The organism is Streptomyces sp. NPDC090445, from assembly GCF_044769385.1.
Classification (GTDB): Bacteria; Actinomycetota; Actinomycetes; order Streptomycetales; family Streptomycetaceae; genus Streptomyces.
Genome location: NZ_JBIVXV010000016.1, coordinates 1 through 57,671, shown reverse-complemented (window position 1 = coordinate 57,671; position 57,671 = coordinate 1). Strand labels below are relative to the sequence as shown.

Annotated in this window: 43 protein-coding genes and 1 pseudogene (1 of these 44 running past the window's edge); 24 read left to right on the top strand and 20 right to left on the bottom strand. The window is 72.5% G+C overall.

The window, feature by feature from the left end; genetic code table 11:
* Nucleotides 1-264 carry the 5' portion of a hypothetical protein gene (locus ACIQUT_RS26135; protein ID WP_403566140.1) on the bottom strand. The gene continues 498 nt to the left of window position 1, outside the view, so 264 of the gene's 762 nt are visible here — the first part of the coding sequence; its start codon is at nt 262-264; its stop codon lies off the left edge, out of view.
* A 237-nt stretch (nt 265-501) separates the two neighbouring features.
* On the opposite strand from ACIQUT_RS26135, the gene ACIQUT_RS26130 reads away from it, so the two are divergent.
* Nucleotides 502-1,698 (top strand): sensor histidine kinase, encoded by a 1,197-nt coding sequence (locus ACIQUT_RS26130; RefSeq protein WP_403566138.1) that lies wholly within the window; start codon nt 502-504, stop codon nt 1,696-1,698.
* The gene (locus ACIQUT_RS26125; RefSeq protein ID WP_403566137.1) at nt 1,695-2,333 is read left to right on the top strand and encodes a response regulator; all 639 of its coding nucleotides are present in this window, start codon (nt 1,695-1,697) and stop codon (nt 2,331-2,333) included. The genes ACIQUT_RS26130 and ACIQUT_RS26125 overlap by 4 nt, the downstream gene beginning before the upstream one ends.
* Nucleotides 2,334-2,403: 70 nt before the next feature.
* On the opposite strand, the gene ACIQUT_RS26120 is transcribed toward ACIQUT_RS26125, so the two are convergent.
* The 4 genes from ACIQUT_RS26120 to ACIQUT_RS26105 form a co-directional block, all read right to left on the bottom strand.
* Nucleotides 2,404-2,703 (bottom strand): hypothetical protein, encoded by a 300-nt coding sequence (locus tag ACIQUT_RS26120; RefSeq protein ID WP_403566135.1) that lies wholly within the window; start codon nt 2,701-2,703, stop codon nt 2,404-2,406.
* A 108-nt stretch (nt 2,704-2,811) separates the two neighbouring features.
* Nucleotides 2,812-3,048, bottom strand: coding sequence for a hypothetical protein (locus ACIQUT_RS26115; protein ID WP_403566133.1), 237 nt, complete (start codon nt 3,046-3,048; stop codon nt 2,812-2,814).
* The gene (locus ACIQUT_RS26110) at nt 3,045-3,812 is read right to left on the bottom strand and encodes an MFS transporter (RefSeq protein ID WP_403566132.1); all 768 of its coding nucleotides are present in this window, start codon (nt 3,810-3,812) and stop codon (nt 3,045-3,047) included. The genes ACIQUT_RS26115 and ACIQUT_RS26110 overlap by 4 nt, the downstream gene beginning before the upstream one ends.
* Before the next feature lie 245 nt (nt 3,813-4,057).
* The gene (locus ACIQUT_RS26105) at nt 4,058-4,531 is read right to left on the bottom strand and encodes a C40 family peptidase (protein WP_403566130.1); all 474 of its coding nucleotides are present in this window, start codon (nt 4,529-4,531) and stop codon (nt 4,058-4,060) included.
* Nucleotides 4,532-5,029: 498 nt separating this feature from the next.
* On the opposite strand from ACIQUT_RS26105, the gene ACIQUT_RS26100 reads away from it, so the two are divergent.
* The 4 genes from ACIQUT_RS26100 (at nt 5,030) to ACIQUT_RS26085 (ending at nt 10,517) form a co-directional block, all read left to right on the top strand.
* Nucleotides 5,030-5,539 (top strand): hypothetical protein, encoded by a 510-nt coding sequence (locus tag ACIQUT_RS26100; RefSeq protein ID WP_403566128.1) that lies wholly within the window; start codon nt 5,030-5,032, stop codon nt 5,537-5,539.
* A gap of 162 nt (nt 5,540-5,701) precedes the next feature.
* On the top strand, nt 5,702-6,625 hold the full coding sequence (locus tag ACIQUT_RS26095) for a hypothetical protein (RefSeq protein WP_403566127.1): 924 nt from the start codon (nt 5,702-5,704) through the stop codon (nt 6,623-6,625).
* A 161-nt stretch (nt 6,626-6,786) separates the two neighbouring features.
* Nucleotides 6,787-8,946 (top strand): DUF4139 domain-containing protein, encoded by a 2,160-nt coding sequence (locus ACIQUT_RS26090; RefSeq protein WP_403566125.1) that lies wholly within the window; start codon nt 6,787-6,789, stop codon nt 8,944-8,946.
* An 8-nt stretch (nt 8,947-8,954) separates the two neighbouring features.
* Nucleotides 8,955-10,517 (top strand): mucoidy inhibitor MuiA family protein, encoded by a 1,563-nt coding sequence (locus tag ACIQUT_RS26085; RefSeq protein WP_403566123.1) that lies wholly within the window; start codon nt 8,955-8,957, stop codon nt 10,515-10,517.
* A 115-nt stretch (nt 10,518-10,632) separates the two neighbouring features.
* Here ACIQUT_RS26085 and ACIQUT_RS26080 read toward each other — a convergent pair whose 3' ends face one another.
* Nucleotides 10,633-11,358 carry an SDR family NAD(P)-dependent oxidoreductase gene (locus ACIQUT_RS26080; RefSeq protein ID WP_403566121.1) on the bottom strand — a complete coding sequence of 242 codons (726 nt, stop codon included), beginning with the start codon at nt 11,356-11,358 and terminating at the stop codon, nt 10,633-10,635.
* Nucleotides 11,359-11,657: 299 nt separating this feature from the next.
* On the opposite strand from ACIQUT_RS26080, the gene ACIQUT_RS26075 reads away from it, so the two are divergent.
* Both ACIQUT_RS26075 and ACIQUT_RS26070 read left to right on the top strand, forming a co-directional pair.
* On the top strand, nt 11,658-11,942 hold the full coding sequence (locus ACIQUT_RS26075) for a hypothetical protein (RefSeq protein ID WP_403566119.1): 285 nt from the start codon (nt 11,658-11,660) through the stop codon (nt 11,940-11,942).
* A gap of 111 nt (nt 11,943-12,053) precedes the next feature.
* On the top strand, nt 12,054-12,659 hold the full coding sequence (locus ACIQUT_RS26070) for a TIGR03086 family metal-binding protein (protein ID WP_403566117.1): 606 nt from the start codon (nt 12,054-12,056) through the stop codon (nt 12,657-12,659).
* Nucleotides 12,660-12,755: 96 nt separating this feature from the next.
* Here ACIQUT_RS26070 and ACIQUT_RS26065 read toward each other — a convergent pair whose 3' ends face one another.
* Nucleotides 12,756-14,276 carry an SDR family NAD(P)-dependent oxidoreductase gene (locus ACIQUT_RS26065; RefSeq protein ID WP_403566308.1) on the bottom strand — a complete coding sequence of 507 codons (1,521 nt, stop codon included), beginning with the start codon at nt 14,274-14,276 and terminating at the stop codon, nt 12,756-12,758.
* Nucleotides 14,277-14,384: 108 nt separating this feature from the next.
* On the opposite strand from ACIQUT_RS26065, the gene ACIQUT_RS26060 reads away from it, so the two are divergent.
* Nucleotides 14,385-14,711: a hypothetical protein gene (locus ACIQUT_RS26060; protein ID WP_403566116.1), complete on the top strand. Its 327-nt coding sequence runs from the start codon at nt 14,385-14,387 to the stop codon at nt 14,709-14,711.
* 30 nt (nt 14,712-14,741) lie between these two features.
* Here ACIQUT_RS26060 and ACIQUT_RS26055 read toward each other — a convergent pair whose 3' ends face one another.
* Nucleotides 14,742-15,734 (bottom strand): GlxA family transcriptional regulator, encoded by a 993-nt coding sequence (locus tag ACIQUT_RS26055; RefSeq protein WP_403566114.1) that lies wholly within the window; start codon nt 15,732-15,734, stop codon nt 14,742-14,744.
* 52 nt (nt 15,735-15,786) lie between these two features.
* Here ACIQUT_RS26055 and ACIQUT_RS26050 point away from each other — a divergent pair, with 52 nt between their 5' ends.
* The 5 genes from ACIQUT_RS26050 (at nt 15,787) to ACIQUT_RS26030 (ending at nt 23,596) form a co-directional block, all read left to right on the top strand.
* A complete protein-coding gene (locus tag ACIQUT_RS26050; protein WP_403566112.1) occupies nt 15,787-16,182 on the top strand; it encodes a cupin domain-containing protein in 396 nt (131 codons plus the stop codon).
* Nucleotides 16,183-16,329: 147 nt separating this feature from the next.
* Nucleotides 16,330-17,307: a hypothetical protein gene (locus ACIQUT_RS26045; RefSeq protein WP_403566111.1), complete on the top strand. Its 978-nt coding sequence runs from the start codon at nt 16,330-16,332 to the stop codon at nt 17,305-17,307.
* A gap of 180 nt (nt 17,308-17,487) precedes the next feature.
* Nucleotides 17,488-19,356: an HSP90 family protein gene (locus tag ACIQUT_RS26040; RefSeq protein ID WP_403566109.1), complete on the top strand. Its 1,869-nt coding sequence runs from the start codon at nt 17,488-17,490 to the stop codon at nt 19,354-19,356.
* Nucleotides 19,357-22,512: a hypothetical protein gene (locus ACIQUT_RS26035; RefSeq protein ID WP_403566107.1), complete on the top strand. Its 3,156-nt coding sequence runs from the start codon at nt 19,357-19,359 to the stop codon at nt 22,510-22,512.
* Nucleotides 22,513-22,897: 385 nt separating this feature from the next.
* Nucleotides 22,898-23,596, top strand: a complete 699-nt coding sequence (locus ACIQUT_RS26030) for an N-acetylmuramoyl-L-alanine amidase (RefSeq protein WP_403566105.1) — start codon at nt 22,898-22,900, stop codon at nt 23,594-23,596.
* A gap of 17 nt (nt 23,597-23,613) precedes the next feature.
* Here ACIQUT_RS26030 and ACIQUT_RS26025 read toward each other — a convergent pair whose 3' ends face one another.
* On the bottom strand, nt 23,614-24,930 hold the full coding sequence (locus ACIQUT_RS26025) for a M1 family metallopeptidase (protein ID WP_403566306.1): 1,317 nt from the start codon (nt 24,928-24,930) through the stop codon (nt 23,614-23,616).
* 469 nt (nt 24,931-25,399) lie between these two features.
* Between ACIQUT_RS26025 and ACIQUT_RS26020 the strand changes: the two genes are divergently transcribed.
* On the top strand, nt 25,400-26,641 hold the full coding sequence (locus ACIQUT_RS26020; RefSeq protein ID WP_403566103.1) for a S8 family serine peptidase: 1,242 nt from the start codon (nt 25,400-25,402) through the stop codon (nt 26,639-26,641).
* 97 nt (nt 26,642-26,738) lie between these two features.
* Here the strand turns inward: ACIQUT_RS26020 and ACIQUT_RS26015 are convergent, their stop codons facing one another.
* Together ACIQUT_RS26015 and ACIQUT_RS26010 are read right to left on the bottom strand one after the other, a co-directional pair.
* Nucleotides 26,739-26,939: a hypothetical protein gene (locus tag ACIQUT_RS26015; protein WP_403566101.1), complete on the bottom strand. Its 201-nt coding sequence runs from the start codon at nt 26,937-26,939 to the stop codon at nt 26,739-26,741.
* Nucleotides 26,940-27,091: 152 nt separating this feature from the next.
* Nucleotides 27,092-27,544, bottom strand: a complete 453-nt coding sequence (locus tag ACIQUT_RS26010) for a hypothetical protein (protein WP_403566099.1) — start codon at nt 27,542-27,544, stop codon at nt 27,092-27,094.
* A gap of 373 nt (nt 27,545-27,917) precedes the next feature.
* Here ACIQUT_RS26010 and ACIQUT_RS26005 point away from each other — a divergent pair, with 373 nt between their 5' ends.
* Nucleotides 27,918-30,350, top strand: coding sequence for a SpoIIE family protein phosphatase (locus tag ACIQUT_RS26005; protein WP_403566097.1), 2,433 nt, complete (start codon nt 27,918-27,920; stop codon nt 30,348-30,350).
* Nucleotides 30,351-30,445: 95 nt separating this feature from the next.
* On the top strand, nt 30,446-32,074 hold the full coding sequence (locus ACIQUT_RS26000) for a serine/threonine-protein kinase (protein WP_403566096.1): 1,629 nt from the start codon (nt 30,446-30,448) through the stop codon (nt 32,072-32,074).
* Between the two features lie 80 nt (nt 32,075-32,154).
* Here ACIQUT_RS26000 and ACIQUT_RS25995 read toward each other — a convergent pair whose 3' ends face one another.
* On the bottom strand, nt 32,155-33,672 hold the full coding sequence (locus ACIQUT_RS25995) for an SAV_2336 N-terminal domain-related protein (protein WP_403566094.1): 1,518 nt from the start codon (nt 33,670-33,672) through the stop codon (nt 32,155-32,157).
* Entirely contained in the window at nt 33,669-35,153 is a 1,485-nt protein-coding gene (locus ACIQUT_RS25990; RefSeq protein ID WP_403566092.1) for a hypothetical protein, read from the bottom strand. Before ACIQUT_RS25990 ends, ACIQUT_RS25995 begins: the two co-directional genes overlap by 4 nt.
* An 89-nt stretch (nt 35,154-35,242) precedes the next feature.
* Here ACIQUT_RS25990 and ACIQUT_RS25985 point away from each other — a divergent pair, with 89 nt between their 5' ends.
* Nucleotides 35,243-35,668 carry a hypothetical protein gene (locus ACIQUT_RS25985; RefSeq protein ID WP_403566090.1) on the top strand — a complete coding sequence of 142 codons (426 nt, stop codon included), beginning with the start codon at nt 35,243-35,245 and terminating at the stop codon, nt 35,666-35,668.
* A 22-nt stretch (nt 35,669-35,690) separates the two neighbouring features.
* Here the strand turns inward: ACIQUT_RS25985 and ACIQUT_RS25980 are convergent, their stop codons facing one another.
* Entirely contained in the window at nt 35,691-40,691 is a 5,001-nt protein-coding gene (locus tag ACIQUT_RS25980; protein WP_403566089.1) for a hypothetical protein, read from the bottom strand.
* 249 nt (nt 40,692-40,940) lie between these two features.
* Between ACIQUT_RS25980 and ACIQUT_RS25975 the strand changes: the two genes are divergently transcribed.
* Together ACIQUT_RS25975 and ACIQUT_RS25970 are read left to right on the top strand one after the other, a co-directional pair.
* Nucleotides 40,941-41,480, top strand: coding sequence for an EF-hand domain-containing protein (locus tag ACIQUT_RS25975; RefSeq protein ID WP_403566087.1), 540 nt, complete (start codon nt 40,941-40,943; stop codon nt 41,478-41,480).
* 178 nt (nt 41,481-41,658) lie between these two features.
* On the top strand, nt 41,659-43,260 hold the full coding sequence (locus ACIQUT_RS25970) for an FAD-dependent oxidoreductase (protein WP_403566085.1): 1,602 nt from the start codon (nt 41,659-41,661) through the stop codon (nt 43,258-43,260).
* A 64-nt stretch (nt 43,261-43,324) separates the two neighbouring features.
* Here ACIQUT_RS25970 and ACIQUT_RS25965 read toward each other — a convergent pair whose 3' ends face one another.
* On the bottom strand, nt 43,325-45,016 hold the full coding sequence (locus ACIQUT_RS25965; RefSeq protein WP_403566083.1) for a sigma-70 family RNA polymerase sigma factor: 1,692 nt from the start codon (nt 45,014-45,016) through the stop codon (nt 43,325-43,327).
* Nucleotides 45,017-45,576: 560 nt separating this feature from the next.
* Here ACIQUT_RS25965 and ACIQUT_RS25960 point away from each other — a divergent pair.
* The gene (locus tag ACIQUT_RS25960) at nt 45,577-46,563 is read left to right on the top strand and encodes a sigma-70 family RNA polymerase sigma factor (protein ID WP_403566082.1); all 987 of its coding nucleotides are present in this window, start codon (nt 45,577-45,579) and stop codon (nt 46,561-46,563) included.
* A gap of 96 nt (nt 46,564-46,659) precedes the next feature.
* Here the strand turns inward: ACIQUT_RS25960 and ACIQUT_RS25955 are convergent.
* Nucleotides 46,660-47,250: pseudogene (locus tag ACIQUT_RS25955) on the bottom strand (nucleotidyltransferase domain-containing protein); the annotation flags it as partial.
* Nucleotides 47,251-47,501: 251 nt separating this feature from the next.
* On the opposite strand from ACIQUT_RS25955, the gene ACIQUT_RS25950 reads away from it, so the two are divergent.
* Nucleotides 47,502-48,626 (top strand): hypothetical protein, encoded by a 1,125-nt coding sequence (locus ACIQUT_RS25950; protein ID WP_403566080.1) that lies wholly within the window; start codon nt 47,502-47,504, stop codon nt 48,624-48,626.
* Nucleotides 48,627-48,725: 99 nt separating this feature from the next.
* Here ACIQUT_RS25950 and ACIQUT_RS25945 read toward each other — a convergent pair whose 3' ends face one another.
* Entirely contained in the window at nt 48,726-49,061 is a 336-nt protein-coding gene (locus ACIQUT_RS25945) for a lysine transporter LysE (protein ID WP_403566078.1), read from the bottom strand.
* A gap of 654 nt (nt 49,062-49,715) precedes the next feature.
* Here ACIQUT_RS25945 and ACIQUT_RS25940 point away from each other — a divergent pair.
* The gene (locus tag ACIQUT_RS25940; protein ID WP_403566076.1) at nt 49,716-51,497 is read left to right on the top strand and encodes an N-acetylglutaminylglutamine amidotransferase; all 1,782 of its coding nucleotides are present in this window, start codon (nt 49,716-49,718) and stop codon (nt 51,495-51,497) included.
* Nucleotides 51,498-51,624: 127 nt separating this feature from the next.
* Nucleotides 51,625-53,952 (top strand): S9 family peptidase, encoded by a 2,328-nt coding sequence (locus ACIQUT_RS25935; RefSeq protein WP_403566075.1) that lies wholly within the window; start codon nt 51,625-51,627, stop codon nt 53,950-53,952.
* A gap of 139 nt (nt 53,953-54,091) precedes the next feature.
* Here ACIQUT_RS25935 and ACIQUT_RS25930 read toward each other — a convergent pair whose 3' ends face one another.
* From ACIQUT_RS25930 to ACIQUT_RS25920, 3 genes are all read right to left on the bottom strand, one after another.
* Entirely contained in the window at nt 54,092-54,829 is a 738-nt protein-coding gene (locus tag ACIQUT_RS25930) for a carbonic anhydrase (protein WP_403566074.1), read from the bottom strand.
* A 234-nt stretch (nt 54,830-55,063) separates the two neighbouring features.
* The gene (locus ACIQUT_RS25925; RefSeq protein WP_403566072.1) at nt 55,064-56,422 is read right to left on the bottom strand and encodes a chloride channel protein; all 1,359 of its coding nucleotides are present in this window, start codon (nt 56,420-56,422) and stop codon (nt 55,064-55,066) included.
* A gap of 530 nt (nt 56,423-56,952) precedes the next feature.
* Complete coding sequence (locus ACIQUT_RS25920; RefSeq protein WP_403566071.1) at nt 56,953-57,357, bottom strand: hypothetical protein; 405 nt, start codon at nt 57,355-57,357, stop codon at nt 56,953-56,955.
* Nucleotides 57,358-57,671 lie beyond the last annotated feature (314 nt).

Below are 57,671 nucleotides of genomic sequence, written 5' to 3'. Positions count from 1 at the left end.
CGTGAACGCGGCCCCGCCGAACAGGCCGGCACCGACGAGGTTCACCACGAAGGCGACCTCGCCGAAGCGGCCCGCCACATGGCGCTGCCGCAGGTGCAGGGCCGTGATCAGCGGCAGCGAGAGCGCAGGGGCGAGCCCGAGCAGCCAGCTGGTGACCGCGGTCTCCCCGGTGAACGCCTCGACGAGCGCGGGCAGGGCGATGAGCGCCCCGGACAGCAGTCCGGACAGGGCGAAGAGTCGGGTGGCGGGTCGGTGGGCGGACACCACGGGCACCTCCAAGGCGGTGGGTGTGGACGGTGCCTCCGACGCTAGGAGGCGCCTCCCGGCTCCCACAGATGCGGACCGGGGACTCCTGGCGTCCACCCGGCACGGTCCACCGGGTGCCGTTCGGCACGTGCCGAACGGCCACTTCGTCCGCCGGCGGTCACCGGTCCGCCCGCCGCCCTCGATACCCGGCCTGGCCAGGCCCTAGCCTGGGCCCGGAACGCAGGGGGTGACGCGGTGTCCGCGTGGAATGTGAAGGGATCGACCCGCCCGGTGCCGTGGGTCGCACCCTTGCTGTACGGAGCCGTGCTCGCCGGCGGACTGTATTTCCGGGCCGCCGGACTGGCCCCGGGCACAGGCGGGTCACCGGGCGGCATCCGCACGGCCGGATTCGCCGCCGGGCTCGCGCTGATGTGCGTACTGGACGGCGTCGAGCGGCACCGCTTCCCGGTCCGTACCCCGCGCCGGCCCGCCGCGGTCCTGCTCCTCACACGCCTGGGGCTGACCGCCGGGGTGAACGCCGTGGACGACTCGGGCCTGGCCCGCGCGCTGTTCGTCCTCCTGCCGTTCTGGGCCTGCTTCGCCTTCGGCCACCGGACCGCCCTGGCCCTCGCCGCCCTGTGCACGGGCGGCCTCCTCACCGGCTACGGGGTGTCGGCCCCCGGCTGGTACCGGGACCTGGAGCGTGTCTCCGACGTGCTGATGCTCGGCGTCGGCCTGGTCCTGGCCGTTTCCATGGCGGCCGTGGCGGCCGCCGAACAGGAGGGCCGGGCGCGGCTGGCCTCCTACGCCGCCCGGGTCGGCGACCTGTCCGCCGCAGCGGAGCGCAACCGGCTGGCCCGGGACATCCACGACAGTCTCGGCCACCACCTCACCGCCGCCTCCGTACAGTTGGAGCTGGCCACGGAATTCCGCGGTCTTGACCCGGACGCCGCGCAGCGAGCGGTCGAGGAGGCCAGGCGATCGGTGAAGCTCGCCCTGGGCGACGTACGGCAGTCCGTCCGCGCCCTGCGCGAGGAGCCCGCCTCGCCCTCGCTGTCCGCCGCGCTGGCCGGCCTCGCCCGGGGCCACGGCGGGCGGCCGCTGGTCACCGCCGAGGTCGAAGGCGACGAGAGCGGCTACGGCCCCGCCGCCCTGACCACCCTCTACCGCGCCGCGCAGGAGGGCCTCACCAACGCCCGCCGGCACGCCCGAGCCACCCGGGTGTCGATAACCGTCACACTCGGCACGGAGACCGCCCGGCTGGTGGTCGTCGACGACGGCCGTGGATTCCTCCCCGGCAGCGGTGACGACATCGGATTCGGCCTGCTCGGCATCCGGGAGCGGGCACGGCTGGTGGACGGCAGGGTGGAGCTCGACAGCACCCCCGGAGCCGGCACCCGGCTCACCGTGACCGTCCCGCGCACGCCGGTCACCGGGGCGGCGGCGCCATGACGGTACGCGTCCTGGTCGTCGACGACCAGCAGCTCATCCGCGAAGGCATCGCCGCACTGCTCGGCATCCGGCAGGGCATCACCGTCGTGGGCACGGCGGCGGACGGCAAGGAAGCCGTGGACAAGACACTCGAACTGCGCCCCGACATCGTCCTGATGGACGTCCGCATGCCGGGCATGGACGGCGTCGAGGCCGCCGCCGTCCTGCGCGTCAAAGCCCCGGAATGCCGGACGGTCATGCTGACGACCTTCGACGACGAGCAGTACGTCATCCAAGCCCTGCGCGCCGGGGCGAGCGGCTACCTGCTGAAGGACCTGGCCGCGGAGGAACTGGCCCACGCCCTGCGGCTCGCCCATGCCGGCGTCACCCAGCTCGACTCCTCGGTGGCCGGCCGCCTGGCCGCCGCCCTGCCCCGCCCCGGCCCGGCACCGGACCAGGAAGCGCCCGCACTCAGCCCACGCGAGACCGAGATCCTCCGCCTGGTGGCCGAAGGCCTGACCAACCGGGAGATCTCCACGGCGCTCTTCGTCAGCGAAGGCACCGTCAAGAACCACATCTCCCGCATCCTCGGCCGCCTGAACCTGCGCGACCGCACCCAGGCCGCGATCCGCGCCCGCGACATGGGCCTGCTGTGAGACGGCGACGGCGACACCGCCCGAACCGGCCGCCCGGCGATGGTGCGCACCGACTGCGACGTCGAGGACGTCACGGCATCCGCTCGTTCGCTGTGACCGGTCCGGTCTTGGGAGCCACGCACTTCTCGACGGTGGTCTCCTCGCCGGCCGCTGCGCCCTTCAGACAGAGTCGGCCACCGTCGACGCGCAGGTCGAGGAGGAAGCGCGTGGTCGGGCCGGACTGCTTGAGGTCGTGTATGCGTTCGTCGATGTAGCCGAGGTCGTTCAGGCTCCTCCTGACCCGGTCGGGGGTGGGGTCTGTGAGATCCCAGAGCGCCCGGGCGATGCGCTCTTCGTGACGGGCGCTCGCGCACCAGTCGCGAGCGCCCAACTCCACTTCCGGGCCCGCGGTGGGGGCGAGGGGTGCCTCCAGAGCCTCGGTCGCGGGATCGTCGGTCGGCAGCGTTTCCGCCGCCGGGGCGGTGTCCGAGGGGCAGTGCTACGCAGTCCCGTTCAACATCGCGATGAAAGCCGCCTGTTGACCGGATGCGGCCGGCGCGTCCGTGCGCCGGGCGCTGACGACGTCAGCGGGCCTGCTGTGCGATCCGTCGGCAGCTGTCTGCCGGGTGCCGCAGGCGGCGAGTGCCAGGGCGGCGAGGACGGTTGTCGCGAGGGCGAGCTGCGGGCGCCGTCTGGAGCGGGCAACCGTGCCGGCCGGGGCGGGAATTCGCGTCATGCGCACAGCCTCCGGTCAAGCCTCCCGCTGCACATGAGTATGCGTACTCGAGCAGATCGCGTTCGGCGACGCAGAGCGCACGCCGTACCCCGTTCGACGGCGAGGGTGAGTGCAGCCAGGCCGACGACGACGGCCAGCGCCCCGGGCAGGTCGACCTGCCCGGTAGCGCTCTCATCGCGGGAGTCGGGTACGTAACGCAGGGCGATCAGCAGAGCCGAGGCGCTCAGCGGTGCCAGGAACCAGAAGATCCAACGCCATCCGGGGCCGTCGGTGAGACCGCCGCCGACGAACGGTCCGAGGGCGGTACCCAGGTTGGCGATGCCGAACGTGATGCCCAGGGCCCGGGCCCGGGTGGCGTCGGAGAAGGCGTTGGTGACGACGGCGACCGGGACGGGGAAGATCAGCGCTGCCCCCACCCCCTGTACGACGCGGGCTGCGACGTGGAAGCCCAGGGTGGGTGCCAGGGCACAGCCGACGGAGGCGGCGGCGAACAGGGCCAGCCCGGTCAGCAACACGGCGCGGCGGCCGAGGAGGTCGCCCAGGCGGCCTCCCACGATGAAGAAGCAGCCGATGGCGAGCATGTAGGCGGACAAAGTCCACTGGCTCGCGGAAACCGTCACCCGCATCCCGGCGGTGATGCCGGGAATGGCCAGGTTCAGGGCGAAGAAGTCGACCTGGATGCAGAACAGGGCGATCGAGACCGAGGCCAGAACCCCGGCCCTCCCGGATGCCCCCGCAGGGAGTCGTACGGAGATCGGCCGCATGACACCAGCACACCCCGAGCCGCGCCGCTCGGCCAGCCGGGGCCGCCCGGGCGGTGCCCGCGACAGGGGGAGACGGTCGGATCGGAGCGCGTCGCGTTGCTCGGTCACCCATGCGCAGGGCAGCGCGTCCGCGCCCCTTTCGACGCACGCCCAGCCGCGGTCCGGCCCCGACGGCTGCGGGGACATTCACAGGCGAACCGGAGGCGCCGACATGGCCGTCCGACCCTGCGCCCTGACGGCGCCGGTCAGTTGGCGCGCGTGTAGCGGGCATTCTCCGTCCAGATCTGCTCCAGCCTTACGCGGGTGCCGGGCCGGGGTGCGTGCCAGATCCTGTCATTGCCCGCGTAAATGCCCACGTGGGCAATGGTCGAGCCGGCAGGAAAGAAGACGAGGTCGCCCGCGGTGCGCTGTCTGCGTGAAATGCGCCTGGTGCTCCGGTACTGCTGCTCGGCAGTGCGGGGGAGTGTCCGCCCTGCCTTTCGGAAGGCGTAGAGCGTGAGACCGGAGCAGTCGAATTGCCTGGGCCCCATGGCCCCGTAGACGTATGGGGCGCCCTCCTTGGAGGCGGCGATGACGACGGCTTTGGCGCCGTACGGGGAGGCCGCCTCGGCGGGCGTGGCAGGGGCGGACAGCGTGGCCACGGAAATTATGAGCAGGAAGGCGAAAGAGCGCGGAGCGCCTCGTCGATTTCTGTGCGGGGTGTGATTCTTGTCGGACATATGGTGATCAGCCGTGGAGCAGGGCAATCGTGATCCTCCGCATCCAGGTATGGGAGCGGCCGACAGGGCTGCTCTCCGGTGATATGCGTACTGGCTCTCGACAACGGCCCATTGTTCTCGGCCGATGCGCTGCGGAGGTTTTCGGACACGCCCGGAAATATCTCGGTTGGGTAAAAGCGCCCCGGGAAAAGACGGATGATCTGAAACGGTTGCGCCGGTCGATTCGGAGCGCCGTACGCGCCCGGGAGATCGGTGCTCCGGTCGCAAATCCCCTGCACCCGCCCGACGTTGTTCCTGGTGAGGGGAAGGGTCGTGCGCCGACGTGCGCGCCCCTGTGCGGCTGCTGTCCTGATCGCCCGGGTGTTCTCGCCCATGACCTGCGACCCCGTGCCCCGCCCGTGATCGCCGATAAGCCAAATCCCGTTGCCGGCGGGCGATTTCCGGTCATCGAGTCCTCGCTACTCAGCAAAGGCCCAATCACGCTCATATGATCGGATCATGGGTCCTCTGAAGCCAAATCTCATCGAACTCGTACTCGGCCTGGTCTGCTTCCTGTCGGTCTTCGCAATCATGGCCAAGGTCCTGGTGCCGCGGATCGGGAAGACCCTTGGGGAGCGAGAAGCCGCCACTGAGGGCGCGCTGGAACGTGCCGAGGAAGTCCGGCTGGAGGCGCAGCGCGTCCGTGACCGTTACCTGGCCGAGTTGAGTGCCGCCCGCCACGAGGCCCTGAAGATACGACAGGCTGCACACGAGGAGGGTGTGGCGCTGCTGGCTGTCGTTCGTGCAGAGGGACAGAAGGTGCGCGATGAACTGGTCGCTGCGTCCTCCGTCCAGCTCGAGGCGGACCGGGTCATTGCCGAGGCCGAGCTTCGCGAGGGGGTCCTCGCGTTGGCCACTGAGCTTGCCGGCCGCATCCTCGGCGAGCCGCTCACGGACGTCGAGCGCAACCGCACCATTGCTGACGAATTCTTCGCCGACGTCGATGCACGGGCCGCCACCACGAACTGAGTTCAACGGCGAGTCGCGTGTGCCCGGCCCGTCGGCTCGCCGTGGGCCCGGAGCGGGTTGAGGGCGCGGTGCAACGCCACGGCGGCTTCCGCGCCTCGGCCGGTTCTGGGCTGAGTACGCGTACTCATGTGAGCCTGGAAGCCGGCTGCCAAGATCCGCAACATGACGCATAGCAGACGGGCGTTAACGGCCCTGCATCTCTTCCTGGTCTGGGCGGCGATGGTGCTGGTGATGCCGGCGCTCGGTTCCGGGTTGCTCGTGACGGCCTGGGTCGGCGGGACGGGTGCGGCCGTGCCGGTCTTCGCGCTGGGCGCACTGCTGTCGGTGGGTCTGCTGGTCGTCGCGGGTGTGCCGGCGCGGACCGTGGTGCCGTTGTGCGGCTCCATGCCGCGGCGGCTCGGCTGGGCGGCACTGGTCTTCCTCCTCGGCACGCTCGGCAACCTGGCAGGTCTGGCCGCCTACGGTGCGGATGTCGACCTGGGGAGCGCCGGTACCCGGATCGCGTTGACGGGCGTGCCGTACGCCGTTGCCGCGGCGCTCTTCGTGCCGGGCCGGTGGGTGCGGCTGGGGGCGGTGGCCGTACTGGCGGCCGCAGTGGCCTACGGGGGCTTCGTCGGCCCGGATCAGGCGCAGCAGCGCCGGCACGCAGCAGAGGTCGCGCGGTACCGGGAGCGTCCGGAGCTGTTGTACGTGGGCCCTGCGCCGTCCGGCATGGAACTGTCCCGTGCGGAGGTCAGCCCCTCCTACTTCATCGCCGAATACCGCTCCGCCCGCCAGGACGTGTTCGCGTACGTGGGCCTCACGGTGCGCTCGCCGCTCACACCGGCGCCCCGATGCCCCGAGCTCGCGGAGGACGGCGTGACGTGCACGGTGGACGGGCACGGCGAGAAGCGCACGGTCCGCGACCTTTCCGGCGGCGAACGCGAAGTCACGCTCATCCGCCGCCACGGGGACGCGGAGGTCGAGGTCGCCAGCCAGACTCTGGACGAACGCGGGCTGCGCCACCTCCTGGACTCGCTGCAGCCGCTGTCGGACGAGGAGCTGGAGAAGCTGATGCGGGAAGGGAAGATCAACCACATACGCTGAGCCGCCGACGGCGTCGGCGGGCTGCCCCCGGCCTCGGCCCGCGAGGGGTCGAATCGTCGTGAAGCGGACGGAGGTTATCCACAGGGCGCGGTAAGCGAGGTGATCCGGTGCCTCGTTCTGCGTACGCTTTCACCAGAACGGACGTGGTGGGGGCGGTGCACATGAAGACGCAAGCAGCAGCAGGACAGTGGGGGTCGACCCTCGATTCGGTGGTGGTGTACGCACAGGGGGCGCTCTGCCGCCGCCTGGCCCGCGGCAGCGTGCCGCCCGACGGCAAGGTGCGGGTGGCAGGGCTGCCCCGGTCGATGGACCCGGGCTCGCTGCGGGCCCGAGTGTTGGGCGCCCCGGGCGTGCGGGTCACCGAGGCCCGGGTGGAAGTCGAGGCCGGCCCGCCCGGCGTGGGAACGCCCGACGGGTTGCGCCGCGAGGTCGAGCGGCTGACCGACGAGTACGCGGCGGCGCTGGCCCGCCGGGACCGACAGCTCGGCCTGATCGAGGAAGTCCGGGGGCTCAAGCCGGTTCCGCCCGCCCGCAGGAGGGACGACCCGCACCGCCGTACCCCGGTGGACGCGTGGCTGGACCTCGCCGACTTCGTCGACGAGCGGCTGACTCGACTGCACTCCCGCCTCGCCGAGCTGGAGCGGACCGTGAGCACCTTGGAGCACGAGCTCGACGTCGCCGCCGACCGCCTCGCCCGGGCCTCGACCGACGCACCGTCGGCGCACGTGGAGACCACGGTCTGCGCGGTCCTCACCCTTGATCTCACCCTCGATCGCACCGGTGGCACCGGAGCGGCCCCGGGGCCCGACGGCGTCCGGGCGGCCGAGACGGAACCCGAGACGGACGGGGAGCCGGAACTGGAGGTGCAGCTGGAGGTGGAGCTGGAGTACGGAGTGCCGGGCGCGGTGTGGGTGCCGACCTACCGGCTCACCTGCCGTCAAGGCGACAGCGACGGCCGTCTCCTGATGCGCGCCTCGGTCGCCCAGCGCACCGGTGAGGACTGGACCGGCGTACGCATGGCCCTGGCCACCGCCGACCTCCGGCGCGGCAACGACCTGCCCAGGCTCCGCTCGATCCGCCTCGGCCGCCGTCAGGCCGCCCCTGCGCCGTCCGGCTGGCGCGAACCCCCGGCCGGGCTGGCCGGGCTGTTCTCCGGATACGACGCGGCCGGTTCCCGTCCCGCCGTCGGAGCGGCGTCGGTGGCCGCCGGCCGGTCCGCCGTGGTGGCAGGCGGTCCCGTGCCGCGCCCCACCCCGGTCGCCGCCCCGCGGCCCGTACCCCCGCCGTCGGTCCTGCCCCCGGCACCGCAGGGCTACGGCGGCGCAAGTCCCGGCCTTGCGCCGCAGGCCCCCTCGGGACGGCCCGCCGCCCGGGCACGCAGCGGCGGTTCCTCCTTCGCGGGGGCACCCGGCCGCCCGGCCATGCCGCCCGCAGCTCCCGGCAGCGCCCCGCTGCCTCCTCCGCCCCCGCCCCCGGCGGTCGGACCGCCGCGCCCGAACGGCACCGAGCTCGACTACGCCGCCCTCGTCCTGAGCGGACCCGACGAGCCGGGCGCGCACAGGGGCAGACTGTTCCCCGGCGCCCCCTCGGACCTGGTGGCGCAGGAGTACCGCCGCCGCGCCGAAGCGGTGGCCTCGCTGCCGCTCCCCGGCCACGCGGTGAGGCCCCGCGAGTCGGCGGGCTCCTTCGACCACCGGTTCGACGCCGCCGCACGCACCGACATCCCGTCGGACGGAGCCTGGCACACGGTCACGGTCACGGAGATCCCCGTCGGGCTGCGCACCGAATACCTCACCGTCCCGTCCGTGGAACAGACCGTGTACGCCACGCTGGTGCTGTCGAACGCCACCGACCAGGCACTGCTGGCCGGCCCGGTGGAGGTCACCGTCGACGGCGAGTTCCTGCTGACGGCTGCCCTGCCCACGCTCGCTCCCGGCGCCGTCCGCAGGGTCGGGCTCGGCCCCGCCGAGGGCATCCGGGTCATCCGCCGCACCCACCTGAACGAGTCGACGGCGGGCCTGCGCAACAACACCACCGTGCTCGACCACCGCGTCCACGTCGAGCTGGCCAACGGGCTCGCCCGACCCGTCACCGTCGAGGTCCGCGAGCGGATACCCGTCAGCTCCGAGCCGGACGTCCGGATCGAGGAACGGGCCGACTGGACGGCACCCGAGGCAGGCACCGGGCCCGAGAACCACGCCCCCGGCACCCGCCTCTGGCGGCTCGACCTGCCCGCAGGCGCCACCGCCGCCCTCGAAGGCGGCTACGAGATCCGCATCCCGACCGGCAAAGCCCTGGTCGGCGGCAACCGCAGGAGCTGACAACCGCCATGTCCACGGCCCCGAAGCCGATCGCCCTCCCCGTCACCGCCGTCACCTGCCTGGAGGACCGGGCCCACGTCGAACGGTCCGCCGTCCTCGACCTGGAGGCCGGCGTCCAGCGGCTGCGCCTCGGGCCGGTCAGCGCGCTCGCCGTCGACCGGACCCTCCATGCCGGTCTGACCGCCGACTTCCCCGCGACCGTGCTCGACGCACGGATCGTGCGGACCTGGACGCCCCGCGGGCCGCTGCCGTCCACCGAGGACGACTCGGCCCTCCGCCTGCGCGTGCACGAACTGGAGGAGGAACAGAAGACCCTCGAGCGGCGACGGGACCGGCTGCACGCCCGCCTCGACGTCCTCGGCCATCTCGCCACCGACCTGCTGCGGGAGATTTCCGAAGGCGCCGGCACGGGCGAGGCCGACCGGATCCGCTGGGCCGCCGAACTGGACCGGGTGGACGACGAACGCGACACCCACGGAGAACAACTCCGCACCGTCCAGGCCCGCCTCACCGCACTCGACTCCGAACTCGCCGCCACCTGGCGGGCCGTGCACCTGGCCGAGGAGGAGCCGGCCGAGCTGGTCGGCCACATCGACCTGACCGTGCAGACCCAGACCGCCGGCCCGGCGGAACTGCGCCTGACACACCTCACCCCGTGCGCACTGTGGCGGCCCGCCTACCGGGCCGTCCTCGACGGGGACTCCCTGACGCTGGAGACCGACGCGATGGTCTGGCAGCGCACCGGCGAGGACTGGACCGACGTACGACTGACCCTGTCCACGGCCCGCTCGGCGCTGACCACCACCCCGCCGCAGCTGGGCGAGGACAGGCTCACCCTCACCGACCGCTCCGCGGCCGAGCGCCGCACGGTCGACATCGAGCTGCGCGAGGAGGAGATCGGGGACCTCGGCCCCACCCCGGTGCTGGGCCTGCCCGGCGTGGACGACGGCGGCGAGACACGCGTACTGAGCGCCCCCGCACCGGTGACCGTGCCCGGGGACGGCCGCGCCCACCGGGTGCCCCTCTCCGCCTTCACGACGGGCACGACCAGCGAGCACGTCTGCTCACCCGAGATGTCCCCCTTGGTCACCCAAGTGGTGCGGTTCGACAACCTCTCCGGTCACGCCCTGCTCTCCGGCCCGGTGGACCTGGTCCGCGGCAGCGGGTTCAGCGGCCGGGGCACGCTGGACATGACCGCGCCCGGGGCGCCCGTCGAACTCGCCTTCGGCAGCCGCGACGACCATGCGGTGGTCCGGCGCACCGAGGAGTCCCGGGACACCACCGGAATCCTGCAGAAGACCGTGATCACCCGCACGGTGGAGGTGCACCTGTCCCGGTTCTCCGCACCCGGCGAACAGGGCGACCGCGTGGTGGTCCTCCGCGAGCGGATACCGGTCTCCGAGGTTTCGGCCGTGGAGGTCCGGCTGCGCAAGGACGCCTGCTCCCCGGCCCCCGAAGCCGTCGACTCCGAGGGCATCGTCAGCTGGAACGTCCCCCTCCCGCCCGGCGGCCGCAGCACGGTCACCCTGGTGTACGAGCTGTCGGCGAGCTCCAAGGTGACGGGGCTCTGAACCCGGGCGATGCCGCACCGCCCGGCGGCGGCTGCGCATCCTCGTGCTCGCTGTGACGCGCCGCCCGGGAGGGGCAGAGCCGCGACTGACCGGGCTGCGGCACGCCGCGGCCCGGTCAGAGCACGGTGTCCGTCTCGGCGGCCAGCGCGCGCAGGAGACGGTCCTGGAACGCCTCGTCGTGGACCGCGCGGTGCGGCTCCAACAGCTGGCCGTGGTACCAATACCCGCCGGTGACCAGTGCTCGGGCGTCGTCGCTGGAGGCGAGCCACTCCTGTGTCCGATGGCCGAGCTCGAGATCGTCCGGCGCGTTGGGGCCGCCCATCTTCGTCGGCACCCAGCCCGGATCCACGGCGTTGCTCAGCACCCCGGGGCGCAGGCGCGCCACCGCGGCCGCGAGCGTCGTGACGAACAGCTTGCTGTCGGAGTACGAGCCGGGGCTCTCGCCCCGCCAGTCGACGCCTGAGAGTGACGGGTGTCCGCCGAGGTGTGAGCCGCTGCTCACGTACACCAAGCGGCGCGGCCCTCGTAGCAGGGCCGTGAGCAGGTACGGTGCGACGATGTTGACCGGCATGACGGCTGGTCCGCTCCACACGCCGGCGTTGTGGATGACGGCGTCGAGCGGCTTCCCCTCGTTCAACTCGGCGGCGATACGCACGACGGCGTCACGTTCCGTGAAATCGCCGACGACGATGTCCGCGCCACGGTCGACCAACGCGTGGACGGCTGCGGCGCGCTCTCCGTTCCGGGCGTGCACCACGACCTCATGCCCTCCGGACAGCAGCGAGTCCGCCGCAGCGCGTCCGAGACCATCCGCGGAACCGGTCACCAGGATTCGGCTCACGATCGCACCCGTCCTCTCGGCGGCACCGTCCGCGGCGCGGCCGCTCGGCTGCCATGTCCTTTGTCCACACCTCGACGGTACGGCTTGCAGGCGCGAGGAGGGACGTACCGGCAGTCCACCCTCGGCGGGCGACGCGCAGGCGCCGCACGGACAGCCGACTTCCCGCCGGGAAGGGGGCCGTTCGGAGGACGGCAGGCGGGTCCATGACGGTGAAAGCCGGTCGGCTTGCGATCGCGGTGGCTGCCGCGGGGGAAGGACGTCCCGGCAACGACCGTCCCGCAGCCACCGAGGAGCCAACCATGTACGCAGCAGTCCGGCGGTACGAAGGAGTGACCGATCCCGCCGAGGCAGCACGCATCGTGCGAGAGGGGTTCGTGCCGCTGATCCGGCAGGTCCCCGGCTTCGTGGCCTACTACTGGGTCGACGCCGGGAGCGGGGTGATGGTCTCGACCAGCGTCTTCCAGGACCAGGCCGGTGCCGAGGAATCGATCGCGACGGCGGCGGACTTCGTGCGGGACAACCTCGCGTCACTGCTCCCGAACCCCCCTCAGGTCCTGGCCGGGGAGGTCGTGGCCGCCTCGTAGTGCCGCGAGCGTGGTCTCCCGGTCCAGGCGCGGTTCCCGGCCGTGGCGCGGTGAGCACGTACCTCGCCACCGGTCCACCCCCCAAACCCATCGCCCCGGACGGAGCCGCAGATGACCGATACGGCGACGCTCGACCTGCGGCCACAAGCCCGGGTCGTGGCCCGACTCGCGGCGGCAGTCTCGGACGACCGGCTCGCCGCCCCGACGCCCTGCCCGGAGTACGCGGTCGGCGACCTCCTGAGCCACCTCGCACACCTCGCCGTCGCCTTCCGCGACGCAGCCCGCAAGAACCTGGGGCCCACGACCGACACGGCGCCCGACGCCGCAGCCGTGCCCGCCCTGCCCGACCACTGGCGCGAGGAACTGCCCCGCGTCCTCGCCGAAATGGCCGAGGCATGGACCGACCCGGCCGCCTGGACCGGCATGACCCGCGCGGGCGCCGTGGACCTGCCCGGCGACATCGCGGGTGCCGTGGCCGTCGACGAACTGGTGATCCACGGCTGGGACCTTGCCCGGGCCATCGGCCACGCGTACGCCCCCGATGCGGCCGCGCTGCGCGCCGCACACGCGTTCCTGCTGGCGGCCGCCGAGGACGAAAGCCGTGGCGGGGGCATCTTCGGACCCGTCGTGCCCGTACCGGACGACGCTCCACTGCTGGACCGGTCGATCGGGCTGAGCGGACGGGACCCGGGCTGGACGCCGCCGACGTCCCCATGACGCCGTCGCAGCAGCCGACCGCCGGCAGTATGGCGGTATAGCGGCACGGCGCATGGCGGCGCGGCGGCGGGCAGCCTGCTCAAGCCCCGGGAGGCGTCACCAGGCGACGTGCCGGTAGTCCTTCAGAAGGACGCCGTGGACGGGTGCGCCGGCTTGTCCCTGCACGATGGGGTGGTAGATGCGGGCTGCACCGTCGACGACGTCCAGCGGAGGACGCCAGCCGGTGGCGGCGTGCCACTCCCGCGCGGGAAGCGGCTTCTCGTCGGTGATCCAGCCGGTGTCGACACTGCAGGTGTGGATGCCACGGGCAGCCAGGTCGGCGGCACTGGTGCGGGTGAGCATGTTCAGCGCCGCTTTGGCCATGTTGGTGTGCGGGTGGTCACCGGTCTTGTCGCGGACGGTGAACTGGCCTTCGACGGCCGAGACGTTGATCAGGTAGCGGTGCCGGTGCGGGGAGGCGTCCAGCAGGGGCATCAGGCGGTCTGCGAGCAGGAACGGCGCGATGGCGTTGACCAGCTGGACTTCCAGCAGTTCGACCGGGTCGACCTGTCCCAACCGCAGCGTCCAGGAGTTGGTGGCGGACGTGTCGGTCAGCAGGCCCGCCTCGTCGACGGCGGCGTGCGGCAGCAGGGCGGCGGCCGCCGAGGCGGCAGCCGCGTCCGAGGTACCGGCCAGGGCGTGGTGTGCGACGAGCCCGGGGGCGAGCTCCGTCGTCCACGGCAGGGGCGCCGTACGGGGGCCGGGCGCGAGGAATCCCGGAGCGGTCCAGATCCGAGCCGCGGGGAGTGGGGTCTGGTCGGCGGTCTCGGCGGTCTCGCCGGCGGCGAGTGCGCTGTAGGCCTGCGGAGAGCGGCGCAGGGTCTGAGCCGCGTTGTTGATCAGGATGTCCAGGGGCCGGCCCTGCGAGAGCAGGTGGTCCGTGAAGGCAAGGACCTGCCGGGGATCACGCAGGTCGAGGGCGGCGATCTGCAGCCGGTGCCACCAGTCGGCGGCGCCGGGCGCTGCGGCGAAGCGGCGTACCGCGTCGCGGGGGAAGCGGGTGGTCACGGTGAGCTCGGCGCCGTCCCGCAGGAGCATCAGCGCGGTCTGGTAGCCGATCTTGACGCGTCCGCCGGTCAGCAGCGCACGCCGGCCGTTCAGGTCGGTGCGGGCGGTGCGCCGGGTGAAGTTCTCTTCGGCGCACTGGGGGCACAGCTGGTGGTAGAAGGGGTGGACCTGCCGGTAGTGGTTCTTGCACGCGTAGCAGCGCTGCGGGCGGTTCAGCAGCTGCAGAGGCCCGCCGTTGTCCGGGGCGTTGTCCGGCGACGGGCGCTTCGTTCCGGAGCCGGGCTGACTCCTGACGTACTCGCCGACCGTCAGGCCTGGCCGAGTGGCGGGGGTGTTGGTGGGCAGCGCTGCGTCCATGACGCGGTCGGGGGCGCCCGTGGCCGTGGCAGCGAGCAGCTTCGCGTCGGCTGCTGCCCGGGCTGCGCGTGCCTGAGCGCGGCGGCGATGCCGGCCGTCGCGGACGAGAGTGCCGGCGGCCTGTTCCACCAGACGGCGCTGGGCATCGTCCACGGGGAGCTGTCGTGCCCGGTGCAGCAGTTCCAGACAGGTCTGTATGAGCTCGCTGTCCATCGGCGTATCTGCGGCGGGAGTCACCGAAACGGCTGCCTGCACCAGAATTTCCTTACTCGAAACCCGAAAGTCGAACATGTGAGCGCGTCAACGCGGCAATGACCGCCCATGATGCATGAGTGCTGCGACATCCGTCACTCGCATTTGCCCGGCACCAAGTGGACCGGCCACGGCTCGCACCAGTTCCCTGACGTCACGGGCCTGACCGCTGTCGCGGCCGGCGCGCCGGACGACGTGTGGGTGCTGGGCGAGCGCTGGGGCAGGGCGGTCATGACCTACGTCAGCGTGCCGCACCACTGGAACGGCAGCACCTGGACCGCCCGGACCGCGGGCGCCGCCGGAGGCACCCTGACCGCGGAGCGGCGGGAGCTTCACCGCTCGGCTCGTCGGCGGCGGCACCCGGTCGGTCAGCTCCCCGACGACCGCCTCCGGTAGCGGCCGCACCGCACCGGGGTCGACGGGGCTTCACTTCCCCTCGGGGCCGAACCGCCGCCTGTATGCCGACGGGTTGATGCCCGTCTCGCGCCGCATCAGCAGGCGCAGGTTGGCGGCCGTGCCGAGCCCGCTGCGCCGCGCGACCACCTCGAAGCGGGACTCGCCCCGCTCGATCAGCCGGCAGGCCAGGGCGAGGCGTTCCCCCGTGAGCCACGCCAGCGGGGTTGTTCCCAGCTGTGCCCGGAAGCGGCGGTGGAGCGTCGCCGGGCTGACCGCGGCCCGCGTCGCAAGCGCGGACACCGTGAGCGGTGCGTCCAGCCGTTCCTGGGCCCAGGCCAGGACGGGCGCCAGGGACTCGTCGGCCGGGTCGGGCATCGGGCGCTCCACGAACTGCCGCTGCCCGCCGTCCCGGTGCGCCGCGAAGACCAGTCTCCGGCTCACCGCGTTGGCGATCTCCGCGCCGTGGTCGCGGCGCACCACATGCAACCCGAGATCGAGCGCGGCCGCACTGCCCGCGGCGGTGAGGATGTCGCCGTCGTCCACGAACAGCACGTCCGATTCCAGGTGGACGGCGGGGAAGCGGGCTCGGAAGGAATCCGCCCACTGCCAGTGCGCGGTGGCCCGTCGCCCGTCGAGAACGCCGGCCTCGGCCAGGGTGAAGGCGCCGCTGCAGAAGCCGATCAGGCGCGCACCGCGCGCGTGCGCCCGCCGGACGGCATCGAGTACGGCGGGCCTGCGCGGGACCTCGACGTCGGGACGGTTGGGCACGATCAACGTGTCCGCCGTATCGGCCGCTTCCAGACCGGCGACTCCCGTGAGCGTGAAGAACCCGTCCCGCATCAGGGTGCGGGGCTCGGGGGAGCAGAGCCTGAAGTCGTAGAGGTCACGGCCCGTCTCCGGTCTGCGCAGTCCGAAGACCTCGGTCGCGCAGCCGAGCTCGAAGGGGTTCGAGTTCTCGTCCACGATCACGACCACCCGGGGTACGTCCGCCGTGCGCACGGGGTGCGAGGATCCTTTCGACATGTGCAATTCCTAGCACTCACACCGGCCGTGCGAAACGGCTCAGGATGAGCCCATGAACAACCGGCCCATCTCCCTTGAACAGGCTCTGGCTTCTTTCGACGCCCTGTGGAGCCCCCGCATCGTCACACGCGTCAACGACTACGACGTCCGTATCGCCAAGGTCGAGGGCGAGCACATCTGGCACGCGCACGACAACACCGACGAGTTCTTCCTGGTGCTCGACGGTGAACTCCACATCTCCTTGCGCGAGTCCGACGGCGAGCGAACCGTCCGGCTCCCGCGGGGGTCGGCCTTCACCGTCCCCCGCGGCACGGAGCACAAGCCGTACGCCCCCTCCGGCGCGGCGATCCTCATGTTCGAGCCCACCGGGACACCGACGGTCGGAGACCGCCACGACGAGATCCCGGACCACGTGGACGCAACGACCGGACACAGCCTCACCTCCTAACGCGCGCCCCTGGCCGACAATCGGCCAACGCTGCGCCGCCGTAGGGAAACAGTTGTGCGGTTCACGGTTCCTCGTGATACTCACTGTCTCCGCGGGGGCGGTGATCAACGTGCCCCCACACGGAAAAGGGAACAGCAGGGGGTGGAGATGGCGTCTCTCCGCAGCGCGGGGTTGTCGCTCAAGCGCTGGATCGGCAGGTCCGGCGTACAGATGGAGAAGGATTACGGTGACCCCGCGGTGACGCGGATCCGTGAGGCGGCTCAGGCGGGGGACTGGGCCGGCGTACGGGACGGGCTCGGGGCGTTCCCCGAGAGCGGGGACCGTACGTGGATGCTGTGGACGGTGGGTGAGGCCGCCGGGGTGGAGAAGTGGATCCACGAGGCCATGGCGGCGGAGCCGGACTCGGCGCTGCCGCGGCTGGTCGCCGGGGCCCGCTACGTCAACTGGGGTTGGGAAGCCCGGACCGGAGCGCGGGCGAAGGACGTCTCGCGCGAGCAGTTCGAGACGTTCCACGAGCGGCTGCGCAAGGCCGAGACCTGGCTGTACGAGGCGGCGGAGCGGGAGCCCGACTGGACCACGCCCTGGTACGCCCTCCAGGTCACCGGGCGCGGGCTGGAGGTCGGCCCCGACGTGGCCCGGCGCCGGTTCGAGGCGACCGTACGGCGGAGCCCGCACCACCTGGGCGCCCACCAGCAGTACCTGCAGCAGGTGTGCGAGAAGTGGGGCGGCTCGCACGAGCGGATGCACGCCTTCGCCCGCGAGGCGATGCTCGGTGCGCCCGAGGGCAGTCTGCTCGGCCAGCTCGTGGCGGTCGCGCACATCGAGCACTGGCTCTCGCTGGCCAGCGGACCGGACTCCCACTACATCCAGCGCTCCGATGTCATCGGCTCACTGCGCGAGGCCGCCGAACGGTCCGTCCTGCACCCGGATTTCGCGCAGGGCAAGGGCAGGGTCCAGGTCTGCAACACCTTCGCCATGGCCTTCTCGCTGGCCGGGGAGACGGCGGCGGCCCGCCGCTGCTTCGAGGCGACGGAGCGGACCGCCACCGAGTTCCCCTGGTACTACATCAACGGCGCGAACCCGGCCGAGGCGTACCGCAACTACCGCTCGACCGTGGGCGCCTGACTGCCGCCGGCCCCGCTGCCGGCCCCAGTGCCGGCTCCGGTGCCGATCGGGGCCGGCCGGCCCGGCCCGGTCGCCGCGCCCCCGTCTCGAACCGAACCCACACGCCCCGCCGCGGCGGAGTACGCACTGCGCCTTGCCGTGCCGTACCGTGCCGCCCGCTACCGAAGGAACCCGCACAAGGTGCCGCATTCCGAGTCCGCCCACACCTTCCAGGTCGATCTGCGCGGCCTGGTGGACCTGCTGTCCCACCACCTCTACTCCAGCCCCCGCGTCTACCTGCGCGAGCTCCTGCAGAACGCCGTCGACGCCATCACCGCCCGCCGGGCGGCCGACCCCGGCGCCCCCGCGGCCATCACCGTGCGCACCGGGGACACCCTCACCATCACCGACAGCGGCATCGGCCTGACCGAAGCCGACGTGCACCGCTTCCTCGCCACCATCGGCCGCAGTTCCAAGCGCACCACGGACGGCGCCTTGGACGGCGCCGGGCTGGACGCGGCACGAGGCGACTTCATCGGCCAGTTCGGCATCGGTCTCCTCGCCTGCTTCGTCGTCGCCGACGAGATCACCGTGGTCAGCCGGCACGCCACCGACCCCGCCGCGCCCGCCGTCGAATGGCGCGGCCACTCCGACGGCCGCTACACCATCCGCACCCTCCCGGCCGGCGCCGTGCCGGAGCCCGGCACCACCGTGCGGCTCACCCCGCGCGCCGACAACGCCGAATGGACGACTCCCGGCCGGGTCCTCGAACTCGCCCGGCACTACGGGCGCCTGCTGCCCCACGAGGTCACGGTCGTCGACCCGTACGGCGAGCGCACGCGGATCGACGAGACGCCCCCGTGGGAGCAGCCGCACCGCTCGCCGCTCGCCCGGCGCGAGGCACTGGCCGCGTACTGCCGCACCGTCTTCGACTTCACCCCCCTCGACACCATCGAGCTCGACCTGCCGGCCGCCGGCTTGCGCGGCGTCGCCTACGTCCTGCCCACGGCTCTCAGCCCGGCGCAGCGCGCAGGCCACCGCGTCCACCTCAAGGGGATGCTCCTCAGCGACCAGGCGACCGAGCTGCTGCCCGACTGGGCGTTCTTCGTGCGCTGCGTCATCGACACGACCAGCCTGCGGCCCACCGCCTCCCGCGAAGCCCTGTACGAGGACGGCACCCTGTCCGCCGTCCGGGACGCCCTGGGCACCCGGATCCGCGACTGGCTCACCGGCCTCGCCGCGAGCGACCCCGCCCTGCTGCACAGGTTCATCGACACCCACCACCTCGCGGTCAAGGCCCTCGCCCGCTACGACGACGAACTGCTGCGCATCGTGCTCCCGTGGCTGCCGTTCGAGACGACCGACGGCAACGTCACCCTGGAGGAGTTCGCCCGGACCCACGCCACCGTCCTTGTCACCCGCAGCGTCGAGGAGTTCCGCCAGGTCGCCCCCATCGCCTCCGCCGCGGGCCTCGGCGTCGTCAACGGCGGCTACACCTACGACCGCGACCTGGTCCACCGGCTGCCCGAGATCCGGCCCGGCACCGCCGTCACCGACCTGGACCCGGCGACCGTCACCGCACACCTCGACGCCGTCGACCCGTCCGCCGAGATCCGCGCGGCCGCTTTCCTGGCCGTCGCGCGGGAGACCGTCGCCGCCCACGACTGCGACGTCGTCCTGCGCGACTTCCAGCCCGTCTCCGCCCCCGTGCTGCTCCTGGACAACCGGGAGGCCCGCCACGAGCGGACCCGCTCCACCCTGGCCGCCGACAGCGACGACGGCCTGTGGGCCGACATCCTCGGCTCCCTGCGCAGCGAGACCCCCCGCGCCCGGCTCGTCCTCAACCACCTCAACCCGCTGGTCCGCCAGGCCGTCACGATCACCGAGCGCGGGCTCGCCGTCGCCGCCGCCGAGTCCCTGCTCGGCCAGGCGCTGCTGCTCAGCCGCCGCCCCCTCAAGGCGAACGAGAGCGCCCTGCTCAACCGGGCCTTCATCAGCCTGCTCACCCACGCCATGCACCCCGGCGGCACGACGGCCGCACCCGACTCCGAGCCCCGGAAGGAGCAGTAGATGCTGGACACCCCGGAGGCCGTGTTCGAGGCGCTGCGCGAGAACAACGAGCGCCCGCACGGCCTGCAGCGCACCGTCACCGCCGAGGAGCTCGCCGAGGCCGCCGAGCCGTTCGACAAGCCCGATATCCTCGTCACGGCACTGATGGAGCTGATGGCGGCGTACGAGTACACCGGCGAGCACCGCAAGTCGCCCGTGGTCTTCGCCCGCCTGCTCAAGCTGTGGGAGAGCTCCCCCGGAGCGTTCAGCGAATGGGAGGCGCACCAGGTCCTGTGGCGCTTCAAATGGGTGGCGACGTCCCTGCTGCAGGTGCCCGACGTCCCGCTGACCGCGATCGACGGCTGGATCGGGCGCATGCGGGAGCGGTACGAGGCGGACGGCCACGGCGTGCAGCCGGTCGCCGCCATGAGCTACCACGTCGCCGCCCAGACGGGCACCGGCGTGACCGGGGCGTACGACCTGTGGGCGACCCGGCCGCGCACCCGCCTCAGCGACTGCGAGGCGTGCGAGACCCGCCACCACGCGCTGTACCGGGTGCGCTCGGGTGACGACGAGGCGGCGCTGGCCACCTGGCAGCCCGTCCTCGACGCCGCCTCGACGTGCTCCGACGAACCGCAGATGAGCCAGGCGCAGGCGCTGCTGCCGCTGGTGCGGCTGGGCCGCACCGACGAGGCCCGCTCGCACCACCTCGGCGGCTACCGCCGGGTGCGCGGCATGACGGGCATGCAGGAGGAGGTCGGGCTGCACCTGGAGTTCTGCGCGCTCACCCGCAACGAGGGGCGCGGCCTGGAGATCCTGGCCGAGAACCGGCCGCTGTTCGAGGCTGCCGGCGCACCGCTGGCCCGCCTCGGCTTCCTGACCGGAGTCGAGGTACTGCTCGCCCGGCTCGCCGCGGACGGGCACGCCGACACGCCGGTCGCCGGGCCGCCCGGTCGGAACTGGACCGCCGGAGAGCTGCTGGACACCGTACGGTCCGAGGCGGACACCCTGGCCGCCGCCTTCGACGCGCGCAACGGCACGGCGGAGGTCGGCGACCGGCGCCGCGCCCGGCTGGCCGGCACCCCGCTGACAGGCGAACCCCTGCCGCTGGGGCTGCGTACCGTCATGCGCCCGGCCGCCCAGGCACCGGCCGGCGGCACGACCGCCCCGGGTGGTGCCGGTGGTGCGGGTGCTGCCGCCGCTCCGGCCGCTCCCGCGATCCCCGACGACTTCGCCGAGCTGGTCGAGGAGGCGCGGCGGCTGGAGGCGGTGGGGCATCCCGGTGACACGCCGCTGTGGACCCGGATCGCCGCCCTGGCCGGCGAAGCCGGATACGTGCACGACGACCGGCTGGGCCCGGAGGGCCGCCTGCGCGCCGAGATCGCCAAGCAGCACGCGTACGACCTGTACGCGCAGGACCGCGAGCCCGAGGCCGCGGCCGCCATGACCGAGGCCGCCGAACTGTTCGACCGGGCGGGCATGCCCTGGGACATGCTCGCGGCCCGGGCGAGGTCCCTCGCCTGGTCCGCCCCGCTCCGCCCCGGGCGTGAGGCCGGAGCGGCCGCCTCCGAAGGCAGCACCGCACCGGACCCGGCCGGCTCCCCGCAACCTGCCGGCTCCCCGCGCTCCGACGGATCCCCGGAGGACGCCGGATCCCCGAAGGACGCCGGATCCCCGGACGACGCCGGGATCCGTGCGGGCCTCGACGCGGTCCTGCGGGATGCCGAGGCACTGCTCGCCTCGGGCCAGGACGCCGGCCCCGCGTACGCAGGTCGGGGGGACGACGGCAAGGCGCCCGACACCGGACCGGGCTCCCGGGCAGCCGAGCGCTACCTCACCGTGCTCTACTGCCGGGCATACGCCGCCTTCCACGAGGCCATGGGCGAGCTGCCGGAGGTCTCCGCGCCCGCCCTCGAACGGTTCGGCGCGGCGACCGCCGCCCTGAGCTCCGAGGCCGCACGCCTGGTCGTGCCGCAGCACAAGGCCAGCGCCCTGGAGTTCACGGCGAACCTCGCCCTGCGCCGCGGCGAGCCGGACCGCGCGGAGCGGGAGCTGCGGGCCGCGCTGGAGGTGGTCGAGGCCATCGACCGCCCCTGGTCGGGCATCCGCCTGCGGGTCGTGCTCGCCCAGACCCTGATCGTCCGGAGGGAGTACGAGGAGGCCGTCGACCTGCTGCACGAGGCGCTCGCCCTCGCCGTGCGGTACGGGGACTCCGCTTTCCCGATGGCCCCCACGTACGGTCTGCTCGGCCACGCCGCCTGGCATGCCGGGGACGCCGCCGCTGCCGTACGGCACCTCTCCGAGGCGGCCGCCCGCCATGACCGGGACGACGCGCACGACCAGGCAGCCGACATCCGGCTCCAGCTCGCGGACGTGCTCGCGCAGTCCGGCCGGCAGGAGGACGCCGTCGCCGTCCTGGAGTCCGTGGCCGCGGACGAGACCGGCGTCCTGGACGGGCGCCTGCTCGCCCAGGTCCGGCTGACCCTCGCCCGCGGGCTTCGCGAACTGGAGGAACACCGGGCGGCCGCGGAGGAGTTCCTCCGGCTGGCCGACACCGTCGCGGGCTGGGAGGACGACCGGGCGGTGCACACCCTGGTGGCGTCGGAGGCCGCGGTCTCCCTGGCGATGGCCGACCGCTGGGACGCCGCCCGCACGGCGTACGCACGCGCCGTCGACGCCCACGCGGAAGCCCCCAACCCGCCGATGATCATGCGCATGATGTGCGAGTTCGCCCGCCTCACCCAGCGCGCCCAGGGCCCCGAAGGACTGGAGGCGGCGCTCGCCCACCTCGCGGAGGCCGACGCCGTCTGCGCGGCGGTACCGCAGGACACGGAGGGCTTCGCCCGCTCGTACGAGTCCGGCACCGTCCACTACCAGCGGGCCCGCGTCCTGGCGGAAGCCAGTCGCTTCGCCGAGGCCCTGGCGGAGGCCGAAGCATCCGCCGCGGCACACGAACGGGAGGGTGACGGAGGCGAGGTCCCCCGCGCCGAATCCATCCGCTTGGCGGCGGTGATCGAGCACAACGGCCTGGGCCGCACCGACGCGGCGACGGCCCGCCTCACGGAGGCAGCCGCGCGCTGCCGGCAGCACGGCCTCGACGAGGCCGCCCGCATCCTGGACAACCTCCGCAAGGAATTCGGCACCCACCGCACCCACCGCACCCACGACGACCACTGACTCCGGGACGCCACCGCCGCCCGCCGAGTCGGCCCGCGCCCGTCGGGTCCGGCTGCGGTGCGGCGCCGCCCCGGCACGTCTCCCTGACGGCCACCTGGCCTACTCCACCACCCTGCGCGGGCCGGGCTTCCGGGCCGTCGACCTCGGGCAGGGCTCCCCCGCGGCGATGCCCGCCGGGCGGCGGAGCGCATGCCAAGGGGACGGGTGGCGCCGGCCCGGGGCGACAGGCGCGGCCGACGGCAGGATGTGCCCCGATTGGTGGGGGATCGGCTTGCCGGGGTGCGGGCCCCGGTAGAGGATCAGATCACATTTGCCGCTTGTATTTCGTGATGTCACGAGTTGCGGCGTGTCGTTCTGTCTCTGCTCGACCTCATGAGGAGTGGCCATGGAAGACAGCCCGCTCAGCCGTCGACGGCTGTTGTGGGGCGCTGCCGGCGCTGCCGGCGCGGCGGGTACGGCTCTGGCCGTTGCAGGGCTGTCCCGCCTGACGGGGCCCGAGGAGAAGGTGAAGGCGGCGCCGCCGAGCCCCGTGCGCAAGGCTCCCGTCGCCGCGCCGCCTGCGACCCCGCGCCGGGCGGCCCCGACGGACTATGCCCCCGCCGTCTGGATTCCGGCGTCCGAGTCCAACTACATGCCCGCCGACCGTCCCGAGTCCGATCCCATCGAATACGTCGTCATTCACCTGACGACGGACCACTTGCCGATCATGATCGCCACGTTCGAGGACCCCGCCGAGAGGGTGTCCGCGCACTACGTGGTCAGCGCGAACGGCACGCGGATCGCCCAGTGCGTGCGCGAGCGCGACGTGGCCTGGCACTCCGGCAACGTCTGGTACAACCACCGGAGCATCGGCATCGAGCACGAAGGCTGGATCGACCAGCCCGTCTACACCGACCAGATGTACGAGGCATCCGCCATGCTCGCCGCCACGATCTGCGCGAAGTACGACGTGCCGGTCGACCGGGACCACATCCTGGGCCACGTCGAAGTCCCGCTGTCCACGCACGAGGACCCCGGGGACGTGTGGAACTGGGACAAGTACATGAAGCTCGTCGCGACCGCCCGCCGGCGCGTCAGGACCTGACACCGCGTCGCCCCCCATCACGCGGGCTTGCCGTCGCCGTAGAGCCACGAGTCCCAGATCGAGTCGAGGTCCCGGCCTGCCTTGGCCTCCACGTACGCGGTGAAGTCGGCCGTGGAGGCGTGGCCGTGGCGGTGGCGCAGGGTCCAGCCCCGCACCAGGCCGCGGAAGGCCTTGTCGCCCACGGTCTGGCGGATCTTGTGGATCACCATCGCGCCGCGGACGTACACCGGCTGGCCGGAGATGTCCGCGGCGCTCGGCGGCTCGGCGGGCGGGAAATCCCACTCGTCGTCGTCCGCGGCCTTGGCGTGGTTGCGGTCGAAGTGCTCCTGGGCGCTGGCCCCGCCGTGGTCCTCGGTCCACAGCCACTCCGCGTAGGTGGCGAAGCCCTCGTTGAGCCACATGTCCCGCCAGGTCCGCGGGGTGACGGAGTTTCCGAACCACTGGTGGGCCAGTTCGTGCACCACGTTGGTGGTGTGGAAGATGTCGGCCGGAATGATCGGCCTGGTCTGGGTCTCCAGGGCGTAGGGCACATCGGCCGCCTGATCCACGATCACCCCGGCGGCGGAGAAGGGATACGGGCCAAACGTTTCCTCGGCCCATTCCATGATCTCGGGAAAGCGGCCGAGGACCGCCCCGTCCTCGTCCACGCCCGCGGTCGTGTCCATCGCCGACACGACCGGGACGCCCGATCGGGTCCGGGAGGTTTTCACGTCGTAGCTGCCGATGGCCACGGTCGCCACGTAGCTGGCCATGGGCTCGGCCTGGTGCCAGTGGAAGGTGGCGCGGTCGCCGCTGGTGCGCCGGGCGCGCAGCTGCCCGTTGGAGATCGCCTGCACCTCCTTGGGGACCGTGACGGTGATGTCGTACGAGGCCTTGTCCGAGGGGTGGTGGTTGCCCGGGAACCACGACATCGAGCCCGTCGGCTCGCCGAACGCGACCGCTCCGTTGTCCGTCCTCAACCAGCCTTCGCGCCACCCGTGGGCGTGGGTGACCGGCTGCGGTGTGCCCGCGTAGCGCACGACGCTGCGGAAGGCGGCGCCCTTCCTGACGTGATCGTGCGGCTGCAGGGTCAGCTCCTGCCCGTCCCGCCGGACCTGCGCCGTGCGGCCGTCGACGGTGGCGCCGAGCACCTCCATGCCGAGAAGGTCGAGATGGAAGGCACTGAGGTCCTCGGTGGCCTTCGCGGTGATCTCCGCGGTGCCTTCGAGGCGGCCGCTGCCGGGGTCGTAGGCCAGGGTCAGGGCGTAGTGGGTGACGTCGTAGCCGCCGTTGCCGAGCTTCGGGAAGTACGGGTCACCGGCGCCCGCGGCAGCGGGGCGCCCGCCCCGGAACACCCTCCCGGAAGCTCCCGGCTGCGCGGTGACCGCGCCGGCAGGAGCACCTGCCTGCGCGTCTGCCCCGGTACGGGCACGTGCCCCGGGGCGGTCGCGGCCGTCGGACTCCGAGCACGCCGGAAGTGCGGCGAGCAGCCCCGCCACCGCGAGGGCGGTCAGACGTCCGGAGGTCTTCACACCGCCGATCATGCCCCGGCCCCTGGGCACCCCGACCCCGCCACGCCGTGGGATGGCCCCTTCGGCGGGCAAGGCCCCGGATCCCGCCGGACGGGATTGCCCCGACCGGGCGCCCTGGACGGAACGGCACGGCCGCCGGGGCCGGGGGCCGGGAAGCTACGCCCTCCGTTGGGCGACCGCGTGTCGGTCACCCCGCCGGGGAGTCGTCGGTGGGCACAGTGGCGTGCGGGTCCGGCGTCCTGCCCGGGATCCGGTCCGCTTCGCGCCGTGAAGGAGCGTCATGCGTGGCGTCATGCGTGGACGTTCGGCCAGATTCCTGGTGACGGCCGCTGTGGTCCTGGGGAGCATCGCCGCCGGTGCCGCGACGGCGCAGCCCCGGACCTCTCCGGCCGACGACGGGCCCCGGCCGGCCCGCACGGCCGGTGCGAGCAGTGGCCAGGCGCCGACGGCCCGGCGGGTCTGCCCGGACACGCACGATCCCGGCCTGGCGTTCTGCCTGGCGATGATCCGGACCGATGTGCCTGCGACGCGGGCCCTCGGGCCGGGCCGGCAGCCGCCCGGCCTCTCGCCGCAGGACATCCAGAGCGCCTACGATCTGCAGGGGCGCGGCGGGAGCGGGCGGAGGGTCGCCATCGTCGTCGCCTTCGACTACCCCAACGCCGAGCAGGACCTGGCCGTCTACCGCCGCACCTTCCGCCTGCCGCCCTGCACGACGGCCAACGGATGCTTCCGGAAGGTCTACTCGACCGGCGTCAAGCCCCCCGTCGTCGACCCCCTCTGGGCCCTTGAGGCCGCACTCGACATCCAGGCCGTCAGCGCCGCCTGCCCGGACTGCAAGATCACCCTCGTCGAGGCTCCCACAGCCCGCATCGACACTTCTCTCCTGCCGGCCGTCGGTACAGCAAGTGCCCTGCCGGGCGTGACCGCCGTGAACGGCAGTTGGGGAGCCGGCGAGCAACCGGCCGAGGCGGAGTTCGACTTCGTCTTCCGCCCCGGCATCGCCTACACCTTCGCTTCAGGCGACACCGGAGGCCAGACCGTCTACCCTTCCGTCTCCCCGAACGTCACCTCGGTGGGCGGTACCACGCTGATCCCCGCACACCACCGCCACGGCTGGGCCGAAAGCGGCTGGGCCGGCTCCGGAGGCGGCTGCTCGCTGTACGAGCCCAAGCCGTCTTTCCAGCACGACCTGCTGTGCCCCGCCGGCCGCGCCACGCCGGACGTCTCCGCGGTCGCCGACCCCGCCACCGGCCTGGCCGTGTACGCCACGAGCTCCGGCCCCGCCATCCCACCCGGCTGGTACGTTGTCGGCGGCACCAGCCTCTCCGCCCCGCTGGTCGCCGGCATGTACGCCCGGGCCGGCCGGCCCGGCCCGGCCGACCGCCCCAACACCTACCCCTACGCGCGACCCCGGGACTTCCACGACATCGTCATCGGCTGCGCCGGCCCCTACTGCGCGATGCCGGGATACGACCTGGTCACCGGCATCGGCACACCCCACGGCGTCCGCGGACTGCGAGCCCACGCGCGGTAATGCAGCCGAGCGCAGCGCGGCAGCGCGCCGGCCGTGCAACAGGGCTGAGCCAGCCGGCCGACACGGACGACGCCGGACCGTACGGCCGGTGGGCCGATCAGCTGATGCTGATCACGGCGTACGTCTCACCGCTTTCCGGCGGCCGCGTCCAGGATCGGGTGGTGAACGTGTGAAGCCGTCCGACCACGATGGCGTGCTGCGGCAGACAGGCACCGAACTCCCCGGTCACCGCTTCCAGCAGCGCCCGCTCCGCCTCGGCGCCGTCGTCCGAGCGGCCGAAGAACCGGCCCGGGTCCAACGCCCCCGGTACCTCCCCGCTCCACCTGAGCAGGAAGGGCCGCCAGTCGAATGCTGTGGTGTCTGCCCTGTACCGAATGCTGCCACCCGCCACTGACAGTGCTCCGCCGTGCGCGCACCGTGTGGAGCCGTCGGCCGAGGGAAGTGAGACCTCTACCGGACCGAGTGGAGCTGCTTCCGCAGGCCGGCCTCGGCGACGACGATGCGCGTGGTCGCCGGGGTGTCGGAGACCTGCGTCGTGGTGACCGGGCCGCGTGCCTCTCCCGGCGGGCCGGGCTCGCCGGAGACGTATTCGATCACCATGGCGTTCCTGCTGCACATCAGGGATGCCCAGGCCTTCGGCCCACCGCCGCCGGAGACGGTGTTGTAGGGCCCGCCAGGGTGGGAGGTGGTACTTTCCTGCCCCGCGTCCGGCCAGTGCGACACGAGGTGGATTCGGTTCGCCTTCTGGTCATTCACGGAATGTGCCAGAATTCCGCAGGATTCTTTGCCCACGTAGCCGAGAATTCGGCTCTGCCTGTACCGGATGTCGGACAGTATTTTTACGCCCCCGGTCATTCCTGCTAATGGGTCGTCGGCAACGTCGATCGCTGCGAGGCCGCTCAACCTGGTGACGCGAGTGCCACCCGAAGCGGGCCGGTCGCCCTTCGCTTCGCCGCCTCGGCACCCGGCAAGCAAGAAAACGAAGACAGACCCGATGGTCAGAGTGCGAACGGTTCGAGCCACGGTGGCTGCACCTCATTCACGTCGTATCCCGAAGGTTGTGCGGTGCCCCTGATTGAAGCAGACACGCCTACGAGCGCGGCCGCATGATCGGCCTCGGAGCCGGCCGCCCGGCCGGGCCGCACCCGCCTTGTCGCGTACGGTCCGCGCAGCGTAACCGGTGCTCCCGCGTTCCGACTCGCCCGAACGGTCCCGGGCGCGACAGCATGGAGAGAGCGCGATCGGCGGCCGTCCTCTGGAGGAGGCGATACGGACAGTGAACAGGCATCGCTTTGCGTTCTGCGGGGCTGAGCTTGCCGCCGTCTACGTGGTCGCCGAGCAGGACAGCGAACTCCATCTGGCCGAGCTGACCGGAAACCGCGGCGTCCTCTACGGACTGCCCGCGATCCTCTCCGTGGCCGGCCATTCGCCCGCTGCCAACGCCTTCCGCTCCGGCCGCCCGCTGTGGCTGACTCCCATGGAACTCGCCACGTTCGTCGAGGATGACCCCCACCACTTTCCCACCCGGGTCCGGGACGGCGACCCCCACTCGCCGGCAAGGATCTCGCTGGGCGCGCTGCCACTGGGCCACGGCGACCAGGAGCTCGGCTGCCTGATCGTGGCCGGCGAGGTGGGGGACGGGTTCAGCGCCGACGACCGCAGCCTCCTGGAGCTCTACGCCGATCAGGTGGCGGCCGGACTCGAAGCGGTCGCCGCTCGTCTGACCGGGCGAAAGGCCCCGCAGGCACACCTGGGACAGTCCCTGGTGCCCCACCAGGGCGGCGCGTTCATCCTGGAACTGGGCACCGGCCGCATGGAGGCCCACGCGAACGTGCTGGAACTGCTCGGTCTGCCTCCCGAGCAGTTCGACGGCCAGGTGGAGACCCTGCTGGCCTGCGCCGTCCCCGACGACATGCCCGCGCTGATGGCGATCGTGGAGCCGGACCGGCTGGCCGCCGCCGGACAGCAGCTGGCGTTCCGTATCCGCCGCCCGAACGGCGAGCTGCGCTGGCTGGGGCTGCGCTGCCGCGTGGAGGTGGAACCCGATGGCACACCGCAGCGCGTCCTGGGTGTGGTGGCCGACGCCACCTACCTGCGCCCCAGCGCCGACGAGGTCTCCCTCGTGCAGCGGCTGTCGGCCACGCTCGCTGGAGCGGCGACCATCCGAGAGGTCAGCCGACTCGTGGTCGCCGCCCTGCGCGAGCCGCTCGGCGCCTCCCGGGTCGCCGTCGGCGAACTGGAGCCCGAGCGGCTCATCGTCACCGCTCTCGACCCGCCGGAGCCCGACGCCTGGCCCGAGGTCTGGCGCTCGGAATGGCGGTCCGAGTGGCCCGACGTGCCGCTCGGCGACCTGTCCACCCTGCAGAGCGCGCTGCGCGGGGGCCACATGAGTCTGTGGCCGCCGGGCGCGGTTCTCGAGCCCGGCCTCCTGGGGGTCGGGCCCGGCGGTCTCGCGGTGCTGCCGCTGCCCGCCGAAGGCAGGATGGTCGGGGTGTGTCTGGTGGGGTGGGAAACGGAGCACCGGTTCGGACCGGAGGAGCGGTCGCTGCTGACCGTGACCGCGGGGCTGGCGGGGCAGGCCCTGGTGCGCGCCCACGCACTGGACGCGGGCCACGAACTCTCCACCATGCTCCAGCGCAGCCTGCTGCCCCGTAAGCTCCCGGAGCTGCCGGGCGGGGTGGCTGTCGCCCGCTACCTGCCCGCGACGGCGGGACTGGAGGTCGGCGGCGACTGGTACGACGTCATTCCGCTCCGTGAGGGTCATGTGGCCTTCGTCATCGGGGACGTACAGGGGCACAGCGCGGCGGCCGCCACCATCATGGGCCAGATGCGTACGGCGGTCAGGGCCTACGCGGTGGAGGGCCACCCGCCGGACGTGGTGGTCGCTCGGGCCAACCGGCTGCTCGTCGGCATGGAGACCGATCTCTTCGCCACCTGCGGGTATGTGGACCTCGACATGGAGGAGGGCATTGCGAGGGTCGTCCGGGCCGGCCATCTCCCGCCGATCCTGCGCCATCCCGACGGCCTCACCGAGGTGATGGCGATCGAGGGAGGGCCTCCGCTGGGCGTGCTCGCGGACGCCGAATTCCCCATGACCGAGACGGGGCTGGCCCCCGGAACCCTGCTCGTCATGCTGACGGACGGCCTGGTCGAGTCCGCCAAACTGCCCCTGGAGGAGGGCATGCGGAGGGTGTGCGAAGTGCTCGCCGCGGCCGACCCGGCAGGTGCCGGAGGGCTGGCCGACGAGTTGGTCGTCGGCGAGGGCCGCCGCGACGACGACGTGGCGCTGCTGCTGCTGCGCTACGACGGCACGGAGGGCCGGCCGAAGCGCAGCCACTGGACGGTGTGGCGGCTGCCCAAGGCGGTCATGCACGCACGCCGCTTCACCGTGCGCACCCTGCGGTCCTGGGGTGTGGTGGAGGAACTCGACGCGGCTCTGCTGGTCGTGTCCGAGCTGGTCACCAACGCCATCGCGCACACGCAGGGAGAGGTGGGGATGGACCTGATCCTGTCGGCGGACCGGCTGCGGATCGCCGTGAACGACGCGTCCCCGCGCAGCCCCGTCAAACCGGTGTCGGTGAGCTGGGAGTCGACCGGCGGTCGCGGGCTGCTCATCGTCGAGGCGACGACGATGGCCTGGGGCTCGGTGCCGCTCAGCGGCGGCAAGCAGGTGTGGGCCGAGATCCCCCTGCACCGCGCGAGCGGCTGACGCACGGGGTGCGCGCGTCGGCCTGTCCCTTAGGGTGACCCACCGGACGGCCCGTGCACCGCGGGGCCGCAACGGCCTTGGGGACGGGGGAGCTCATGGAGTCACTGCGGCCCGGTGACCCGCCGGAGATCGGCGGATACCGCCTGCTGGCGCGGCTCGGCGAGGGAGGCATGGGCGAGGTGTTCCTGGCCCGTACGGTCTCCGGCCGGCCGCTGGCCCTGAAGACCGTGCACCGCGATCTCAGCCTCCAGCCGGACTTCGCCGAACGGTTCGCCGGGGAGATACGCACCAACGACCGTGTCCGCTGCGCCTGGACGGTCTCCGTGGTGGACTTCAGCCCGCCGGGTACGACACCGCAGTGGCTGGCGACGGAGTACGTCGCCGCGCCGTCGCTGGGGGACTGGGTGCGCACGCACGGGCCGCTTCCCGCGCCCGCCGTGGAGTGCCTGGCCCGCGAGCTGGCGGCCGCACTCGTCGCCGTACGGGCGGCGGGGGTGGTACACCGCGACATCAAACCGGGGAACGTACTGCTCGGTGCGGAGCGGCCCTTCCTCATCGACTTCGGCATCGCCCGCGCAGCGCAGGACCCGCGGCGCACCCGGACGGGCGCGGTGATCGGCACGCCCGGCTTCCTGGCGCCGGAGCAGGCGACCGGCGACGTCGCGGCGGCGCCGGCGGACGTGTTCTCCCTCGCTGCGGTCCTCGTGTACGCGGCCACCGGGCGCAGCCCGTTCCTGGCGGCGGGTGAGGAGCTGGACCTGCCGGCCCTCCTGTACCGGATCGTCCACGACGAGCCCGTGCTCGACGGCGTGCCGGAGGCGATCCTGCCCCTGGTGGGGGAGTGCCTGGCCAAGGATCCGGGCCGGCGTCCGACCGCCGAGGAGATACGGGCCCGGTGCGGCGCCGCCGCCGAGCCGGACTGGAGCGCGGCGGTGCCGACGGCCCTCCCGGCCGAGGTCGCCCGCCGGGAAGCCGAACTCCGGCTCCTCCTCACCGCACCCCGGCGACCCGCCCATGCCCCTTCAGGGACCGGCCCCACACCGGTTCCCCCGCCCCCTCCCGGTGCGCCGCCGGCCGTCCTGGCCACGGCGCCGGAGGCATCACCGGCCCTCCGGGCCTCCCGGGCCTTTCCGGCCGCCTCCGGACGCCTGAGCGGACGGGCATCGCGCCGGCCCCTGCTGCTCGGCGCGGCCGCCGGCGCCGCCGTACTGACCGCCGCCGTCGTCCTCCCGGTCCGATTCCCCTGGAGCGGCGACGACGCCAAGCCCGCGTCCCCTTCGGGCAGTCCGGCACCGTCCCCGTCGGCGCCCACTCCCTCGGTGCAGGCACTGCCCGCGTCGTGGGCGGGCACGTGGTCCGGGGTCGGCCCCGGCACCCCGGACGCCGACGGCATCTCCCGTGCCCGGACGGGGGAGTTCACCGTCACGGTCACCCTCAACCCCGGCGCCGTGGGCGAGGTGGTGGGCCGGCAGGTCAGCGAGGTCAAGGAGACCTCCAGCGGACGCGACCTGGGATGCACGGAGGCCCTCGAACTGCGGCAGGCCGGCCGGAACGCCGCGGTCTTCGCTGCCGTGACCAGCCATCCCACGGACCGTGCGGCGACCTTCGACTGCCCCCGGGGCAACATCTACGTGCTCACCATGGCGGACCCGGACCGGCTGACCCTGGAGTCGGAGGGAGCGCAGTCCGCGGGCGCCCCTGCGGCCTTGACCCGCCACCGCTGAGCCTGAGCCACGCTGCCCCACCCCGGGGACGGCGGCTGCCGGGAACGCGCAAGGACGGATCGACCGCCTCGAACGGTCCTTCACACGGTTGCGGGGGATTCGTCCGGGGACGGGGACGGGGCGAGGGCGTCGATCTTCATTCCCATCCGGCGCAGGGCCTCGCTGTCGGCCACCAGCGGCATGGCCTGCAGCACGGTCCGCTCCACCATGACGAAGGGGAGGTTGTCGTAGGTCACCACGAGCGCGTCGGGCGGCGTCCTGAACTCGATGCGCTGGGCCAGCCCCTTCACCGCGCCCACCACCGGGGACAGGTATTCCTCGATCAGCTTGGCGACGGCCTGGCTCTTCTCCCATCCTTCACGGGCCAGGAGGGCTTCTCGCACCCCGGGCTCGAAGTCGAAGGTGACCCGGTCGTACGGGGCGTCGTCGGGGTTGGTGGGCTCGGTGACGCGGATCAGGCCGCTGCTCAGGATTTCGGAGAGGTCGCCCGGTCCGGCCATGGGGAGCAGCTGTCCGCCGATCAGCTGCATGACGTGCCGGTTCAGCGGTGCGGAGGCGAGGAATCCGGCGAGCTTGGTCGTCTCCGCGGAGGCACTGGCGAGGAACTCGATGACGCGCTTCTCCGCGTCGGCGCCGGGGGCGCGGTCCGGCACGGCGGTGGCCGGGATCTCCGGAGGGCCGTCACGGCCCACCACCAGGGCCTGCTGGCGCACCCATTGGCGGGAGAGCAGCAGGCGGCACCACTGGTCGAGCCATCTCTTGCGGAGCTCCAGCACGGGCACGATGACGTCCCCCGGGTTGACCGGTACGGGGGTGAGCAGCCCGTTCAGCGGTTCCTGGCCGGCGGGCTTCTGCTCCAGCGTCGAGTTGGCGCCGCCGACTTCGGACGAGCGCAGGGGCAGCGTGTGGGTGTGCACCGCGGAGCGGGCCCAGTTCTGGTGCGGCTGGACGTGCAGGATGGCCAGGGGGTGGATGCTCGCCCATTCCCTGGTCTGTTCCCAGACCTCGGACCGCTTCCAGGCCGGCCCGACGCCGTCCGTGATCAGGAATACGATCTTCCGCCGACCGCTGTTGAGTCCGGCGTTCTCCAGCGCGACCTTGTCGAAGATGCTCCGGTCGGGGTCGAAGCCCTGGCTGTGGAGTTTGACGACCTGCACGTCGGTGAAGAGCGGCACTTCGTGGGTGCAGGCGACGAAGGAGTCGATCGTGGGGTACCAGGCGGTCATGGACGCACCGGTGTCGATGACGAGGACGAGGTCCCACGCGGAGGGGTGGTGCGGGGACGTCCGGTGCGTGCCGGGCGCGTTGGGGACGTGCAGGGCGCCGGGCTGGCTGCGGTCGCGGTCCAGCACGCCCAGTGCGTGCAGGGCGCGGGCGGCGGCTCGGGTGCCGGGCACCGGTATGACCTTGGGCCAGGAGGCGGGTGGCGGGCTGAACACGGGTTTGGGCGGGTACACGGGCACGTGCGCTCTGGTGCCGCCGACGGGGCGGCTCTCCTGCGGCATCGTCGTGACGATCCACGGCGTGCCGTTGAACGGGGCCGATGGTGTGGACGGCGTCGGCGGGGTCGACTGGGTCGACGGGGTCGGCGTGGTCACAGTGCCTCACTCGGTGCCACCAGGGCCGGCATGGCCGGCAGGGGCTGGTCGGGGTCGTCCCACAGCAGGCTGATCCCCCGCACCGTCTCCTCGTCCTCGGCGGGGCCGAGCGGTCCGGTCCCCTGGCGCAGGGCGCTGACGCGGGAGGGCAGGTCCTTGAGCGGCCCCTGCTCGATCAGCTGCTGCACGGAGGTCCGGAAGGCCGGGGAGGCGCAGTCCTCGCGGTGCCAGAGGATGGCGGGAGCGCCCTGCCGGATGGCGGTCATGAGCTCGTTGCGCCCGGCCTCGCCGTCGGGCGGGTTGCTGAGGACGACGAGGTCCTGTGGCGGGGCCGGGCGGCGGCTCGGCCCGTCGGGGACGGCGGGCGCGGAGGCGGGGCCGGCGTCGTCCATCAGGTGCTGCCACCGGGTGCGCCACGTCCGGTGCAGGGTCGGGCTCTGCAGGCGGTCCAGGCTGCGTACGACGACGTTCCAGTGCGGCGCTGCCTGCGGAGGGGTGCTCCGGGTGCACCAGTCCCAGACGGGCTGGTTGACGAGGGGCAGCGGCAGCCAGAACTCGACGGACACGGCGGCGGCCGGGCTCGGCCGCCGGGGCCATTTCTGCAGCCATCCGTAGACGGCGTCGGCGATGTCGCGGCGGTCGACCTGCGCGTCCTCGCCCCGCATGGAGGGGCTGTTCTCGGCGTCGGCTTCGCGGTGCCACGTGCGCAGGGTGTAGAGGTCGCTCCGCAGGCCGTCGGGCAGGAACGCGAACATGATCCGGGGTGTCGCGGAGGGGGTGGGGCCCGCATGGCGGGCTGCCGCTTCACGGCAGGCCTGGAGGGCGTCGAGGACGCCCCACTGCCCGGCCTTCTCCTCGGTCCACGCGCGGAGCGGGTCGACGGCCGCCTGGGACTGGGCCGCGGCCAGGTACTCGATGAACGCGAGCAGCGGCGGCAGGCCTCCCGGGAGCACGTTCCGCCGGAGCAGGTGCAGCGCCGTGGGCCACGTCGATGTGCAGTGCTGCGGCAGGGCCGCGGACAGCGGCGGCAGGCAGGCCTGCACGAGCCGGTGCAGGTCGAGGGTCGGGACGGTGCGCGGCTCGACGAGGTGCTGGAGCCGGCGGAGGTCCTCGTCCTCCATGAGGGTCCGGGCGGCCAGCAGGTCCGACAGCATCCGCAGGGTGCCGGCCGCATCCGGCTGCTCCGTGCCCGCGAGGCCGGCGAAGTGCTCCAGGGCGTCGGCGAGTGCGTCCGCCCTGGAGGCGCTCGTGATGCACCAGGCGACCAGCTGGCGGATCAGCCGGTCCGGGGGCGCCGAGCGGTCGACGTCCTTGAGGAGGGGGGCCCGGTTGCGCACGAGGAGGCGCAGCAGGGCCTTGACGTCGAGCACCGGGTTCGCCGAGGCGGGATCCAGCTGCTCCTGGAGTTCACTGCGCAGCGCCGTCAGGGTCGTCGGCGCGGGGTGTGACTGCGTGGGGCCGGGCTGTCCGTGATCCGTCATGGCTGGTCACTCCTGCGACTGGCTCGTGCACGGGGAATTCGCCGATTCGGCCCTCGCGAGCCGGGAAGGTTGGCGACAATGACTGGTCTATGGATGCCAGCGGGTACGCCGCCTGGGCAGCGGCGGCAACGAGCATGGCGACCCTGGTCGTGACGACGGTCGTGCAGGGGCGCCGCGAGCAGCGCACATGGTCCCGGGAGGCGCTGACGGACGCGTTCGTGGCGTTTCTCGCGGCCAGTTGGAAGCATTCCGACATAGCGAAGGCCGCGCCGCCCGGAGACCCGGGGGCCGCGACGGATCTGGCCGTGCAGTACGGGGAGATGCGCAACCACCTCACGCGGCTGCGTCTGCTGTCCACCCACGACGTGCTGGCGGCCGGCGAGCGGCTGCTGCGGCTGCACCGCCACATCCAGGAGGCCGGGACGGCCGAGGAGCTGGAGCGGGCCCTGTCGGCCGCTTCCGAGGGCCGGCGTGTGGTCGTGGCGGCGGGCAAGAAGCACATGGGGCTGGCGTGACGCACGGGATGCGCGGACTGCTTCACCGGACATAGCGCCTCATCGTGAACTCGGCGGTGGAGCGGATGTGGCTGAGGACGGCCCGGGTTTCGGCGGGCAGTTCCTCGTCGCGCTGCCGGTCCCTGATCCACTCGGCGATGTCGGAGGCGACCGAGAGGGCTGCCGACGGGTCCGGGCCGTGCAGCAGGCGGGCCGTGAGGTTCACCGCCGCTTGATGCATGATGGCGTCTTCGGGCCGCAGGGCCGTGCAGATCTCTTCCCAGTCGCCCAGAAAGCCCAACGCGATCAGACGGGCCCGCTCCATGCTGGGGTGCATCCCGGCGGTGGACGCCGCGAGCTGGGTCAGGTCCTTCTGCGCGCGCCGCGTGTTCCTGAACGCGCCGTCGGTGACGGCCAGGGCGCTGAGGTAGCCGTAGGCGCTCAGGGCATGTGCGGCCCTCGACACCTCCACCCGTCCGTGCACCGGATGGGCGTGCAGGAGCGTCCCGCTGCAGTTGGTGACGTTCCAGGCGACGTCCCTGACGAACTCGACGAGTTCGTGCAGGCCCGCGCTGGCCGCCAGCAGGACCAGCCGGTGGGCGTCGAGGCTGGTGGGGTCGCCGACCTCGATCCCCAGGAGCCGCTCCCGCTGCTCGAAGGTGAGCGGTATCGGGTCGAACAGGGGGGCGTCGAGCAGCACGTCGGTCGTTCCCATGAGGGTGAGCAGGTCGGCGTCGCTGAGCTCCCTGCCGAGGAAGAGGCCGGTGTCGAGGTGGTCCGGGATGGCGTCGCGCCAGGCGGCCGCCCACGGCCAGTACATGGCCTGCCGCATGTGCTTCTCGCGGAGGGCGCGCTCGACGCTCAGGGCGATGCCGGGATGGAGTTCGACGCCGCCCTTGCCGACGGCCGCGACGAGGGAGGACAGCGGTTCCAGGTACTCGGGGGTGAGCGAGGGCAGGCAGTGCCCCTCCACGATGCGTTCCACCCCGGAGAGGTCCTGCGGGTCGAGTCCGTGGACGAACGCCGCCAGGGCGAGCAGCCGCTGCGGTGAGGCGTGCACCGCGGCCGCGGTCAGCCGGGATCCGCTGATGACCTCGCCCTGCCTCAGCAGGAAGTGCGCGGCGATCACCGCCATGTCGTCGTCGTCTCCGAACAGCACCTCGTTCCACCGGGTCTCGGCCATGCCGTCGGCGTCGAGGACGAGCTGTGCGCACGCGTCGGAGGGGTCGTCCTTGTGGCGCCTGCCGGCCGCTTCGAGGAGGTGGCGGTGCCACTCGGGGTGGTCGGCCAGGCCGACGCTGAACCGGTGGGCGAGCAGGGTCTCCAGTGAGCCTTCCCTGGCCAGCGCCTCCAGCAGCTCCATGCGTTCGGTGTTGAGGCGGTGGATGGTGGCGTTGTCGGCGCTGCGCCGCAGCTCGGAGCCGACCTCCGTCAGCCGCGCCCGGCAGGCCTCGGCATACACGGCCTCCAGCTGCCTGTCGGGCTCCACCCGGAGCTGGGCGAGCGTCTGCCTGGCCTCCTGTACGACCGGCCAGGGCGCCGAGACCTCCAACCGGGACCAGACGTGTCCGGTGAGGGTCTTCAGATCGGCTGTGGCGATGCTGCGGAGGGCGAGGACGGTCAGGGGCCCGCTGAGTCCGGTGGGCAGGTCGAGGAGTTCCTTCAGGACGGCCGTCAGGGCTGCCTCCGCGCCGGGGACGAACCACTGGTGCATCATGACGAGTCCGGACAGGGCCTGGCCCGCGGCCGGGGCGGCGTCGGCCTGCCGGGCCACGGCCACCAGGACGGCCATGGCCTCGGGGGTTCCGTACCGGGCGAGCGTGTACGAGGCCTCGCGCCAGGCCGGCTCCCCGCTGGTGCTCGATTCCAGGGTCGTCCTGAGCCCGGCGAGCAGGGAGGCGTGCAGCGGGGCGAAGTCCCCGGCGGCGGCCTGGAGGAGCCACGCCCCGTACACCGTATTGGCCTCCAGGGCGGTTTCCAGTACCGCGCGCACCATGTCCGGGTCGGCGTCGGGGTTGGCGACGAGCAGGTGGGCCGCGTCCCGCCACCGGAACCGGGTGATGCTGTCGAGCACCGATTCGAGGTTGGTGGTGGCCTGCGCCTCCAGGTAGCCGGCCGCGCAGAAGGCATGGACGAGGGGGTTGCAGAAGGTGAGCCAGTCGCTGTGGGCGTCGGTTTCGAGGACGCCGGTGCCGACGAGGGCGGCGAGGGTCTGCTCGGTGTCGGTGGGCTGCAGCGCCTGGAGCCGTTCCAGGGCGTCCTGGTAGCGCAGGGTCGACCCGTACTCCTCCATGCTCTGCGTGAGCAGCCTCAGCAGCTGCACCTTGCGGTCGTTCTCCGCCGGGTCCGGGGTCTTGAGCAGGCGCCCCAGGTAGAGGTGGACCAGCATGCCGGGGTTGGAGGCGATCTTCTCCGCCTCGTTGTAGTGCTCGATCAGCATGCTCAGGAACAGCGGCTTGCCCGCCAGGTCGCGCAGGGCGACCGCGCTGAGGTCGTTGAAGATCTGCTCTTCCAGGGGTTTCATCCGCTCGCGCCAGGTCCGGGGGTGCTCCAGGCGCAGCATGTCCTCGATGTAGTCGCGTGCCTGGTGCTTGCGGACCTTGAGCAGGGCCACGGCCTGCCAGCGCAGGAGGTCCGGGTCGTAGTCCCACGCCCGCTGGCACACCACCAGGCGCATCCGCGGATAGGCCTCGGCGATCTTCAGCACCCAGCCGTGGACGACGTCCTTGTCCGCCGCGTCCCCGGTGTGGAGGTCGTCGATGACGAGGTGGAGGGCGCCGAGCCGGGCCAGCCGGTCGATCCTCTCGACGGGGAGACCGGCCGCTTCGGGGCAGCACTGTTCGAGCATGTCGGGCACGGAGGAGTCGCTGCCCTTCTGCCGCAGGTACTCGCTCATCCGGAAGGCGGTCATGGACAGGGGCCAGCAGCCGGCGCGGGGCTCGTTCCCGTGGGGCCGTGAGCCGCCTGAGCCGCCTGAGCCGTCGGATGCGTCGGAGCCGCTTGAGCCGTGGGTGCGGCGCAGGAGCCGGGTCTGGAGTTCCGCGGCGACGGTGGACTTGCCCGTTCCCGTATCGCCGACGATGACGACCCTGGGCAGTTTCAGCAGGAGTTCGACGGCTTCGGGCGGAGCGGGGGTGAGCGCTCCGTCGCCCTGCTGGACCAGGGGTTCTCCGGGGTCGAGCAGCCGCCCGGCGAGGGGGATGTACGGGTTGAGCTGCTCGCGTTCGGGCAGGTGTGCGCGGAGGGGTCCGGTGAGGAGGGCGGAGATCACCGGGTCGTCGTGGCGGCGATCGTGGCAGGGTTCGTCGTCGTCCCGGAGGGCCAGGTGGACGCCGGTCAGGATGTCGACGCAGCCCGGGGGGAGTTGTTCGACGTCCAGCAGGGCGGAGCGCAGTGCTTCGGCCTGGTGGGTGGGCCACTGGTCGAAGAAGGAGTCGTCGAAGCCGTCGAGCGCCTCGGCGGCGACGCCGGCGACGGATGCCGACACCGCGACCTTGTGCTCGCTCTGGTCTTCGTCGGGGAACTTCAGGGCGCGGCAGGCGGAGAGCGTCAGATGTTCCATCAGGTGCCCGTACGCCGCCGGTCCTTGGATTCCCCGGTTGAGGAGGACGGCGGCCCGCCGGATCTCCCACAGCATGGCGAGGCAGCGGGCCGCGACGGGCGAGTTCCGGCGTGCTGCCGCGACCAGCCGGGCGAGGACCCGGTCCGTGTCGGGCTCGTCCAGTTGGGTCGCGAGGGCGCACATGACCGCGAGGATGCGCTGGAGTTGGACGAGCCCTGCGAAGTCGAGCCGGTCGGCCGGCCGGTCGGCGGGCAGGTCGCGGAGCGTGCAGACCTCCAGCCAGGCGTGGTCGGAGAGCGCCGGCTTCCGGGGGTCGGCCACGGCCAGGTCGATCAGGTAGGGGTTCTCCCCGCAGAGCATGATGTTGCGGGGGTTGAGGTCCCCGTGGACGGCGGTGAGGGTCCGGTCAACCGCCCGGTCGTGCAGGATGCGGTGGAGCCGGTGGAGGGGATGCCGTACGCGGACGTCGGCGTGGCTGAGGTGGCCTTCGGCTTCCGTGCATCCGGGGAGGAAGTGCCTGAGGCGCCGCGACCATTCGTGGGCACGGGTGTCGCGGACCTGGCCGCAGATCTCCAGGGACGTGGGTTCGTGCAGGATGTCGGCGAGGGGGCGTTGGCGGGCGGCGTTGACGGCCTCGACCCGGATGGCGGTGTGGCCGGCCCATCCGATCAGGTGGTGTTCGCCGAGTCTGACGTCGTCGAGTCGGAGCGCCACCAGGTCGCGGTCGCCCAGTGACCGGTCGGGGCCGGGCGGGGCCGTGCTGTTGAGGGCGATCTTCGTGCTGTCGCACTGGCTTTCGTTGATCTGGTCGACGGTCAGGGAGCCTTGCGCCAGGTCGACGGGTGAGGTGTCGGGCTGGAACGTGTCGAACGTGACGTACAGGTCGGTGCCCAGAGCCCGGTTGTAGGCGGCCAGGTCCAGCGGCTGCACCTGCGGATCGTGGTGGAGCTGCTTGGCCAGGGCCGTCATGACGCCGCGCAGGGTCCGGCAGGCCGCTTCGGCCTCTGCGTCGCCGGCGAAGCCCGCCGCGACGACGTCCTCGACGGAGCGGAGTTCTCCTCCGGAGGGGTCCCGGTCCAGTACGTGCTGGTAGACGAGGGCCTGGCGGCGCAACAGGGGCCGGTTGGGGGGATTCAGCACGCCTTCGCTGACGGCGAGCAGCGTGGTGTAGATCGGGAATCGGCGGCTGTTGTCGGCTTCCTTGCCCCGCTGCCACTCCAGGGCGGTGCTCTCGGCATCGGCGAGCTTCGCGACCTGCAGCGACGGCCCGTGCGCGGCGTCCTCGACCCGGATCTCCAGCACCTCGGAGCCGCTGCGGCCGCCGGCTAATCGGCGGGTGACGTGCACTTCGGTGACGGTGGACGGCCAGTGGCCCGGCTGCGGAGCGGTGCTCGATGCGATGCCCTGGAGGGCGGTGCGGATCTCGCCCTGGCTGTCCGCGCCGATGTCGTCGGCGGCGTCGAAATGCACAGTCCAGGCCACGGATCGGTTCCTCCCCCCGCCCGGCGCGCACGTCGTCGTGCCTGTGCGTACCGGTCAATGAACGCAGGGCGAGTTTAGCGGCGGAGCGGGGTGCGGGCAGGGGAATGCTCAGATGGCGATGAGGACGGGACGCGTCACCCGGAACGGTCAGGCATCCGTTCCCTCCACGCGCGCGGGGCGGGACCTGTGCTTTCCTGGGCCGCCTCGCAGTGTCGCGAGGCGACCACGTGGAGTGAAGGGGATGCTGTCGTGAGCGTTCTGGACATCAAGCTGGACCGGTCGTTCGACGTCTTCGACTCGGACCGCGACGGGCGGCTGGAGAAGTCGGACGTCATCGGCCTCTCGGACAGGCTCGCCGAGTCGCTCGGTGTTGCCCCGGACGTCGTGGCCGGACTTCGGGACTCGCTGGCGGACCTCTGGGACACCGTCTTCCAGAGGATGGACAGGAACGACGACGGCGGGGTCGACCGGCAGGAGTTCCGGGCGGCGTTCCGGGCGCGGATCGTCACGGACCGGAACAGGATCTGGGAACGGATCAGGAACATGAGCAATGCCTGGACGGAACTCGGCGACCGCGACGGCGACGGCATGCTGAGCCGGGAGGAGTACGCCTCCCTGCTCCACGGCATGTTCCGCCTGCCCCGCGAGACCTTCGAGGAGGCGTTCAACCGGCTGGACGTCGACGGCGACGGGCAGTTGAGCCGTGACGAGATCAGCTCCGCGATGAAGGAGTACTACACCAGCGAGGACTACTCGGCCCGCGGAAACCAGTTCTTCGGGCGTCTCTGAGGTTGCCCGGGGGAGGCCGGGGAGGAGGGGGCCAGGCTGCCCTCCCCTCCTCCCCGGCACCTCTCCCTCCCTGCCCGCCTGCCTTCAGAGGCCTCTCCGGAGCCGATTCGTATGGCGTCCCCGCTCGTTGAACCGGGCGAGGAAGCCGATCGCTCAAGCCCCACTGGAGGACCTCTTGATGGCCGATGCCGCACTGCCGGTGATTGTTCTCTCCGACTCCGACCCGCTCCGCCGGCACGAGACGGCCGAGCTGGTGCAAAGCTGGTACCGGACGTCTTTCCGCGTGCTGCAGGTCGGAGGGCCGGCGGAGGTGGTCCGCGCGCTGCGCTCGCTGGCCGACCGGAAGGTACCGGTGGCAGCCGTGCTCGCCGATGAGGCACCGGACCCGGATGCCGCGCAGCACTCCGGCGTGCGCTGGCTTTCGCTGGCCGGGCACGGCAGCGCGGTGCCCGACGCCCCCGGCGGGGCGGTCCGGAGCGGCGACGACCCGGCCGAGCACCTGCGTGGCGCGCTCGACGATTCCCTGTGCACGTGGAATGCCGACTTCCGTGGTGATCTGCCGACGGCCGAGGTGCGCGGGAGCCGTTTCTCACCCGCCGCCTATGCGGTGCGCGACTTCCTCGGCCGCAGTGGCGTGATCTTCCGCTGGCTGCCCGAGGAGGACGTACGGGACGCCCCGGTGACCGTCCGGCTCGGCAACGGCACCGAGATGGTGGATCCCTCGATCAGTGAGCTGGCCGAGCGGCTCGGTCTCATCCGGCCGGCCGAGCAGGACCACTACGACGTGGCGGTGATCGGCGGTGGCCCGGGAGGTCTGTCCGCGGCGGTGTATGCCGCTGCCGAGGGCATGAGCGTGGTCGTGATCGAGGACGACGCGCCCGGCGGGCAGGCGGGATCGACCTCGCGGATCGAGAACTACCTCGGCTTCCCCGTCGGTCTCACCGGTGGTGATCTCGCGCAGCGCGCCTTGCAGCAGGCCCGCAGGGCCCGCGTCGAGTGGCAGCCCACCCGGGTGGCCAGCCGGGTGACCCCTACGGGCACGGGTGCCCACACCGTCGAGTTCGTCAAGGCGGGTACCGATGAGACGGCCTCGGTGACAGCGGCCGCGGTGGTCGTCGCGACGGGCGTGGACTGGAACCGCCTGACGGCTCCCGGCGTCGACCGCCTGCTCAACTCCGGTGTGTACTACGGCTCGTGTCTGTCCGACGCCCCCTCGGCCGCCGGGGAGGACGTGTACATGGTGGGCGCGGGCAACTCCGCCGGCCAGGCGGCCCTCTACTTCGCGCGCTACGCCCGCAGCGTCACCCTGCTGGTACGGGGCACCGACCTCGGCGCTTCCATGTCGAGCTACCTGGTGCAGCGCATCGAGCGGACCCCGGGCCTGCAGGTCCTCCTGGGGACCGAGGTGGCCGAGTGCCTCGGCGGCCCGACCCTCACCGGGCTCAGGCTGCGCGCCCGCGACGGCGGCGAGCGTACGGTCTCCGCGCACTGCCTGTACGTGTTGATCGGCGGCCACCCGTCGACCGACTGGCTCGGCGGCATGCTGAAGCTCGACGACCGCGGATACGTCCTGACCGGAAGCGGCGCAGCCGGCCCGGACGCGCTGCCGATGGAGACCAGCGTGCCCGGTGTCTTCGCCGTGGGCGATGTGCGCTCCGGCTCCGTCAAGCGGGTCGGCGCCGCCGTGGGCGAAGGGGCCGCAGTCGCCCAGTGCCTGGTGGAGTACCGGCGGCGGTATCCCGAGCGCTTCCGGGACGCGCGAGCGGCCTGCGGCTTCTGACGGCCACCGCCCGGCTGCCGTCACCGCCCGGGGCGGTGACGGCGGGACCGGCCTGCGCCCACGCTCACCCCATCCTGAACAGGAAACTGGCGGAGTTGTAGTAGTTGGGCAGGTGCACGATGCGCGAGCCCGGCCGCGGGGGGTTGGCCTTCGGCCACTCCTGCGGGCCCAGCAGGTGGTCCGGGTAGTCGCTGCGCGGGACCCGTGGCACGAACCAGAGCCGGAACGTGCCGGGCCACGGCTCCTGCTGGAACCTCCAGAGCTGCGTATCGCGGCCCGTGTCGGACCGGCAGGTGCGCAGGGTGACGGCGACGACGTTCCCGCCGGCGGTGGTGCCGTCGAGGCAGGTGCCCGTGCCCGTGTTGCGCATCTGGTAGCTGCCCTGGCCGGCCGGCAGGCGCTGCCAGCCCTGTGAAGCGTTCCCCGTGCACGGCTGGAGCTCCAGCACTCCGCCGGAGCCGCCGGCCACGCCGACGCACAGCCCCGAGCCGACGTTGACCAGCGGGAGTCCGGCCGGACCGGTCGACGGCGACGGCGAGGGCGAGGGCGAGGGCGAGGGCGAGGGGGAGGCCGAGGCCGTCGGGTCGGAGACGGGGGTCGGGGTGGCGGTCGCGGCGCTCGAAGTGGCAGTGGGGAGAGCCGACGCCTGCGCGGTGGCGGATATGAGCGGTGGCTGCGAGGCCGTCGATGCCGTGTCCGCGCCCGCGTCGGGGTTCGGGACGGGACCCGGGCGGGGGCCCACGGCCATGAGGGCGGGCGAGGCCTGCCCCGGCCTGTCGTCGGTCGGCAGCAGGACGACGGCGGTCACCGTCGCACCCGCAACGGCCGCCACCGTCACGGCCCATTTCGCCGTGCCGAACGGCGACGCGGTGAGCTTGGCCCCGCTCAGCTTGGCCGCCGCCAGCTGGGTGCTGTGCCCGCCGGCGGACGACAGGAAGTTGCCAGGGTTCCACAGGAGGATCCCGCCCAGCAGCAGCGCGCCCAGACGGCCGTTGACATCGCGCAGGTCGCGTTCGGCCCGGGTGCAGTCGGCGCACCCCTGGAGGTGCCGCCGCAGATCCCGGGTGACGCGCTTGCCCGGTCGGCGCAGTGAGGTGGCGAGCTGGCCCCCGTAGTGCCGGCACTCATCGCTCGCGGCCTGGTCCAAGTGGGCCCGCAGGTACGCCTCGCGCAGGCCTTCCCGGGCCCGCGCGGCCAGTGAGCCGACGCCTCCCGCCGATATGCCGAGGCGTTGGGCGGTGTCGGCGGCAGGCTCGTGCTCGACGACGGCGTGCCACAGCACGGCCTGCCAGCGCTCCGGCAGGGACCGGTACGCCCGCAACACCAGCGACCCCTCCTCCGCCGACACGACGGCGTCCTCGACGTCCTGGCCGTCGGCGAGGTCCTCCGCCCACTTCTCGAAGTCGTCCGACAACTGGGTCCGGGCGCCGCGGCGTGCCCAGTCGGCCGCCACACGGCGCACACAGGTCAGCAGGTAGGGCCGCCAGGCGTACTCGGGCCCGGCGCCCCAGGCGACGGCCCGGTACGTGCGGGTGAACGCCTCGGCGGCGAGATCGTGGGCGGTGGACTGGTCCCGGCAGCATGTGCGGGCGTACGCGAGCACGGCGGAGTGGTGGCGGGCGAACACCTCGCCCATCACGTCGCTCATCTCGGGCTCCCTCGGCGCCGAGGCGTGCTCCTTGCGCAGCAGGGCGCACAGTTCCGCGTCGCTGCGGCTGCGGAGGTCCTGCTGGCGGGCAGTTGCCGATGTGCTCAACGCTTGCTCCCGTTGACTTACTGGTGGCCGGCGCGGTGAATGCCGGACTTGTCTGCAGTGGGGTGCGACGCTGCGCCCGGCCGGAATTCGCGCAAGTGTGCACGCTGGTAGGGGCTGTGAGCAAACGTCAGTAGCGTTACGCAGGTTGGCTGCTGGCGAGCCAGGTGGGACGGTGTGGAGGTCGCGAGCCCGCCCTCGACCCCCGAGCCGCGGCGGGAGTCGCGGTGTGGCCGAAACCGTACGGTGTGTCCCTCTCGCGGAACCGGTGCGCAGGGCGGCCCGGCGAAGGCGCGGGTAAAGGATCGGCAAAGTCGCGGGAGTGTTTCGCGGCTGCCCGGTCCACCCCCATGGCAACGACACACGAGGAGGCGCAAGTGCCGCACGAGACGGCCCCATCCGCAGCCGCGGCGCACCCCGCCGCCGACGGCCCGGACGGCATACCCGCTGCATCGGCACGTGGACGGCCTCGAAGCCGCTGTGTCCTCGAAGTCGCTGTGCCCTCCCCTTACAGTGAAGCCCCAGGTCAGCGGCCTGGAGCTTTCTCTTCGAGGGAGTGGGGCATGGGGGACACCGGCGCGGCGAGCGCAGCGGCGGAGGGGCTTGAGGCATACCGGGCGGAGCTGACCGGCTACTGCTATCGGATGCTGGGGGCGTACGCCGAGGCCGAGGACGCCGTGCAGGAGACGCTGGTCCGGGCCTGGCGGAAGACCGGGCAGTTCGAAGGGCGGTCATCGCTGCGGTCGTGGGTGTACCGGATCGCCACCAACGTGTGCCTTGACGCTCTCGCCTCCGGCAACCGGAGGGCCCTGCCGATGGACCTCTCCGGTCCGGCGGACGGGGCGTCCCCGCCCGGGCGCCCGCAGGACGCCGCCCTGTGGATCGAGCCCTTTCCGGACGGTGATCCGGAGGCCGCCGCGACGGCGGGCGAGTCGGTGCGGCTGGCGTTCGTCGCCGCGCTCCAGCACCTGCCGCCCAGGCAGCGGGCGACGCTGATCCTGCGGGACGTGCTGGGCTTCTCGGCCCGCGAGGTCGCCGAACTGCACGACTGCACCATCGCCTCGGCGAACAGCGCGCTGCAGCGGGCCCGTACGACGCCGGCCGCGCACCGGGACTCCGCCCGCGACCCCGCGCCCCGGCCGTCCGATGCGGTGCGCCGGGTTCTGGCCGAGCGGTACGCCACGGCCTTCGCGCGCTACGACATGGAGGAGCTGAGCATGCTCCTCCACGTTGACGCCACTCTGTGTCTGCCGCCGTACGCGAAGTGGATGCGCGGTGTCCCCGACATCCAGGCATGGCTGACCGGCCCGGCCGTCGGTTGCCGCGGCTCCCGCCTGGTCCCCGCCATGGCGAACGGCTCTCCCGCCTTCGGCCAGTACCGCCCCCGCCCGGACGGGGCGGGTTACACGCCCTGGGCGCTCCAGGTCGTCGACTTCTCCGGCGACCGCATCACCGGCATCACTGCGTTCCGCGACACCGACCGCCTCTTCCCGCGCTTCGGCCTCCCGAACCACCTGCCCGACCACCCCCGCCGCGCAGCACCGGCCTGACGCCCGGGCCCGGAACGGTCGCAGCTGCTCCCGGTCGTGGGGGAGTTCGTCCAGGAGGTCTTTCTGCGGCGGTCGCCGGTACTGCTCCGGTACGTCGAGCCGGTCGACCCACGGGTGCGCCCCGTACGTTTCGAGGATGGCTGTGGCGAGCCAGGTCCTCTGTGCCGGCGCGAGGGACGGAAGGGCCGCGGCGAGGTCTGTCTCGTCCTTGGGGCGAGGCTTCTTGGCCTTGTAGTAGAGCTGGACTTCGGGAGTCACGTAGGGGATGCCGCCCGCGCTGATGGCTCCGAGTTCTGCGACGGGGCGGTGCACGGCGGTGTCGCGGCGGGACACCCACAGGCCGTCTTGCGCTTCGTCCAGCATGATCTGGATGCGCCACGGCGTTCCGGGCCCGGGGCGGCACCATATGTCGTGGATACCCATGGGCAGGTACTCGTCGGGCTGCCAGGGGCGCAGGGTGCCGGGCGGGTCGGCAGCCCACCACTCCCATCCGGCAAGTACGTGCTGTACGGCGAACTGGTCATCGCGCAGGACCAGGACGTCGATGTCGTCGTGCTTGCGGACGGGGTGCCCGACGGCGAGTTCGATGGCGTGTCCCCCCGCGATCCACCAGGGGGTTTCGGCCCGGCGGAACAGGTCGGCCACCTCGGGCACGGGCGTGGGCTCCCAGGCTGGGTCGTTGGTCATTCCGGGAGCGTAGCGGTGCGGCGACGGGCAGGTTCCTCATGGGCAAGGAGCTCCTGGCGGTGCGCGGGTGCCGAGGAGCTCGCGGCGGACGGCGCGGTGGCACCAGCCGCATGATGACGCGCCAGGGATGCAGCTCAACAGGACAAACATCGACAAACGGCCGGTTGCCGAGTCACTTTGTCGAGACGTCAGCGGGGTTGTCCAGAACCTGGCAACCTGGCTGGACGCTGACCCGCCCGGGAGGACCCGCCATGACCGAAACTCTGATTGACGCCGTCGATTCCGGTGGTGGCGGCGACGACGCCGACCGGGAGGCGGTCGAGCGTGAGCGGGTCGAGATGCGGGAGTTCATCAAGGGGTTGAGCCCGGACGACATCAAGTCGGGCAGCTGGTTCACGAAGCTCAGCGCTCAGGCCATGAGCTCCTACACCGAGAAGGTCGACTGGCAGTACTTCCAGGAGCGGTACCAGGGCGTTCCCGCGGATGCCATTGTCGATCAGCGCATCAAGATGGCGGCTCGGTACGCCGCACTCGAAGGCGGTCTTTCCGCCGGGGCCTACTCGGCGGCCGTCGTCGCCACTCTCGGGAGCCTGGGCGGTGCCTCGCCGGCGACTGTTCCGGCCGCCGTCGCGACCGTCATGGTCGACGTCGCGTTCATCACCCGGCTCCAGCTCCGCCTGGCCTACGACATCTCGGTCCTCTACCGGGTCCCGCTCGACCTGTCCGACCCCGATGACATGTGGAAGCTCATTCGAGTGGCCTTCACGATCAAGAGTGGGGAAGTGGTCCGGGAAGGCGTGGTCAAGGCGGTCCCGGTCATGATGCGACCGTTGATCAAACGCTTCTACTCCGGAGCGGTACTGAGCGCTGCGAAGGGGCTCCCCTTCGTCGGGAAGTTTCTTCTGCAGCGCAACGTCATCAAGATCGGTATTCCCGTGGTCGGCGTTCCCCTTGCGGTGGTGTTGAACCGCTATACGACGCTCCTCGCGGGGCGGCACGCGCAAGCCGTCTTCCGGAACGAGGCGCGGGTGATCGAAATCGCCGAGGGCCTGAGCGAGCGGAGTCGGCACCCGCAGTTGATGCTGTGGGTCGCGTGGCTCGTCATCACGGCGGACCGGAAGATCGCCGACGACGAGGCGCTGTTGATGCGTCACCTGGTGAGGCTGGTCCGGGACCGGCATCAGGTGGTCGATGAACGGCTCGCTCGCCTCGTCGACATCGATCCCGCCGAGGTGTGGCGACACCTGGACGCCGAGCCGGGGGACCTGAGCGACCTCCTCGACGTGGCCGACCGGGTGGCCACGGTGGACGGTGCCGTCAATGCGCGCGAAAAGGCCGTCATCTCCGAGCTTCGAGACCGCTGCCGCCGAGCCTGACGCCGCCACGCTCCCCTTGGGCGGTGCGCCGACCGCAGACTTCACGGCCGCGTGGCGATGAGGGCTTCGGTGTGTACGGCCTCGGCGAAGGCGCCGCCTTCACAGGCAGTTGCAGCCGGTGCCGTAGAGCAACAGGAAGAGAGCTGTCATGGCGATCAGGGTGAATCCGCCCGCGGTCACGGCGGCGAGGCCCCGACGGCGGCCTTTCGCGGGGGCGCGGAAGGTCTGCCAGGCGCCGTGGGCGAGGAAGAGGCTGAGCAGTCCGGCCCCTGCGATGGTCAAGCGCGGGCTGAAGGACCAGCTCAGGTAGGCGATCAGTGCCAGGCAGGCGAGCAGGGCGCAGGCGAGCAGGTTGAGGATCACCTCGGCGACAAGTTCACCAACCGTCTCGATCAGGAAATCGCCGACGCCTTTCGCTGCTCTGCGGCATCCCACGCCCTTCCCCCATCCTGGCATCCGACGTCCCCGCACGGGGCCTGTGGGGAGGACCTGCGCCGGGCCGGAAGGGTTGCTGAGGCGCTCGGGAATGGCCGACAACGACGCTCAGCCGGTTGGCTTTGGAAGCAGGTGTGGCCCGCGCAGCGGGGTTGATTCCCCGTGATCCGATGGGTGATGTCGCCGTTCGGTAAAGGGAAGCACCGTGCCGGGCGCCGTCATAGCGGCTTTCGCGCCAAACGGACGGGCACGCGGTGACGGCGTTCGGTACGGCACGGGCGTGGTGCGATCACCACTGCTCGGCCGGTGCGGCGGGAGCTGTTGCCGCCGGTCAGCGCGCTGGCGCTGCGGGGACGCCCGATGTGCTGGACGATGGGCCTGGCGCAGACCATCTTCAGGGGCCGTCTGCAGCGCTCCTGCGAGGGCGGCCCCTGAGGTGGTCCACGAGATACGAGATCGAACACGTCGGCTTAGGGCGCGTGCGGACGGGCAGGCGCCCCCTATGCCGATCGGCTTGTCCGGCCGGAGCCAACGGGGCACCGACCGCTCACGCACAGGAGTGATGCACATGATGGAGGCGGCCTGGACCCCGGGGGGACGGGCGCCCGCAGTGATGTGGCGGACCCGGGGCGTGAGCGGAGCAAGGGGTGCCGCATGTGTGGCCTGAGCGGAGAAGTCCGTTTCGACGGCCGTCGGCCGGACCTGGCCGCGGTCGAACGCATGACGGACGAGCTGGGGGAGCGGGGTCCTGACGGCAGAGGCCTCTGGTCGCAGCAGTCGGTGGCGCTGGGACACCGCCGACTGCGGATCATCGACCTCTCGGAGCACGCCGCCCAACCCATGATCGATCCGCATCTGGGTATCACGTGCGTCTTCAACGGCTGCATCTACAACTACCGGGAGCTGCGCCGCCGCCTCGAAGGGCTCGGGCACCTGTTCTTCTCCGACTCCGACACGGAGGTGCTCGTCAAGGCCTACGGGCAGTGGGGGCCCGGCTGCGTCGAGCACCTGGTGGGGATGTTCGCGTTCGCCCTGGTGGAGCACCACACCGGTCGCGTCGTACTCGGCCGTGACCGGCTCGGCATCAAGCCGCTGTACCTCACCCGGGACAGCGACCGCCTGCGTTTCGCCTCCTCCCTGCCCGCATTGCTGGCGGGCGGCGGAGTAGACACATCCCTCGACCCGGTGGCTCTCCACCAGTACCTCAGCTGGCACGGCACGGTTCCGGCACCCCGGACGGTGCTGTCCGGCGTGCACAAGCTGCCGCAGGCCACCGTCCGTGTCGTCGAACAGGACGGCACGTACCGCGACCACTGCTACTGGCAGCCCTCGTACACCCGCCGCGCCGAGGACGGCAGCGACCCGGTGCGCTGGCGGGAAGCCGTGCACGAGGCCCTGCGCACGGCGGTGCGGCGGCGCATGGTCGCCGACGTGCCCGTGGGCGTCCTGCTGTCCGGCGGACTGGACTCCAGCCTGATCGTGGCGCTGCTGGCGCAGGAGGGGCAGAGCGACCTGGCCACCTTCGCGATGGGCTTCGAGTCGGAGAGCGGGGAGGAGGGCGACGAATTCAGGTACTCCGACATGATCGCCCGGCAGTTCTCGACCGACCACCACCAGTTCATGATCGCCTCTGACCGGCTTCCCACCGCGCTGGAATCGGCGATCGGCGCGATGAGCGAGCCGATGGTCAGCCACGACGCCGTGGCGTTCCACCTGCTGGCGGAGCAGGTCTCCAAGGACGTCAAGGTGGTGCTGTGCGGGCAGGGCGCGGACGAGGTCTTCGCGGGCTACCACTGGTACCCCCGGATCGCGGCGGCCGGACGCGCCGATGCGCCGGACGCCTACGCGGACGCCTACTTCGACCGCACGCACCGGGACGTGGCCACCCTGCTGCATCCCGACAGGGTTGCCGATCACGATGCCTCGCGGCACTTCGTCCACGCCCACATGGCGGCCCCCGGCGCCCAGAGCGCCCTCGACGCGGCCCTGCGCCTGGACGTCCATGCGCTGATGGCCGACGACCCGGTCAAACGCGTCGACAACATGACGATGGCCTGGGGCCTGGAGGCGCGGGTGCCGTTCCTCGACCAGGAGCTCGTCGAGCTCGCCGCTGCCTGCCCGCCGGAGCTGAAGCTCGCGCAGGACGGCAAGGGGGTGCTCAAGGACATCGGCCGCAGGATCCTCCCCCGTGAGGTCGTCGACCGGCCCAAGGGCTACTTCCCGGTTCCGGCGGTCCGGCACATGGCCGAGCCGGTGCTCACCCGGGTTCGTGACGCCCTGACCGCGCCGGAAGCCCGCCGTCGCCGTCTCTTCGACCAGGACCGGGTGGCCGAGCTGTTGGCCGACCCCGCACGCCACCGCACGAAACGCGGTGCCAGCACCCTGTGGCAGCTGGCGTCGCTGGAGATCTGGTTGCAAGCCCACAACATCAACTGACACCGACATCAACTGACACCGACATCCACTGACGTCGAACACCTACTGGTACCGACATCGACTGGCTGCGACACATCACCCGACACCGAACGGCGAGAGTTCCCGGAAGCCCTCGAAGAGGCCCGACATGCCCCTGGACCGCTCCGAACGGCAGAACCGTTCCCGGCCCGCCGACGCCCCGGCGTCGGTCCGGGCGGACCCGGCACCCGCGGTTGCCGCACGCCCGAGGAGGCCCGGCACGGCGATCGAGGGAAGCACCGGGGGCGGCAGCATCGAGGGCGGCCCGGTGCCGGGTGCGGCAGAGGGGCCCGCAGCGGCTCCCGTGCCGGTCGTGCTGGCCGACATCGTGCTGGCCGACCCGCCCCCGGCGCTCACCGCCCACGGATGCTGGTACCCCTCGGCCGACCCGACGGGTGACCACGTGGCCTACATCTGCGACCGGGCCGGCGTGCCCCAGCTATGGAGCGGTCCGGTCCGCGGCGGCGAGGCCCACGTCCTCGATGCGGACCCGGATCCGGTGACGGAGGTGTCCTGGTCGCCCGACGGCCGCTGGATCGCGTACACCTCTGCCCCGGGCGGCAGCGAGCACACACGCGTGCTGGTCGTCCGGCCGGACGGCACCGGACGGCAGGTGCTGGCGGGCGCCGAACCGGGCGCTTCTGCCCATCTGGGCTGCTGGACCCGCGACGGGGCGGCGCTGGCCGTCACCGTCGCCCAGCCGGTCGCCGTCGGCGCCCACAGCGGCGGGGGCCACATGCCGCAGGACGCCGACCCGGACCTGGCCGGCGGTCCTCTGCCGGAGGGATGGGCCGTACGCGACGGACGCGCGACCCACCTGGGCCCGCCCGCCCCGGCCGACCGCCAGGACACGCCGACCCCGACCGGGACCGAACCCGGGCTGCCGCAGCTGACGCCGATGCCGGCTCGTGCCGCCGTGGCGGCGCCCGCCGGCGCGGGCGCGGCCGCCGGGGCGGAGGAGGCGGGCGGGCGACTGGCCGTCTACCTCCTCGACCCCGACGGTTCCCAGGCACCCGTCCTGCTGTTCAGCGAGGCGGGTGCCGCCTCGCTGCGCGTCTGCGACATCGGCGCCGACAGCCGCTTCGTCCTGCTGCGCCGCGGCCCGCGCGGCCGCCGCGAGGCCCTCCTCCTGGACCGCGTCTCGGGCCGCATCACGTTCCGGCTGCCCGTCGCCGACGGCGATCCCTGGATCGGCCGGTTCTCCGCCGACGCGCGGAGCCTGTGGCTGCGCAGCGACGCCGACCGCGAGTTCGCCGCACTCCTGAGGGCCCGGCTGGACCCGGACGGAGCCCTGCAGGCCCTGTCCGTTGCGGCGGAGCGGGACGAGACCCCGCTCGACCTGCTGACCCTGCCCGACCACGGCCGCTGGGCGCTGCTGGCGTGGAACGTGCTCGGCGCGAGCGAGCTGGAGAGCGTCGGCCTGCCGGGCACCGACGGGGACGACCGCATCGGACCGCACCACCGATCGGCACTGCCGCACGAAGTCGTGACCCGCATGGCGCCCGTCGCGCGCGGCGGGTTGTTCGCGGCCCTGTCCGGCTCCGGGCGCCGGCCCGGGATCTGGGAGGTGAGCGGCAACTTCACCCCGCGGCGGACCGGCTGGACGGCGAGCGACCAGGAGGCGGCTCCGCCCGGGCGGCCTCCCGTCCGACCGGTGCCCCTGCGCTGCCGGGCCCGCGACGGCCTGATGCTCGGCGGCTGGTACTACCGGGCCCCCGAGCGTGACCCGGGGAGGCCGGCCCCGTGCGTGATCCACCTCCACGGCGGTCCGGAGGAGCAGGAGCGGCCGGTGTTCAACCCGCTCTACCACGAGATCCTCGGCCGGGGCATGGACGTCTTCGCCCCGGACGTCCGGGGCTCGTCGGGCTGGGGCCGGTCCTTCGTCGACGCCGACCTGGGCACCGGCCGGTTCGCGGCGATCGAAGACGTCGCGGACTGCGCGGCCCACCTCACGGCCCGGGGGTACGCCGATCCCCTGCGCCTGGCGGTGATGGGCCGCTCGTACGGCGGATACCTCACCATGGCATCGCTGGTCTGGCATCCGGAGCTCTTCCGCACGGGCGTCGCCGTCTGCGGCATGTCGGACTTCGCCACGTTCTTCGCCGACACCGAGCCGTGGATCGCCCGGTCCGCCGCCGCGAAGTACGGCCATCCCGAGCACGACCGGCACCTCTTGCGCGCCCTGTCCCCGATGAGCCGCATCGACCGGCTGCGCGCCCCGGTCCTGGCCATCCACGGTGAGCACGACACCAATGTCCCCCCGGCGGAGTCGGAGCAGTTCGTCCGCGCCGCCCGCGACCACGGGGTGCCGGCCGAGCTGCTGGTCCTCCGCAACGAGGGCCACGACTTCCTCCGGGCGGACAACCGACGCCTCTACCGGCGGGCCGCCGCGGACTGGCTGCAGCAGCACCTCCTGCCCGAACGGAGCAGCCGTTGAGGACCTGCCCCGACCGTCACCGGACCCGGTCGACAGGCCATGGGGGACAGGTCATGGGGGACAGGTCATGGGGGCAGGAACGGCGGCGAGGAGCGGCCCCGCCCGATCGGGGCGGCGGCATTCTCCGTACGCGGCACGGTCAGGAGGGCGCGCCGGAGAGCACCTCCACCTTCCCGGTGTCGAGGGAGTAGTACGCGCCGACCACGGCGAGGGAGCCCTTCTTCACGAGCGGGGCGAGGTCCTGGTTGGAACGCAGGTCGGCCGCGGTGAGGGTGACCTGGGCGCGGGCCATGGTCTCGACCGGGTCGGCGCCGCCGCTTGCGACCGCCTGCCGGTACGCCGGCTCAAGGGCCTCGACAATGGCTTGGAGGTTGCCGGGCAGGGGCTTGCCGTCACGCAGGGACTCGTACGAGGCCTTGACCGCTCCGCAGCGCTCGTGGCCGAGGACCACGATGAGCGGGGTACCGCTGGTCATGGGCCCGTACTCCACGGAACCGGTGACGACCGGGTCGATGGCTTCTCCTCCCGTACGCATGACGTAGAGATCGCCCAGTCCGGTGTCGAAGATGAGCTCGGGCGGCACGCGCGAGTCGATGCAGGCGAGGACCGACCCGAAGGGCTGTTGCTGCTGGGCCACGAGCTGCCGTCGGTCGGGGTCCCGGTCGGGATGTTCGAGGTCTCCGCTCACCCAGCGTGCGTTGCCCGCCATGAGCCGGGCGAACGCCGCGGCCGGGGTGACCGGGCGCGCAGTCGGCGACGCTCCGGCAGCGACCGGGGCGGTGCCGGAAGCCGAGCACGCCGTGAGGGCACCCGCCGCGCCGGCGAGGGCGAAGGCGGCGAGTACGGCTCTGCGGCCGGGACGTCCTGCCGGTTCCATCGCTCGTTCCCCTTGATGCCGCTCGGGCCTGCCCGAATCCCATCGGTCGTGGCGATTGTCGGGCAGGGGAGGGCGGGACGGTGGCAGGCGCACGCGAAGCGCGGACCACTGTGCCGCGCACGGCCCAGAGAAACGGCGCGGAGCGGGCACCGCGGAGGGCACGGCCGGCACAGCCGGCACGGCCGAAGGGCCTGGTCCGCACGGATCGGCGACCGGCCGTGCCGAGCGTGGCCGTCATGCGGCGGGCGCTGTCCGCTGCGGTGGTGCTTCGGGCGGCGGCCCGGCGGGACGCCGGGCGAGCCGGAGCGTGCCGACGTAGGCCACCACCACGGCGACGATCACCAGCGGCATCACGGTCAGACCGTCCGTGCCGAGGAGCAGGGTGACCAGCATCACGGCCGTCATCGGCAGTTTCAGCATCGCCACCGTCATCGCGCCGATCCCGATGGCGAATCCGGCGGTGGTGCCCAGGCCGGGGAGGTGGGAGAGGGCGAGGCCGCCGGCCGCGCCCACGAACAGGGCGGGGAAGACCGGCCCGCCGCGGAAGGCGCTCATCGAGACGCAGTACGCGAGTGACTTGCACACCAGCAGGACGATCAGGGTGGCCGCCGTGTAGCCCGCACTGTCCGCCAGCAGCGGGCCGAGCGCGTCCTGGCCGGAGAACAGCACGCCGGTGGCCGGCCGGTCGGTGATCACGGCGTACAGCAGCGCGATCACGCCGATGGCGAGGCCCATCAGGACGGTGAGCGGCAGCCGGTGGCGGTCGACCAGGCCTTGCAGGGTGAGCGAGGAGCGGCGGATCGCCTCCCCGAGCAGTGCGGCGATGACGCCCGCGACGATCGCCCAGGCGAACGCGCCGACGGTGGGCCGGTCGGCGGTGGGCACGTGGGTCAACGTCAGCGAGTAGGTGCCGAGGCCGGTCCAGGCGTCGAGGCCGGTGAAGATCAGAGACCCGACGCCCGCGGAGAGCAGGCCCGGCACCAGCACCACGCCCATCATCGGGCCGCCCAGCCCGGTGGCCTCCATCAGCAGGAAGGCACCGACCAGCGGGGACCCCAGCAGTTCGCTGATGGCCGCGAAGCTGCCGGCCGCGCCGATCACGGAGACGGCGCTGGGCGGGGCGTCGCGTTTCAGCAGTCTGACCGCACCGACGGCAAGCCCGCCGCCGAGCGCGATCAGCGGGGCCTCCGGGCCGAGGACGACACCCAGGCTGAGCGTGGCGATCGCGGCCATCGCCACGCCCGGCACCGCGGCGAACGAGGGTGTGTCGCCGGTCTTGAGCCCTTCGGCCGGCTTGTGGCCGCCGTTGCCGGGCAGGTAGCGGATCGTCAGTGCGACCAGCACGCCTGCGACCGCGAGCAGCGGGATCGCCCACCAGTCGGGGGTGCCGTGGAAGCCGAGGCTTTTCGGCAGGTCGTCGAAGACCAGCGACTGGAGTGCGGAGACCAGGGCGAGGAACCCGTACGCGCCGGCCGAGATCGGGATGCCGAGCAGGGCCGAGACCACCAACACCGACACGTATCCGCGGGTGCGGACGATCGCCAGCGGGTCCTGCGGCGCTGCAGTGGCCTCGGCGGGTGGTCCGGCCGACATGCGCATCGTCTCCTCGGAGTCCGGCCGCCCGACCGGAACACCGGTCGCACGGGCCTGAGTCTGGTGCTGGCACGGGCATCGGGCCGCCCGGCCCTTCGGCGGCGGCCGGGGCCCGAGCGGGGAGCCGACCCGCCGCCCGGACGGCGCCGACCGGGCCCTGGCCTTCCGCCCGTTCGGAATCGCGGGCTGCCGCTGGTGTGCCCTTGACCGGGTGCGGCCGGCTACTGCGGGGCGGCGTGCGGCGCCGGTATGCCCGTGCTCTGGTCGCCGGCCACCGGCTGTCCCTCCTGCCTGGCTGGGCGGCACCACCGCTCGGCGGCCGGTGCGCATCCGTCCTGTGCATCATCGCGGGCGCGGAGGCTTCCGTACCGCTGCGGCACGCTCGGACCCGTGATCCGCGGCTGCCGCCGGCGCGAGGGCCGGGCTGCGGGCTTCGCCCTCGGCGCCGCGGCCGCCGGCCCGGGAGACGGCATTCTCGTACGCGTACGCGCTGCCGTGCGGCGGCTCTGGATCCGGTGGGGCGGCCGCGGTCAGGCTGAGGTGAAGAGTTGCTCGTGCGCGCCGTCGAGGACGAAGCCGTTGTCGAAGCGGACGCGGACCGTCGCGCGGTGCTGCTGCTCCTGATGGGCCGTCCAGGCAGGTTCCAGCGAGCCGATCTGCTCTTCCAGCTGCCTCCTCGACCCAGGCGGCATCTGGTGGCCGAAGTCGTCGAGGAGCGACTTGAGGCGTACGTACTCGCGCACCTGCTGGTTCTGCGGCCGGTCCCGGTGCTCGTCCACCCGCTCGACCGTGCCCTCGATGCCCGCAGCCAGGTAGAGGACCGGGGAGGCGCCGACGGCGCCGGTGTCTGCCGGGGAGCTCCCGGCCGGGGTGACCGTACCGGCCAGTTCGAGGTCCGCCGCCAGCTTCACCCGCCGGCCCTCCTTCAGCGCCATGGATCCTTCGTCTTTCCGGTAGGTCGTTCGTTCGGTCGTGCGGGCCGTTCCGCCCACGCGTACGGGGCAGCCCGGTTGGTGCCATTATCCGGATCCCGTCTCCGCCGCGTGCGGCCGCCGCCCTCGCCCGCCGTGGAGCCGACGAACGCGGCGAGGCGGGACCGGAGGTTCTGCGTCCGGTCTCGACCGTCGTTCCCCGCGGCAGGGCGCACCCACTTTCGGGGGGGTGCCCCTATCTGTTTGGTCAACCCGTCAGGGTCGCTTCGTGGGGGTTAATCCTGGTTTCCGGGAACGTCCCGCGAAGCGGGACGTTC

What these genes read in the sequence shown, in the direction of transcription:
- ACIQUT_RS26125 (WP_403566137.1), top strand. Translation starts at nt 1,695, where the DNA reads ATGACGGTACGCGTCCTGGTCGTCGACGACCAGCAGCTCATCCGCGAA.
- ACIQUT_RS26115 (WP_403566133.1), bottom strand. Translation starts at nt 3,048, where the DNA reads ATGACGCGAATTCCCGCCCCGGCCGGCACGGTTGCCCGCTCCAGACGG.
- ACIQUT_RS26110 (WP_403566132.1), bottom strand. Translation starts at nt 3,812, where the DNA reads ATGCGGCCGATCTCCGTACGACTCCCTGCGGGGGCATCCGGGAGGGCC.
- ACIQUT_RS26105 (WP_403566130.1), bottom strand. Translation starts at nt 4,531, where the DNA reads ATGTCCGACAAGAATCACACCCCGCACAGAAATCGACGAGGCGCTCCG.
- ACIQUT_RS26100 (WP_403566128.1), top strand. Translation starts at nt 5,030, where the DNA reads ATGGGTCCTCTGAAGCCAAATCTCATCGAACTCGTACTCGGCCTGGTC.
- ACIQUT_RS26095 (WP_403566127.1), top strand. Translation starts at nt 5,702, where the DNA reads ATGACGCATAGCAGACGGGCGTTAACGGCCCTGCATCTCTTCCTGGTC.
- ACIQUT_RS26090 (WP_403566125.1), top strand. Translation starts at nt 6,787, where the DNA reads ATGAAGACGCAAGCAGCAGCAGGACAGTGGGGGTCGACCCTCGATTCG.
- ACIQUT_RS26085 (WP_403566123.1), top strand. Translation starts at nt 8,955, where the DNA reads ATGTCCACGGCCCCGAAGCCGATCGCCCTCCCCGTCACCGCCGTCACC.
- ACIQUT_RS26075 (WP_403566119.1), top strand. Translation starts at nt 11,658, where the DNA reads ATGTACGCAGCAGTCCGGCGGTACGAAGGAGTGACCGATCCCGCCGAG.
- ACIQUT_RS26070 (WP_403566117.1), top strand. Translation starts at nt 12,054, where the DNA reads ATGACCGATACGGCGACGCTCGACCTGCGGCCACAAGCCCGGGTCGTG.
- ACIQUT_RS26065 (WP_403566308.1), bottom strand. Translation starts at nt 14,276, where the DNA reads ATGGACAGCGAGCTCATACAGACCTGTCTGGAACTGCTGCACCGGGCA.
- ACIQUT_RS26060 (WP_403566116.1), top strand. Translation starts at nt 14,385, where the DNA reads ATGATGCATGAGTGCTGCGACATCCGTCACTCGCATTTGCCCGGCACC.
- ACIQUT_RS26055 (WP_403566114.1), bottom strand. Translation starts at nt 15,734, where the DNA reads ATGTCGAAAGGATCCTCGCACCCCGTGCGCACGGCGGACGTACCCCGG.
- ACIQUT_RS26050 (WP_403566112.1), top strand. Translation starts at nt 15,787, where the DNA reads ATGAACAACCGGCCCATCTCCCTTGAACAGGCTCTGGCTTCTTTCGAC.
- ACIQUT_RS26045 (WP_403566111.1), top strand. Translation starts at nt 16,330, where the DNA reads ATGGCGTCTCTCCGCAGCGCGGGGTTGTCGCTCAAGCGCTGGATCGGC.
- ACIQUT_RS26035 (WP_403566107.1), top strand. Translation starts at nt 19,357, where the DNA reads ATGCTGGACACCCCGGAGGCCGTGTTCGAGGCGCTGCGCGAGAACAAC.
- ACIQUT_RS26030 (WP_403566105.1), top strand. Translation starts at nt 22,898, where the DNA reads ATGGAAGACAGCCCGCTCAGCCGTCGACGGCTGTTGTGGGGCGCTGCC.
- ACIQUT_RS26020 (WP_403566103.1), top strand. Translation starts at nt 25,400, where the DNA reads ATGCGTGGACGTTCGGCCAGATTCCTGGTGACGGCCGCTGTGGTCCTG.
- ACIQUT_RS26000 (WP_403566096.1), top strand. Translation starts at nt 30,446, where the DNA reads ATGGAGTCACTGCGGCCCGGTGACCCGCCGGAGATCGGCGGATACCGC.
- ACIQUT_RS25990 (WP_403566092.1), bottom strand. Translation starts at nt 35,153, where the DNA reads ATGACGGATCACGGACAGCCCGGCCCCACGCAGTCACACCCCGCGCCG.
- ACIQUT_RS25985 (WP_403566090.1), top strand. Translation starts at nt 35,243, where the DNA reads ATGGATGCCAGCGGGTACGCCGCCTGGGCAGCGGCGGCAACGAGCATG.
- ACIQUT_RS25970 (WP_403566085.1), top strand. Translation starts at nt 41,659, where the DNA reads ATGGCCGATGCCGCACTGCCGGTGATTGTTCTCTCCGACTCCGACCCG.
- ACIQUT_RS25960 (WP_403566082.1), top strand. Translation starts at nt 45,577, where the DNA reads ATGGGGGACACCGGCGCGGCGAGCGCAGCGGCGGAGGGGCTTGAGGCA.
- ACIQUT_RS25950 (WP_403566080.1), top strand. Translation starts at nt 47,502, where the DNA reads ATGACCGAAACTCTGATTGACGCCGTCGATTCCGGTGGTGGCGGCGAC.
- ACIQUT_RS25940 (WP_403566076.1), top strand. Translation starts at nt 49,716, where the DNA reads ATGTGTGGCCTGAGCGGAGAAGTCCGTTTCGACGGCCGTCGGCCGGAC.
- ACIQUT_RS25935 (WP_403566075.1), top strand. Translation starts at nt 51,625, where the DNA reads ATGCCCCTGGACCGCTCCGAACGGCAGAACCGTTCCCGGCCCGCCGAC.
- ACIQUT_RS25930 (WP_403566074.1), bottom strand. Translation starts at nt 54,829, where the DNA reads ATGGAACCGGCAGGACGTCCCGGCCGCAGAGCCGTACTCGCCGCCTTC.
- ACIQUT_RS25925 (WP_403566072.1), bottom strand. Translation starts at nt 56,422, where the DNA reads ATGTCGGCCGGACCACCCGCCGAGGCCACTGCAGCGCCGCAGGACCCG.
- ACIQUT_RS25920 (WP_403566071.1), bottom strand. Translation starts at nt 57,357, where the DNA reads ATGGCGCTGAAGGAGGGCCGGCGGGTGAAGCTGGCGGCGGACCTCGAA.